Genomic DNA, 42,625 nt, shown 5'->3' on the forward strand with positions numbered 1-42,625 from the left:
GACCTTCCCGAAGGAGCATCGGGCCAAGCTTCACAGCACGAATCCGATCGAACGCCTTAACGGGGAGATCAAGCGGCGCACCGATGTCGTCGGCATATTCCCGAATGACGACGCCATCGTGCGTCTCGTCGGAGCCCTGCTGCTCGAACAGAACGATGAATGGGCCGTTCAGCGTGCCCGCTACATGACGCTGGAAAGCGTCGGACAATTGAGCGATGATCCCTTCATCAGCCTGCCAGCAGTAGCAGCACGCTGACCAACCCGGCCAAGCCGGACAGCACGGCGACCAATGCCGTCAGTTACACCACGCGGTGGGACACCATCTCGCCTGAAGTCCGCGCAAAGGTGCGCTGAAAACAGCGATATGTAATCTTCGGTATGTCTCCATCGAATAACGGAATTTCCATAGTATAACAGCGAGTGCTACCTGTTCTGCCGATGATCGCACGGCGCGCCGGCGACACCCGCTGAAGGACGCGGGCCGGTGTGGCGAAGGAAGATCACGCACGGGAGGAAGTCAGTGCTGCTATCGCAATTCCGCCGCGACGACGGCCGCATCCAGGTTGTCGCGCGTGAGGGCACCGAAGCCTACGAGGTCGCGACCGACGCAAGCCTCTACGACCTGGCGATGCACTGCGCTAACAACGGGCTCGTGCTCAAGGACCATGTCATCGACCTTGGGCTGAATGGCGCGGTCGACCTCGCGGCTCTCTGCGAGGAGGGGCGGGTGCTGCCGCCGGTCCTTCATCCCGATCCCGCGCACCTGCATGTCACCGGCACCGGCCTTACCCATCTCGGCTCCGCCGCGACCCGCGCGGCGATGCATTCCAAGCCGACGCAGGACGAGACCGACTCCATGCGCATGTTCCGCATGGGGCTCGAAGGCGGCAAGCCGGCCAATGGCGGGCCGGGCGTGCAGCCGGAATGGTTCTACAAGGGCAACGGAAACGCGCTGATTGCGCCGAGCGCGCCGCTGGTGCGCCCGCCCTTTGCCGATGACGCGGGTGAGGAGCCGGAAATCGCCGGCATCTATGTCATCGACCGCGACGGCAATCCCTGCCGGGTGGGCTTCGCGCTCGCCAACGAGTTTTCCGACCATGTGATGGAGCGGAAGAACTATCTCTATCTCGCCCATTCCAAGCTGCGGCAGGCCTCCGTCGGCCCGGAGCTTCTCGTCGGGCCGCTGCCGGCGAGCGTCGAGGGGGTTAGCCGCATTCGCCGCGGCCGGGAGGTGATCTTCGAGAAGCCGTTCCTGTCGGGCGAGGCGAACATGTCCCACTCGATCGCCAATCTCGAGCACCATCACTTCAAGTACGAGATCTTCCGCCAGCCGGGCGACGTGCACGTGCACATGTTCGGCACGGCGACCTTGTCCTATGCCGACGGGATTGCGACGCAGGACGGCGACGTGTTCGAGATCGAGGCGCCGGCGTTCGGCTATCCGCTGCGCAATGCGCTCAAGTTCGAGGCGGCGCCGCCGGTGGCGGAAAGGCAAGAGGTGCACGTGCTTTGAGAGCTTTCTGAAGCGGCGGCCGCCGGGGAGGAACGGCATCCGCGACGCGAAGGGGAGGATCGGACCGGCGTTCGCGCCGGTCCGGACGCGCAAATGGTGCCGGCGCTGACGGGCCCCATGAAATGAGGCAGCTGGTCGCCCCGCGGCCGGCAGAACCAAGGTGGAGGATCATCATGACCAGAATGCTTTTGGCGGGAGCCGCGCTCCTTGCTCTTTCGGTCGGTGCATCGGCGCAGACCATCGGTTTCTCGCAGATCGGCTCGGAATCGGGCTGGCGCGCCGCCGAGACGACGCTGACCAAGCAACAGGCCGAGGAACGCGGCTACACGCTGCAATTCTCCGACGCGCAGCAGCGCCAGGAGAACCAGATCGCCGCGATCCGCTCGTTCGTCGCCCAGGGCGTCGACGCGATCCTGCTCGCGCCAGTGGTGGCGACCGGCTGGGATGCCGTGCTGCAGGAAGCCAAGGAAGCCGAGATCCCGGTGGTGCTGCTCGACCGTCAGGTCGACTCGTCCGACGATCTGTACCTGACGGCGGTTGGCTCGGACCTTGTCCATGAGGGCAAGGTCGCCGGCGAATGGCTCGCCAAGGAAGTCGGCGACAACAAGTGCCGCGTCGTCGAGCTGCAGGGCACGACCGGTTCGTCGCCCGCCATCGACCGCGCCAAGGGTTTCCGCGATGGCATAGCCGGCAAAGCGAACATCGAGATCGTGCGCAGCCAGACCGGTGACTTCACCCGCGCGCTGGGCAAGACCGTGATGGAAAGCTTCCTGCAGGCCGAAGGCGGCGGCAAGGACATCTGCGCGCTCTATGCCCACAATGACGACATGGCAATCGGCGCCATCCAGGCGATCAAGGAAGCGGGCCTCAAGCCTGGCCAGGACATCAAGATCGTCTCGATCGACGCGGTGCCGGACATCTTCCAGGCGATGGCCGCTGGCGAGGCGAATGCCACCGTCGAGCTGACGCCGAACATGGCGGGCCCGGCCTTCGATGCGCTGGAGAAGTTCTGGAAGGACGGCACCGTGCCGCCGAAGTTCATCCAGACGGAGTCGAAGCTCTACACGCAGGCGGATGATCCGCAAGGCGAGTACGAGCGGCGCAAGGACCTCGGCTACTAAGCCCAGGGCCAAGAGCAGACCGGACCGGGGCGTTTTTCTGACGCCCCGGTTCCTGCACGAAAGGAAGCCGATGCTCCTATCCATCCGCTCGCTCTCGAAGGAATTTCCCGGCACCAAGGCGCTGCAGGGCGTCGATTTCGACCTCGCCGCCGGCGAGGTGCATGCGCTGCTCGGGGAAAACGGCGCCGGCAAGTCGACCCTCATCAAGTGCCTGACCGGCGCCTACAGGCGCGATGCCGGCGAGATCCTGCTCGATGGCGCGCCGATCGATCCGGCCTCGACGGCGGAGGCGCAGGCGCTGGGCATCGGCACCGTCTATCAGGAAGTGAACCTTCTGCCGAACCTCACCGTCGCGCAGAACCTCACCTTCGGCCGCGAGCCGCGCCGCTTCGGTATGGTCGACCGCAAGGCGCAGTCGGCGAAGGCGCGCGAGTTGCTCGCGCAATACGGCATCGACATAGACGTGGAACGCGATCTCGGCGCCTATTCGGTAGCGATCCGGCAGATCGTTGCGATCGCGCGGGCGGTCGAGATTTCCGGCAAGGTGCTGATCCTTGACGAGCCGACGGCGAGCCTCGACGCCGCCGAGGTGAAGATGCTGTTTTCCATCGTGCGCAAGCTGCGCGAGCAGGGGCTCGGCATCATCTTCGTCTCGCATTTCCTCGATCAGGTCTTTGAACTCAGCGACCGGCTGACCGTGCTGCGCAACGGTCGCAAGATCGTCACCGAGCGCACCCGTGACATCGACCGGCTCAGGCTCATCTCCTACATGCTAGGGCGCGAGCTGGAGGAAACGGCGCGCGAGCAGCGCACCGCCAGCAACAGCAAGGACCAGAAGCCGATGCTGCGGTTCGAGCAGCTCGGCTGCAAGGGCGTGATCGAGCCTTTCAATCTCGAGGTCGGCAAGGGCGAGGTGATCGGGCTTGCAGGCCTCCTCGGCTCCGGGCGCACCGAAACGGCGGAACTCATCTTCGGCGTGCGCAGCGCCTCGACTGGCGCGGCCGAGGACGACACGGGAAAAATCTCCCACGGCAATCCGCGCGAGGCGATTGCCGCCGGCTTCGGCTTCACGCCGGAGGACCGCAAGGTGGACGGCATCGTCGCCGAGCTGTCCGTGCGCGAAAACATCATCCTCGCGCTGCAGGCGCGGCGCGGCTGGGCCGCGCCCCTGTCGCGCGCCGAGCAGGAGCGGCTGGCCGAGCACTACATCCGCCTGCTCGACATCCGCACGTCGAGCGCGGACAAGCCGGTGGGCGAGCTTTCGGGCGGCAACCAGCAGAAGGTGGTGCTCGCGCGCTGGCTTGCAATGAACCCGCGCTTCCTTATCCTCGACGAACCGACGCGCGGCATCGACGTCGGCGCGCATGCCGAGATCCTGCGCCTCATCAATGAGATCACGAGGGAGGGGATGGCAGTCCTCCTCATATCGTCCGAACTCGATGAGTTGGTCGCCGCCTGCGACCGCGTGATCGTGGTGCGCGACCGCCGCCATGTGGCGCAGCTTTCGGGCGAGCGGATCACCAGCGAGGCCATCGTCCACGCCATTGCCCAGCCGGGCGCGGCCAGCCATACCGAGGCGGCATGATGGGCCAGACCTTCAGGCGCATCACTCCGCAGCTCGTGACCCTCGCCCTCGTGGTGCTGCTGGTCACGGTGTTCTTCCCGAATTTCCTCGCCGTCAGCTTCGATGGCACGCGCTTCGTCGGCCCCGTGGTCGACGTGCTCAAGCGCTCGGCGCCGGTGGCGCTGCTTGGCGTCGGCATGACACTGGTGATTGCCACGCGCGGCATCGACCTTTCGGTCGGAACGGTGATGGCGATTTCCGGCGCGGTGGCGGCCTGGGCGATCACATCCGGCTATGGCCTTGTTGGCGCGGTCGGGCTGGCAATCGGCGCCGGGCTGCTGGCAGGGCTGTGGAACGGCTGTCTCGTCGCCATCGTCGGCATCCAGCCGATCGTGGCGACGCTGATCCTGATGACGTCGGGGCGCGGCATCGCCCAGCTGATCACCGAAGGGCGCATTCTCACCTTCTCCGATCCCAACCTTGCCTTCGCCGGTTCCGGCTCGGTGCTCGGGGTTCCGTTCCCGACCATCCTCTGGATCGCGACGGCGGTGGTCGTCGCCTTGCTGATGCGGCGCACGGCGCTCGGCATGCTGATCGAGGCGACCGGCATCAACCGCGCGGCAAGCGCGCTCGCCGGCGTGAACGCGACAGTGCTGCTGATTGCCGTCTACATGGCATCCGGCTTCTGCGCCTCGCTCGCCGGCATTGTCGCCACCGCCGACATTCGCGGCGCCGATGCCAACAATGCCGGGCTCTGGCTCGAGCTCGACGCGATCCTCGCCGTCGTTATCGGCGGCAATTCGCTGCTCGGCGGGCGCTTCTCGATTGCCGGCACCATGATCGGCGCGCTGATCATCCAGACGATCAACACCGGCATCATGCTGTCGGGCTTCCCGTCGGAGTACAACCTCGTCATCAAGGCGGTGCTGGTGCTGATCATCCTGGTGCTGCAGTCGCCGAACCTTGCTGCCGACTGGCTGTTCCTGAAGTCGATGCTGAAGGCCCGGCGCGCCAATGTGCGGAGCGAGACGCCATGAGCATCAACCCGCGCCTTTACCCGCTGCTTGCGACGATCGGCATTTTCCTCGTCGGCTACCTCATCAGCTACCTGCAGTTCCCGGCGATGCTGTCGACACGGGTGATCGGCAACCTTTTGACCGACAACGCCTATCTCGGCATCGTCGCGGTGGGCATGACCATCGTCATCCTGTCCGGCGGCATCGACCTGTCGGTCGGCTCGGTGATCGCCTTTTCCGGCGTGTTCATCGCCGTATTGCTGCGCGATACCAGCCTGCATCCGCTCGCGGTGTTCGCGCTGCTGCTCATCATCACCACGGTCTTCGGCGCGGCGATGGGCTGGCTGATCCATGCGCTTGCGATGCCCGCCTTCATCGTCACCCTTGCCGGCATGTTCCTGGCGCGGGGCGTCGCCTACATGATGACGATCGACTCCGTCGCCATCAGCCATCCGTTCTATTCGATGCTGACGAGCGCCTACTGGCTGATGCCGGGCAAGGGGCGGCTGACGCTGATCGGCGTTTTGATGCTGATTTCCGTCCTCGCCGGCGCGATCATCGCGCACCGCACCCGCTTCGGCGCGGCGGTGTTCGCGCTCGGCGGCGGCGAGCAGACCGCGCGGCTGATGGGCGTCAATGTCGGGCGCACCACGGTGCTGATCTACGCCTTCTCCGGCCTGATGGCGGGGCTCTCCGGCATCGTCTTCTCCATCTACACCGGCTCCGGCTATCCGCTGGCGACGGTGGGCACGGAACTCACCGCAATCGCGGCGGTGGTTATCGGCGGCACGATCCTCACAGGCGGCGCGGGCTATGTCATCGGCACGCTGTTCGGGGTCCTCACCATGGGCCTGATCCAGACCTACATCGTCTTCGACGGCACGCTGTCGAGCTGGTGGACGAAGATCGTCATCGGCCTGCTGCTTCTCATCTTCATCCTGCTGCAGAAGGGCCTGCTGAGGCTCACCGCATTCGGCGAGGCACGGACATGAACACCGGTGTGACCATCTACGACGAGCGGCCATGCCTGCTGGGCGAGGGCGCGCTTTGGCACCCGCTGCGCATGCAGCTGTTCTGGTTCGACATTCTCGCCGGCAAGCTGCTGTCGCGTCGGGGCGACCAGGAATTTGCCTGGGAGTTCGGCGAGTGCGTCTCGGCCGCCGGCTGGGTCGATGAGAACCGGCTGATTATCGCGAGCGAAACGCAGCTCTTCCTGTTCGACGTCGAGAGCGGCGAGCGCAAGCATCTCGCTCCGCTCGAGGCGGATGTCCCCGGCACCCGCTCCAATGACGGCCGCGCCGACCCGAAGGGCGGCTTCTGGATCGGCACCATGGGCAAGAAGGCAGAGGAGGGGAGGGGCGCGATCTACCGCTTCCACGAGGGACGCGTCGAGCCGCTGTTCGGCGGCATCACCATCCCGAATGCGATCTGCTTTGCGCCCGACGGCAGCCGCGCCTACTTCGCCGACACCCACGAGGACATCGTCTACACGGTAAAGCTCGATGCAGAGGGCTGGCCGGAGGGCGACAGGGAGGTCTTTCTCGATCTTTCAGCCGAGGGGCTGCACCCTGACGGCGCGGTGGTGGACGCCAATGGCTGCTTCTGGAACGCGCAATGGGGCGCCTCACGCGTTGCGCGCTACTCCCGCGAAGGCAAGCTCGAACATGTGATCGCGCTGCCCCCGACCAACACCTCGTGCCTTGCCTTTGGCGGGCTCGACTTCCGCACGCTCTATGTCACCAGCGCCCGCCAGGACCTCGAGGAACCCCGCCTTGCGGACGGGCTGGTCTACGTCGTGCCGGAAGCCGGCAAGGGCGTGCCGGAGCCGGCAGTGATGATTGAGGCGGAGCGCTGAGAGACATGCCCGACTGGGCATATCAGTCAGCCAAGACGGAATTTGACCGTCATATCACTGCCTTCTATCGCTGAGGAACCGACGACGTTCGGACACAGGCTGGCAGAGGAGAGAGCTGGCCACTTCTGGGAGGAAAAGCCATGAGACTGTTCAAGGCCGCTCTGGCGGCGACACTTCTTGGTGCAAGCCTGTTTTCCATCCCTGCATGGGCGCAGGAGAAAGGCCTGGTCGGCATCGCCATGCCGACGCAGTCGTCAGCCCGCTGGATCTCGGACGGCCACTCGATGGTCGACCAGTTCAAGGAAGCCGGCTACGCGACCGACCTGCAATACGCCGAAGACGACATCCCGAACCAGCTCGCCCAGATCGAGAACATGATCACCAAGGGCGCCAACGTGCTGGTCATCGCCGCCATCGATGGCACCACGCTGTCGAACGCGCTCGCCAACGCCAAGGCCGCCGGCATCAAGGTGATCGCCTATGACCGCCTGATCCGCGACAGCGACGCGGTCGACTACTACGCCACCTTCGACAACTTCAAGGTCGGCGTGCAGCAGGCCGAGACGCTGGTCGCCGGCCTCAAGGAGCGCTTCGGCGACGTGAAGCCGTGGAACGTCGAAGTGTTCGGCGGATCGCCCGACGACAACAACGCCTACTTCTTCTACGACGGCGCCATGTCGGTGCTGCAGCCGCTGATCGATGCCGGCGACATCGTCATCAAGTCCGGCCAGACCGGCATGCAGACGGTCGGCACGCTGCGCTGGGACGGCTCGGTCGCGCAGTCGCGCATGGATAACCTGTTGTCCGCCAACTACACCGACGACCGCGTCCACGGCGTGCTGTCGCCCTATGATGGCCTGTCCATCGGCATCATCTCGTCGCTCAAGGGCGTCGGCTATGGCTCCGGCGACATGCCGATGCCGATCGTCACCGGCCAGGACGCCGAGGTCCCGTCGATGAAGGCGATCCTGCGCGGCGACCAGTACTCGACCATCTTCAAGGATACGCGCGAACTTGCCCGCGTCACGGTCGGCATGGTCGACGCGGTGCTCGGCGGCAAAGAGCCGGAGATCAACGACACCAAGACCTATGACAATGGCGTCAAGGTGGTGCCGTCCTACCTGCTCGAGCCGGTTCCGGTGACGAAGGAGAACTGGCGTCAGGCCCTGATCGACACCGGTTACTACAAGGCGTCGGAGATCGAATAGTCCTCCCCGGACGGCGGCGGGTCCCGGCTCGTGCCGGGGCCTGCCGGCTGGCTGAACCTTGCCGGAGCATGGCCGTGAGCGAAACCATCCTCGAGATGCGCAACATCTCCAAGACGTTTCCGGGCGTGAAGGCGCTGGACAACGTCTCGTTCTCGGTGCGCCGCGGCGAGATCCACGCGCTGGTCGGCGAGAACGGCGCCGGCAAGTCGACGCTGATGAAGATCCTCTCCGGCGTCTACCCGCATGGCGAATACGAGGGCGACATCGTCTACGAGGGCGAGGTCAAGGCCTTCCGCGGCATTGCCGACTCCGAGCGCGAGGGCATCATCATCATTCACCAGGAGCTGGCGCTGGTGCCGCTTCTGTCGATTGCCGAGAACATCTTCCTCGGCAAGGAATGCGCGAAGAACGGCATCATCGACTGGCAGGAGACCAACCGGCGCACGCGCGAATTGCTCGAACGCGTCGGGCTCGACGAGCGCCCCGAAACCAAGGTCATGCATCTCGGCCTCGGCAAGCAGCAGCTGGTCGAGATCGCCAAGGCGCTATCGCGCGAGGTGCGGCTGCTGATCCTCGATGAGCCGACCTCCTCGCTCAACGAGAAGGACAGCGACGCGCTGCTTGAACTGCTGCGCGAGTTCCGCGCCCGCGGCATTTCCTCGATCCTGATCTCGCACAAGCTGAGCGAGGTCTCCAAGGTTGCCGACAACATCACCGTTTTGCGCGACGGCCGCGCCGTCTCGACGCTCGACTGTTCCGCCGGGCCCGTGCCGGAGGACCGCGTCATCCGCGATATGGTCGGCCGCTCGCTCACCGACCGCTACCCGCCGCGCGAGCCGCGCATCGGCGACACCATGTTCGAGGTGCGGGGCTGGACCGTCTTCCACCCGATCGACCAGGACCGCAAGGTGGTCGACAATGTCAGCTTCCACCTGCGCCGCGGCGAGGTGCTCGGCATTGCCGGGCTGATGGGGGCCGGGCGCACCGAACTCGCCATGAGCCTGTTTGGCCGCTCCTACGGCCGCTATGCCGGCGGCGAAGCCTTCATTGCCGGCGAGAAGGTCGACCTTTCGACCGTGCCGGCCGCGATCAATGCCGGGCTCGCCTACGCCACCGAGGACCGCAAGTCCTACGGCCTCGTGCTCGACCAGACCATCCGCCGCAACGTTCCGCTCGCCAATCTCGAAGGCGTCGCCAATTCGGGCGTCATCGACCGCCACCGCGAGGGCGAGGTGGCGGAAGAGTACCGCCGGCGCATCAACATCAAGACGCCCACCATCGAGCAGTCGGCGGTGAACCTTTCCGGCGGCAATCAGCAGAAGGTGGTGCTGTCGAAGTGGCTGTTCGCCGACCCCGACATCCTGATCCTCGACGAGCCGACGCGCGGCATCGACGTCGGCGCTAAGTTCGAGATCTACACGATCATTCGCGACCTCGCCCAAAGCGGCAAGTCGATCATCGTCATCTCGTCGGAAATGCCGGAGCTGCTCGGCATCACCGACCGGCTCTACGTCATGAACAAGGGACGCTTCGTCGGCGAGCTGCCGACCGCAGAGGCGACCCAGGAAAAGATCATGTCCATGATCATCAAGGCAGGCGGGTAGCCCATGGATCAGACCATCACGTCCGCAAGGCCCGAGGCGGCCGACCGCACGAGGAACCAGCATTTTTGGCGCGCCAACATGCGCGAATACGGCATCCTGATCGCGCTGGTCGTGATCATGGCCTTCTTCCAGTTCGCCACCGGCGGCATCCTGCTGCGCCCGGTCAACCTCACCAACCTGATGCTGCAGAACAGCTACATCGTCATCATGGCGGTGGGCATGCTGCTGGTGATCGTCTCCGGCCACATTGATCTCTCGGTCGGCTCGGTGCTCGGCTTCATCGGTGCGCTGGCGGCGGTGATGATCGTGCAGTGGCACGTCAACTTCGTGCTGGCGGCGATTGTGTGCCTCGCGGTGGGCGCGGCGATCGGCGCGGCGCAAGGCTACTGGATCGCCTATTTCCGCATCCCCTCCTTCATCGTCACGCTTGCGGGCATGCTGGTGTTCAAGGGCCTGACGCTGTGGCTGCTTGCCGGCCAGTCGGTGGGGCCGTTCCCGCCCACCTTCCAGCTGATCGCCTCCGGCTTCCTGCCCGACCTGTTCGGCGCCGAGGGCATCAACCTGTTCTCGCTGCTGGTCGGCCTCGGCTTCGCGGTGCTGCTCCTCTACCTCGCCATCCGCAACCGGCGGCAGGAACAGCGGCGCGGGCTGGTCGAGGAACCCTTCGCGGTCTTCACCATCAAGAACGCGCTGATCTTCTGCGCGATCGCCTACATGAGCTACCTGATGGCGTCGTTCCGCGGCCTGCCGAACGTCTTCATCGTCATGGCGCTCCTGATCGCGATCTATTCCTTCATCGCCAACCGCACCACGGTCGGCCGGCGCATCTACGCGATCGGCGGCAACGAGAAGGCGGCCAAGCTGTCGGGCATCCGCACCGAGCGGCTGGTGTTCCTCACCTTCGCCAATATGGGCATGCTGGCGGCGCTGGCCGGTCTCGTCTTTGCCGCGCGCCTCAACACGGCAACGCCCAAGGCTGGCCTCGGCTTCGAGCTCGACGTGATCGCGGCCGTCTTCATCGGCGGCGCGTCGATGTCGGGCGGCGTCGGCACCATCGTCGGCGCGGTGGTCGGCGCCTTCATCATGGGCGTGATGAACAACGGCATGTCGATCCTCGGCATCGGCATCGACTACCAGCAGGTCATCAAGGGCCTGGTGCTGCTCGCCGCCGTCATCTTCGACGTCTACAACAAGAACAAGGCGTAAGACATGGGCTTCAGGAAGGCCGAATGGCCGCGCAAGCTGCGCTCGGCGGAATGGTTCGGTGGCACCAGCCGCGACCACATCTACCATCGCTCCTGGATGAAGAACCAGGGATTGCCGGCCGACCTGTTCGACGGCCGCCCGGTGATCGGCATCTGCAACACCTGGTCGGAGCTGACGCCGTGCAACGCGCACCTGCGCGACCTTGCCCAGCGCGTCAAGAACGGCATCTACGAGGCAGGCGGCCTGCCGCTCGAGTTCCCGGTATTCTCCACCGGCGAAAGCGCGCTGCGCCCGACGGCGATGATGTACCGCAACCTCGCCGCTATGGACGTCGAGGAGGCGCTGCGCGCCAACCCGCTCGACGGCGTGGTGCTGATGGTCGGCTGCGACAAGACCACGCCGGCGCTGCTGATGGGAGCGGCCAGCGTCGACATTCCGGCGATCGTCGTCTCCGGCGGGCCGATGCTGAACGGCTGGTTCCGCGGTGAGCGGGTCGGCTCCGGCACCGCGCTCTGGCAGATGAGCGAGGCGGTCAAGGCCGGCACCATGACCCGCGACGAATTCCTTGAGGCCGAGCAGGCGATGTCGCGCAGTCCCGGCTCCTGCAACACCATGGGCACTGCTTCCACCATGGCGTCGATGGCCGAAGCGCTCGGCATGGCGCTGTCGGGCAACGCCGCGATCCCCGCCGTCGATTCCCGCCGCCGCGTGATGGCGCAGCTGACCGGCCGGCGCATCGTGCAGATGGTCAAGGACGACCTGAAGCCTTCCGACATCCTCACGCGCGAGGCGTTCGAGAACGCGATCCGCGTCAACGGCGCGATCGGCGGCTCGACCAATGCGGTCATTCACCTCCTCGCGCTTGCCGGGCGCGTCGGCATTGACCTCACCCTCGACGACTGGGACCGGCTCGGCCGCGACGTGCCGACCATCGTCAACCTGATGCCGTCGGGCAAATACCTGATGGAGGAGTTCTTCTACGCGGGCGGGCTGCCGGTCGTCATCAAGCGGCTGGCGGAGGCGGGGCTTCTTCACCGCGACGCGCTCACCGTCTCCGGCGCCTCGGTCTGGGAAGAGGTGAAGGACGTCCGCAACTGGAACGAGGATGTCATCCTGCCGACCGAACGGGCGCTCACCTCACATGGCGGCATCGCCGTGCTGAAAGGCAACCTTGCCCCTAACGGCGCGGTGCTGAAACCCTCGGCGGCAAGCCCGCATTTGATGCAGCATCGCGGCCGCGCCGTCGTGTTCGAGGACATCGACGACTACAAGGCGCGCATCAACGATGAGGCGCTCGACATCGACGAAACCTGCATCATGGTGATGAAGAATTGCGGGCCGCGCGGCTATCCCGGCATGGCCGAGGTCGGCAATATGGGCCTGCCGCCGAAGATTTTGCGCAAGGGCATCACCGACATGGTCCGCATCTCCGACGCGCGCATGTCCGGCACGGCCTACGGCACCGTGGTGCTGCACACTTCGCCGGAGGCCGCCGTCGGCGGTCCGCTCGCGATCGTCAGGACCGGCGACTTCATCGAGCTCGACGTGCCGAACCGGCGCCTCCACCTGGACGTTTCGGACGAGGAGATCGCCGCACGCCTCGCCGCCTGGACGCCGCCGGTCAGGCGGCCGGAGAGCGGCTATGCGCGGCTCTTCCACGACCACGTGCAAGGGGCGGACACCGGCGCCGACTTCGACTTCCTCAAGGGCCGCCGCGGCAAGGACGTTCCCCGTGACAGTCACTGACATCGCCATCGTCGGCGTCGGCAAGATCGCGCGCGACCAGCACGTGCCGGCGATCTCCGGCAATACCAGCTTTCGGCTGACGGCCACCGTCAGCGCGCATTCCGGCCTCGACGGCATCGAGAATTTTCCGACGCTGGACCAGTTGCTGGCCGCGCGGGCGGACATCGCGGCGCTGGCGCTCTGCATGCCGCCGCAGGCGCGCTACGAGGCAGCGGCAAAGGCAATCGCCGCCGGCCGCCACGTCCTCCTCGAAAAGCCGCCGGGCGCGACCATCGCCGAGGTCGAGGCGCTGGTGAGGATGGCCGAGGCGCGGAACGTTGCGCTGTTCGCCACCTGGCATTCGCGCTTTGCCGGCGCGGTCGAGCCCGCGCGGCTGTGGCTCAGGGACAAGAGAGTGCGGCACGTCTCGGTCGTCTGGAAGGAGGACGTGCGCCGCTGGCATCCCGGCCAGGCGTGGATCTGGCAGCCGGGCGGGCTTGGTGTGTTCGACCCTGGCATCAACGCGCTGTCGATCGTCACGCGCATCCTGCCCGCGCCGTTCCATCTCGTCTCCTCGACGCTCGAATTTCCCGACGGGCGTGAGGCGCCGATCGCGGCAAAACTGCGCTTTGCGGGGAAGGGGGGCTTCGCGGTCGAGGCCGATTTCGACTGGCGCCAGACCGGCCCGCAGACCTGGGACATCGAGGTCGAAACCGACGCCGGGACGCTGCTTCTGAAGTCCGGCGGCGCCGAGATGCACATTGACGGGCGCGAAACGCAGCAATGGGGCGACGTCGAATATTCGGCCATCTACCGCCGCTTCGCCGAACTGATCGCCACCCGCTCGATCGACGCCGACCTTTCGCCGCTCACCCACGTCGCCGACGCCTTCATGCTGGGTCGGCGGGTGACCGGGGAGGCGTTCGAGGAGTAGGGGAGAGCAGGCGCATACGATCGGGGACAGATAGCCAACGCGCTTTCGCCAACCGTCTCTCCGGCCATCCCTGCCTCGCCAGACTTTCTGCCCGGCACGAAGCTCGTCCTCCTCATTCTACGGCTTGACCGTGGCATCTATGCCAGAGTGCTGCAGGTAAGACCCATCGCCGTGACAGTCGCAGGGCCCGGATCCTCCCCCATTTTATGGGGGAGGTGGCGCGAAGCGCCGGAGGGGGCTCGTAGGGCGCCGGCGCACAACTGTCTGGCAAAGAACAGGGGCCGAGTGTGGCCGGATCATGTGAAGGTGATCACCACCCTTCTTACCCCCTCACTTCTCCCAATTGTGCGGGTTGGCGTGGCGGACGAGGCGGGCCTGGCAACCAGGGCACAGCTCGTATTCGGCATCGAGCCGGGTCGAGCCGCCGACGGCGGCAATGTTGACCCGCACCCACCGATACCTGTCGATCTCCTTCGTCTCGATCTCAGCCCTGCATCCGTCGCAGGTCCAGGCCGGCGGCTCCATTCCCAATTCCTCGTGTCTGCCTCTGTTTTCGAGATAGCACGCGAGGCGCCGAAGAAAAGGCGCAACCCTTCATTAACGATAAAAAAATCAGTTAATTCAGAGCCTTGTGCCAAACTGGCAATGTTGGTGACCGGCTTTCGGACAGCTGTCCCTAACCGGCACGCACCTTGTTCGGGGTTTTTCCCCAGTGCGCGCGCATCATGTGGGTGAGGTGGCTCTGGCTGGAAAATCCGCTGAGGAACGCGACCTCGGGAATCGGCGTGTCCGTCTCGCGCAACAGCCGCTCGGCATGCTCGAGCCGAAGCTCCAGCACGTAGCGGTGCGGCGGCAGGCCGAAGGTCCTGGCAAAGGCTTCCGAAAAATGGCCGGAGGAGAGGCCGCAGAGCGCGGCAAGTTCGGGGATCGTCACCTTGCGGCGGAATTTTCCTGCAAATAGGCTTTTACGCGACCAGTCGCGCTGGCCGAGAGCGACGCGCGCACCCGCCGTTTCGGGCCGTTGAGGTTCGAATAGGTCCGCAGCGCATGCAGGCCCATCAGCGTCACCAGCGATTCCAGAAACAGCTCGTTGCTGCCCGCCGGCGCCTGCAGTTCGTCCTTCAGCAGCGTCGCGAGCTTGAACGCGACCTTGTCGAGCACCGGATAGGTGGGCGAAAGTTCAATGTCGCTGCGCCCGAATTCCTCGGCCGCGAGTTCCTTCAGCCGGCAAGGCTCGATCGCCACCACGACATTTTCGAGCTCGGCGCCCCAGCTCGCCCGGCAGGCAACGCTTGCCGGCACCACCGAAACCATGCCGGCGGTCACATTGGTCGTGCGCGGCTCGTCGTCGCCGAGCGCGAGCCGCAGGCGCTGGATCGGCGACAGCAGCACCAGCAGCCAGTGGTTTTCCGGTGCGAATTCCTGGGCCGAAGGCGAACGAAAGGAATAGAGGGCACCGCCGCGGCGGGTAAGTCTGTGTTGCCCGGAATCCTTCGGCCACGGATCAAACGGCGTGGCTTTGTCGAAGTGTCCGTGCATTCAGACCAGATACCCCATACTCAACAACTTGCAGGTGCGGCCCGGCATCGACGGCGCAAGGGCCCCGGCGGAAATCGTTCTACAACCTGCGATCGTTCCGGGCGCGAGATCAGCAACCGGTTAGTGAGCCCGGGTTACCAATTTCTTAACGCGGGCTTCCCTTACGGAACCGCAATTAATGTGGCCGGAAACGATCCACAGTTTCCTTAGACCGAGGCAACTTCCGCGTTAGCCGCGCAAATCGTCGCGGCTTCGGGAGGACGCGGCATGGGCGGATGGGGAGGTTGCCGCACCTGTCGTAGCGGCAGGTCCGCGAGTGCAATGTCTGGGAAGGAAGGCGCCGGTCACGCCGAATGGGGGCCAGCTGTGAGCTGTTCGGCGCGACCGGCAACGGCGAGCGGATGACGGAGCGGGTGGGGTCTCCGTCATGTTCAGTGCTCGCCGTCATGCTGGCCGGGCGGATTGGGGTGCCACCCGGCCATATGACGGTTGTGTTTTCTTGTGATTGCCCGAAGGGGTGATGGTGCGCAGCCCCGGCCCGCGGCAATTGCGAGAGCCGGCTGATGCCGCACTGATACGACTGGCAGGCTGCTGAGGCGGTGCCCCGCGCGTTTGGCCCGGTGCGGGTGAACACTCCCCCTCATGACGCCCCCTTTGCGACACATGCCTCAACGGGGGCCGCTCACGCCTGCCCTTTCCTCCCGAGTGAGGTGTGTCGAACCAGATTTTCCAGGAAGATTAACATCATGACTGACGGCAAAACGTCTTTCAGGATGCACGGATTTTTGCGTGATCCACTGAAAAAGATGCAGTGGTAATGTTTGCCAGACGCGAAGTTATGCTGGTCCGCCTTTGCCACCCGCACGCCGCAGATCCTCCCCCATTCATGGGGGAGGGGACCGCTGGAGGCGGTGGAGGAGGCGTGACGGAGCAGGGCATCTCGCAAGTTTTGTTTTCTGCGCACACCTCCTCAAGTGGCATTTTACGAGCCCCCTCCGCCGCCTTCGGCGTCACCTCGCCCGCGCTGCGGGGGAGGATCCGGGCGGTGCCTTTCATGGTCGTCGCGCATATCGGTGGCAGCGATCACCCACGACGTAAAACCTGCGAAGCTGATCCAGTCGGATCCTCCCCCAGGGAGGGGGACCGCCTAAGGCGGTGGAGGGGGAGTTGATCGCAAACGCCGAGGGTAGAGAGACCCCTATTCCGCTGCGATCGACCAGGGCAGCAGCTGGCCGCCCTGGAAGACAACGACGTCCTCGCCGTCGACCGGCACGGAGGCAAGCGCCATCGAGGGCTTCTTCACCAGCGTGATCGTGCCCGCGTTGGGCTCCAAGCCATGGAAGCGGGCGCCGTTGAGCGAGGCGAACGCCTCGAACTTGCCCAGCGCGCCTTCCTCGTCGAACACCTGGACATAGGTCTGCAGCGCGGTGGCACCGGAAAAGATGCCGGCCGAGCAGCATTCGGCCTGCTTGTTCCTGCGCGGGTGCGGCGCGGTGTCGGTGCCGAGCATGAAGCAGCTGTCGCCCGACGTTGCCGCCTTGCGCAGCGCCAGCCGGTGCTTCTCGCGCTTGGCGACCGGCAGGCAGTAGAGGTGCGGGCGCAGGCCCCCCTGGAAGATCGAGGTGCGGTTGATGACGAGGTGGTGCGCGGTGATCGTGCAGGCCGCGCGCGCCTGATGCTCGCGCACGATGTCGAGCGTTTCCATCGTGGTCGCGTGCTCGATCACCACTTTCAGGCCCGGATGACGCTTCAAGAGCGGCAGCAGGCTCTCTTCCATGAAGACCTGCTCGCGGTCAAAAATGTCGACTTCCGGATCGACCGCCTCGCCATGCACCAGCACTGCCATGCCGATCTTTTCCATGCGCTCGAACACCGGCGCGAGTGCGGGAATGTCGGTGACGCCGAAATGCGCGTTGGTGGTGGCGCCGGCCGGATAGAGCTTTGCCGCGAGCCACACGCCGTCGCGATAGCCGCGCTCGATCTCGTCCGGGTCGGTGTGGTCGGTAAGGTAGCAGGTCATCAGCGGCGTGAAGTCCGCCCCTTCCGGCAGCGCCGCGAGAATGCGCTCGCGATAGGCGGCGGCCGCCTCCACCGTCGTCACCGGCGGGGTGAGGTTCGGCATGATGATGCCGCGCGCGAACTGCGCCACGGTGAAGGGCAGCACCGCCTTCATCATCTCGCCGTCGCGCACGTGGACATGCCAGTCGTCAGGGCGGCGGATCGTGATCGATTCCGGCTGCGGGGAGGTGGCGGAGCTGCTGTCGAAGAGTTCGGAAACGCTCATGGCAAAAATCCCCGGCTGGTCGGCAAATCACTGCCAGCTGTAAGACCACCATCCGGGCCGGGGTTCAAGGGTTGATGCGCGAAGGCGGGCGGATCAGGGGCGGATCAGGCGCGACGGGTGAAGGCAAGGCAGCCTGCAAGCGCCGGGGTCGAGCTGACGAGCGCCGCGCCGCCGCGATAGAGCGCCAGCATGCCCGGCAGCGGCACGTCGCTGATGCCCCAGACGGCGCCGCTCGCGTCGCTCCAGCGAAGGCTGCCGCCGGCATTCATCAGCGCCGCCATCTTCTCGTCCTCGCTGACGCCGCTGCGGAAGACGACGATCGTCTCCTGCGGGCCGGTCAGCGCAGGGCCGAGGCCGGCGGCAAGACCGGAGGCGAGCAGGAACGCGAGCACCGATGCGGCGACGGGCCGTCCGCTGCCGCCGCGCGGCAGGCACCAGCCAATCAGCAGCGGCAGGAGGCCGAACACGGCCAGCCAGCCGAGGTCCCACAGGAGCGGGTCGTCGCTATCCATGCGGATGCGGTGGATGCCGAGGAGCCAGTGCGACAGGAGTGCGTCGGCGACGTGCCAGGCGCCGAAGCCGAAGAGCGCGAGCTTGAGGACCGGAGTGCGGTCGAACGCGCCCTGTCCCTTCCGCGCCCGCACGACAAGCGCGGTGCCGATGATGGCGACGGCATACATGAGGAGATGGAAGATCCCGTCCGCCAGCACCTGCAGCGGAAGGTTGGGGTTCGCCGGATCGTCGAGGCCGGAGAGGAGGTGATGCCACTGCAGCACCTGATGCAGCAAAATGCCGTCGAAGAAGCCGCCGAGGGCAAAGCCGATCATCAGCCAGCCAATGATGACGCGCCGGTCAGCTCCTTCCATCACTCAACCTCCGCTCCGGCTGCGATGCAGCCCCTGATGGCAATTTCCGGAATGAACCCGGAACAATTTGCGGCGGCCGCGGTTCGGTCCGCGTTCCCGCCTCCCAGGGGACCCCTTGGCGCCCCCACGTGGTCCCCTTGATGGCCCCAAGTTGTCCCATGACCCCAACTGGCCGGCCCCTTCGGGCCGGTCCTTTTTTGCGAGTCAGCCGGCAACGTCATCCGTCACCTCTATATGGATCGAGCGGCGCCCGAGCGGCTCCTTGGCGGGGCCCGTGAGCACATTGCCCGACTGGTCGAAGCGCGAGCCGTGGCAGGGGCAGTCCCAGGTGCGGTCGATGCCGTTCCAGTCGACGACGCAGCCCATATGCGTGCAGATCGCGCTGAGCGCGACGACCTCGCCGGATGCCTCGCGCCGCACGGCAAGCTTTTCGCCGCCATGCGAGACGACCGCGCCCTCGCCGGGCTCGATCTCACCCAGCTCCACCGTCTTGCGGCCGAGCACCCGGTCGCCGACGAGGTGCATGCCGGCCTTCATGTTTTCCTTCAAAAACTCGCCGCCGCCGGCGATCGGTTTGTGGCGGGTGGAATCGTAGAGGGAAAGCGCCGGGTGCTCCTCGCCGCGCACGCAGCAGGCAAGGATTTCGCCAGCGACCGCCCCTTGGGTGATGCCCCAGGCGGCAAAGCCCGTGGCGACCAGCAGTCGCGGATGGTCGCTGTCGGCGGGACCGATGAAGGCCGCGCCGTCCATCGGCCGGAAATCCTCGTTGGTCCACAAATGCGTCGGCTCGCGGATGTTGAGATGCTCGGCAAGGAACCACAGCAGGTCCTCGGTCGCTTCCAGCAGTTCGTCCGGCTCGCCGGGGTGGAACTCGGCGCCCGAGACGATGACATAGGTTTCCTCGCCGATTTCGACCGTGCGCAAGGAACGGCGCGGCTCGCTGATATTGATGAACATGCCGTCGATGACGACGCCGTCGGGCAGCGGGGCCGCGGCCACCACATGCGCGAACGGGTAGGCCTTGGCGAAGAAGTGGCCTTCCGGGATGACCGGCTGCTGCGTGGTCACCACCACATGCGCGGCCCGGACCTCGTGGCCGTTCACCTGCAGCACGCAGGGGCAGCCATAGTCGACCGCGGTGACGCGGGATTCCTCGTAGAAGTCGATCTGGTCGCGCAGCAGCGCGGCAAGCCCCTGCAAATAGCCGAACGGGTCGAACTGGCCCTGGTCCGGGAATTTTAACGCCGCGAGCGCCTCGACCGGCGCCTTGACCAGGTCGACCATGGACGCATCGATGCCGGCATCGCGGGCGGCCTTCTCCTCGCGGCGCAGCTCTTCGACCTCATCGTCGGTCTCGGCATAGATGTAGGCGTCGCGGCTTTCGAAGTTGGCCGCCTCGCCGATCATGCCGGAGATTTCCTCGATGCGGCGCAGCGCCTGCTCGTTGCAGCGCGCGTGGATCTTTGCCTGTTCCGCGCCGAATTTCTGCTCGATCGTCTGGTAGCAGAGGCCGTGCTGCGAGGTGACCTTGGCGGTGGAGCGGCCGGTCGCCTGCCCGCCGATCGTCTTGCCCTCGAACACCGCCACCTTGAGGCCGCGGTTGCGCAGATGGAAGGCGCAGTGCATCCCGGCCATGCCGGCGCCGATAATGGCGACGTCGACCTCGAGCGGGCCTTCGAGCGCGGGATAGTCGTGCATCGGCTGCGCGCCGTCGAGCCAGAACACGTTGCTGAAGGCGGGAAAGTCGAGTCTCATCGCTGGCTTCCTTCCGGTCGATCGTGAAGACGGCCGGAACCGAAGGCGCTGCGTGACGCCGCCTCGAGTTCGCGAAGGCCGAAGGCGAGGCACCCGCCCCAGACGAGATGCACGGCGAGCATCAAGAGGTTGCGCTCGGCCGGATGCCGTGTGGCGGGCTTGAGGATGTTCGCGGCCGGGATCCAGCCGAGATAGCTCGCAGCCCACACGGCCGGGCCATAAAGGAGGCCCGGAACGCCGCGCGGCAGGGCGCCGAAGATGGCGCCGGTGACGGCGCCGTAGCCGAAATGGGTAAGGATGGTGGCGATGCCGGCCGCGCGGCCTTCGACGGGAAGGGTTCCTTCGGTGATCTCGCGGGGCGGCAGCGGGTAGCGGTCTCGCGGCTCAAGCCCTGCATGCAGCGCACGCATCGCCGCCGTCATCGCCATCGTCGCGCAAAAGCCCGCAACCGCCCCAAGGACGATGCGGCCGAAGGCATCCTCGCCGGCCAGGCGGTCCCCCGCGGCGCCGTCGCCCCTTGTGCCGGCCTCGTTCCTCATGCCGCACCCTTCGGGTCGTCGCGGTTGGGAACGTCGGAGCCTCGGCTATCGCCAGCATCATGGGAGCTCTTGCCGGGATCGCCAGCTGTCCGGCCGGTATGGCCTTCGTCCTCGATATGATCCGGCGCGCTCCGATCGCTCCCGCTGGACGAGCTGCCCGAGTCCTGATCAGGGAAGGTGGGATGCACCGCGCCGGAGGGGCGCTGGAAGCCGTCGCCAGCGACCGGCGCTGCTTCGCCCGGGGTTCCTTCCGGAATGCCGGCGTCGCGGTCCGGAACGAGGGAAGGATTATCGGCGAGCGGCCCGCGCCCGTCATTTTCGTGGCGCTTTTCCCACGGCTCGCGCTCGCGTTTCGTGGTCTGGGGCGGCCTGTCATTGCCGGTCATCTTCGCCTCCGTTGCGGGGATCATCCTTCTCCCAACAACACGCGAGGCCGGGAATTGTTCGGCCGGAAGGTGCAGCGTGTTTTCGCCGTGGCGCTTGTGGACGCCAGCCTGCATGAATCGTCCCGCCGAGAGCGAGGCTGCAGGCCGGAAACGGTGAAACCTCAGCGGCGATTCAGAACACGCACCGGATCCACCTCCACGGTTCCACTTTGCCGTAGTGCTGCCAGTTATGCATGCCGGACATGAAAGGCACGGCGCGAATCCTCCCCCGCAACGCGGGGAGTCCGCGGCGTACGGTTTGGCTATGGGCAGCAGATATACAGCGGAACATCGGCGGGATGTTGCGGTTGGGCCCGGTCCCACAAGGCCCACCAAGAAGGAGAACCCGATGTTCTATACCGACAACAAGCTGCAGTTTCCCGTGCGGGTCGAAAAACCCGATCCGCGCTTTGCCCGGGCGCTGCAGCAGGCGATCGGCGGTGTCGAAGGCGAGATCCGCGTTGCGATGCAGTACCTGTTCCAGGCGTGGGGCGCGCGCGGCGACCCGAAATTCCGCCAGCTGCTCCTGAACACCGGGGCGGAGGAGATCGGCCATATCGAGATGCTCGCGACGGCCGTTGCCCTCAACCTCGAAGGCGCGCCACTGTCGCTGCAGGAGGAGGTGTCGGGCGATCCGGTCGGCGGCGCCGTGCTCAACGGCATCAACCTGAAGAACCTGCTGTCCTCGGGCCTGTCGGCGATGCCGGTGGACTCCGACGGCGTTCCGTTCGACATGTCGCACATCTATGCGAGCGGCAACATCGCCGCCGACATGACCGCCAACGTGATGGCGGAGTCGACCGGCCGCGTGCTGGCCGTGCGGCTCTACAACATGACCGACGATCCGGGCATGAAGGAGATGCTGCAGTTCCTGATCGCCCGCGACACCATGCACCAGAACCAGTGGATGGCCGCGCTGGAAGAGCTCGGAGGACCGACCGAGGTGTTCCCGATCCCGAACAGCCACCCGCAGGAGGAAGAAAACCGCGACTTCTCCTACGCCTTCCTCGGCTTCCAGCAGGACGGCAGCGAGCCGCCGCAGGGCCGCTGGTCCAAGGGCGAGTCGATCGACGGAAATGGCTCGTTCTCCTCGCGGCCGATGGAGCCGCAGGGCGAGGAACCCAATCTTGGTCGCGCCAAGCCGAAGTCGGGCGCCCAGGCCGAACAGGAATAGGAGGCAGCGATGGACCGCCGGGGCTTTTTCACCTGTGCGGGCGGCGGGCTGGCGGGCACCGTGCTCGCCGCTCCCGCCTCCGCACGTACCGCCTCAGCCGCGGCTCCCGTCGTCAGCACCTACATCACCGGGCTCGCGCGGGTGGCAGGCAATGCCCTGCCGCCCGCCGGCACCGAGGTGGTGCTGCAACGGGATCTTTCGGACCTGTACGATCCGCACGCGCTTTCCGTCTCGACCGCCGACGGAGAGCGTCTCGGCCGCATCTCGCCGATCCACAGCCGCATGCTCGAGCCTTTCGTTGCGGCCGGCTACAGCGCCCGCGGGTGGATCGAGCAAGGGAAGGGTGGATCGCAACTGCGCATCTCGGTTGCGCTCACGCGAGAGGCAGGGGATGCGTGACCTGCTCGATCTGCTGAAGAGCCTGATCGCCCGCCGCCGCGAGGCGGCGGGGCATCCTCAAAGCGCCGACCACTCGCATGTCGACGCGATCGTGCGGCTTCTCAAGCGCAGCCAGCCCCGCCGTACTACGCGCCGCGCCCACGACGGCACTGGATATCGCCACAACGGCCGGCATGACGGCGAGTGAGGGTAGAGCGCGGCGGGAGCAGGAACGCCGTAGCGCCGTGGGGTCGAAAGCGGAGCGCGGTCCCGCACCCGCCTTCGCCCAGGCACGCGGGCGGCCCGCCATTGAAGAAGCGGTGCTAAGCCCAATCGCCCAGCGACAACACCCCAAATGTGCAAGCGGATGGGCCTTGCAAGAACGAGTGCCTGCACGACAAACTGTCCTCGGAAACTATTATTGCCTATAACTATTCCCTGCGCTATCGGTGAGGGTGGCTGGCGGGCTTGCCGCAGGTTCGGGTTCCTTGAGGAAGCGGGATCGCAAGCGGGCGGCTGGCCGAGGAGGCAGTGGAGGTGAAGTGATGATCCCGTTTGAGGCACCGGTCGACGACATCCTGTTTTCGCTCGCCCATGTGGCGCGGGCGCAAGAAGCCGGCTGGGACCGCGAGACGGGCGAGGCGATCATCACCCATTTCGGGGAGTTCGCCGCGGAGGTGCTGGCGCCGATAAATGCGCCGGGCGACGCTGAGGGCTGCCGGCTCGAAAACGGCCGCGTCCTCATGCCGGACGGGTTTCGCGAGGCCTATCAGAAGTTGGCCGGCGACGGCTGGCTGGGGCTGACCGCGCCGGAGGAATTCGGCGGGCAGGGCGTCGACGCGCTGACCGCTGCCGCGATCACCGAAATCTTCGCCGGAGCCAACCACTCGCTGCAGATGGTGTCGGGGCTGGTGCCGGGCGCGGTCTCAACGCTCATGCACCAGGGCAGCCGCGAACAGCAGGAAGCATGGATCCCCCGGCTCATTTCCGGCGAGTTTCTGGCCACCATGTGCCTGACCGAGCCGGAAGCAGGCTCCGACCTTGCCCGCATCCGCTGCGCCGCGACGCAGGATGACAACGGCTGGCGCATCGATGGCGAAAAGACTTTCATTTCCGGCGGCGGCCAGGACATGTCGGAGAACATCCTGCATCTGGTGCTCGCCCGCACCGCGCCGATGGAGACGGGCCTGCGCGGCCTGTCGCTGTTCCTCGTGCCCGCACAGGTGGAGGGCCGCCCCAATGGCGTTGCCGTCACCCGCATCGAGGAAAAGCTCGGCCTGCACGCCTCGCCCACCTGCCAGATGCGCTTCGACAATGCGCGCGCCGAACTCGTCGGCGTCGAGGGGCAGGGGCTGGCGGCCATGTTCATCCTGATGAACCACGCCCGCATTGACGTTTCCATGCAGGGCGTTGCCCATGCCACCCGCGCCCATGCGATCGCCTCGGCCTATGCGGCAACGCGCGTGCAGGGCCGCAAGGCCGACCGCAGCCCGGCGGTGCTTTCCGACCACGCGGACGTTCGCCGCAAGCTCGACGAGCAGCGCATTCTTGCGCTCGGCGCGCGCGGCATGAGCCATGTCGCGCTGGTGGAATCGCTGCGCGGCGCGCCGGTCGAGCTGATCGACTTTCTGACGCCCATTTGCAAGATTTTCGGCACCGAGTCGGGCATTCGCGCCTCCGACCTCGGCATCCAGATTCTCGGCGGCTACGGGTATCTCACCGAATACGGCCTCTCGCAGTGCTGGCGCGATGCCCGCATCACCGCGATCTATGAGGGTGCGAACGGCATCCACGCGCTGCAGCTTGCCACCCGCGCCCTGACGCAAAAGGGCGGGGCAGGGGCCGATGCCTTCGCCGCCCTGGTCGAGCGGCTGGCGGAAGGCGCCGACTGGCTGCCTGGCGCGATCGACGAATGGCAGGCGCGGCGCGCCGTGGTGGTTGCCTCCGACAACCCGGCCGAGCTGGCGCATGATTTCTCGCGCCTGACGATCGGCCTTTACCTGCGCGCAGTCTGGCACCGCATTGCGGCGGCCGCCGACGCGCATCCGGATGCCGATGAGCTGCGCCGTCTGGCGGCAAAGGTCGCGTCCGTCCGCCTTTAGGAGACAAGGAATCAGACGACGGCGCTCATGCCGCCGTCGACATAGATGATCTGGCCGTTGATGTAGTCTGCCGCCGGCGAGGCAAGAAACACGGCGGTGCCGGCGAGTTCCTCCGGCTTGCCCCAGCGGCGCGCGGGCGTACGCGACTTCACCCATCCGTCGAATTGCGGGTTGTTGATCAGCGCCTCGTTCATGTCGGTCAGCATGTAGCCGGGGCCGATCGCATTGGCCTGGATGCCGAGCTCGGCCCATTCGGCGGCCATTGCCTTGGTCAGCATCTTGATGCCGCCCTTGGCGACTGTGTAGGGCGCGACGGTGGCGCGGCCGAGATCGCTCATCAGCGAGCCGATATTGATGATCTTGCCGTGCCCGCGCGCCACCATGCGCCGTGCCGCCTCGCGCCCGACCAGGAAGGCGCTGGTGAGGTTGGTGTCGAGCACGCGCTGCCAGTTCTCGGTTTCCAGCTCCAGCATCGGCTTGCGGTACTGGATGCCGGCATTGTTGACGAGGATGTCGACGGCAATGCCGCGCGCGTCGAGCTCGGCAAAGGCGGCGGCGACCGCCTTTTCGTCAGTAACGTCGAAGCTCAGCATCTCGACCCGATGGCCGGCATTGCGCAGCTCTTCGGCGGCATCGGCCAGCCGCTTGGTGTTGACGCCGTTGAGCACGACGGCAGCACCCGCTTCCGCGAGCCCTTTGGCGATGGCGAAGCCCAGCCCGCGCGAGGAGCCGGTGACGAGGGCGGTGCGGCCGGAAAGGTCGAACGGGTTCTTCATGAACTAAGCTCCGAGACGCGGGAGGAAAGGTCGGGCCGCTGGAAAACGGCAGGCTGCAGCTCGGTGCCGAGGCCGGGCCCTTCCATCGGCAGGACATGGCCGTCGACGATTCTGGGCAGCTCGGTGACGAGTTCGCGATACCAGCCGGAATAGAAGGCGCGCACCGACTCCTGAATCAGCGTGTTGGGCTGCGAGAAGGAGGAATGAACCGCGGCGACATAGGCGACCGGGCCGGTGCAGTCATGCGGCGCGTAGGGGCGGTGGTAAGTATCGGCGAGCGCGGCGATCTTGCGCCCTTCGGTGAGCCCGCCGGTCCAGACGAGGTCGGTCATGACGACGCCGACGGCGCCGGCCTCCAGCATGTCCTTGTAGGGAAAGCGCGAGCCGAGCGTTTCCGAGGCGCAGATCGGCACGTGCGTCGAGGCGGCAAGTTCCTGCAGCGCGCTCACCGAATTCATACGGATCGGGTCCTCGAACCAGGTGGGATCGAAGGCCTCCAGCTCGCGACAGATGCGCTTGACGGTCGGTAGGTTCCACAGGCAGTGGAACTCGACCATGATCTGCATTTGGTCGCCGACGCGCTTGCGGATCTTTTCGAAGGGCGCGAGCGCCGCCTTCAGCTGTTCGGTGGTGATGAAGCGGCCGTCATTTTCGATCGCGGCCGGGTCGAACGGCCAGATCTTCATCGCGGAAATGCCGTTTTCGAGCAGGTTTTCGGCGAGAGCGCCGGCATCGGCCATGAAGGCTTCGAGGTCTTCGTAAGGCCCTTGCGCGGTGCCGAGGTTCCAGGTGTCGACCGGCTTGATGCGATTCGAGCGGACATAGCGGTAGCCGGCGCAGGTGTTGTAGACGGGCACGCGCTCGTGGCAGAGGCCGCCCAGCATCTGGTGCACCGGCTGGCCGCAGAGCTTGCCAAAAATGTCCCAGAGCGCGAGGTCGATGGCCGAGGCCGCGCGGTATTCGGCGCCGGTGGACGCCTGCGCCAGCGGCAGGTTGACGAGTTCGCGCGCCAGCTGCTCGATGCGCAGCGGATCCTTGCCGAGCAGGCGATGCGACAGCACGTCGTGAATATGCGCCTCGACGGCCCCCGCGCCATAAAAGGTCTCGCCAAGGCCGGTGATGCCGGCATCGGTCTCGACATGCACCCAGAGCACATTGGCGAATTCCTCGAGCCGGAAGGTGCGGATGGCGGTGATCTTCACGGATTTCTCTCCCTAGGCAGCGGCACGCTGCCGTCAGGACCCAAGGTGGCGGAAAATTTAGGAGATGTCAGGGGGGAGGGGGGAGCCGGGATGGGCGACGTGACTAAGTGCCCAGGCGAGCCTCTACGAGTTGCTCGAGCCGGCGCTGCGTCTGCTCATGAGCTTTGCCCGCGCTTCTGATGATGGTCTTGGTGATCGAGCGGAGCAGAACCGGATCGATCTTCTGCAATTCAGCTTTCTGAGTGTGGTCAAGGCCCGCGCTATCGTGCTGAAGTGCCTCGAAATAGCGATGTTCGATCTGTTCTAACAGTTCTTCCAGATCCCGCAGTTCCGCCCTCGCGATCTCTTCTGGTGAAGACGCTTTCGGCAGGGCCTCCTGGCTCCCCGCCACCTGTTCCGCGGCACGGATTTTGTCCAGCTGCTCGATGGTTTTTCTGAGCCTGCGGGAATTCCGACGTTCGTAGGCCTCGACACTGAAAGCAAGCACCAGCAGGCCGCCCAAGGTTACCCAGACAAGAGGGCTCATGGAGGAGAGATATTCCATCACTACACCCTTCCCTTTCTCGCCAGAATACCTTCGGTGAGCGAGTGCATGCTGCGCTGAACGAAATAATAACATATCACAGCGCATCCAGCCATGATCGCAACGATACCGAGTATATTCGGTTCCTGACTGAGAACTTGTTGAACCTCATCCATGGTAAGGCTCTCGGTCTTTCTTGTCAGCTCCGTTAGCAACGTTACAATGGGCGCAAATATGCCGACGGTACATAGAGCGACGGCTAAGTTCATCCACCCGTTTGACCTTTGCCGGAACTGCTCAGCCTGAAGGGCCAGGTCCTCAAGAAGCTCTTCTTTCAACGCGGCCGATCTGGCGGCGGCAGTCTCTGAACTGCCTAGCATATGGGTATCTTCCGGAGCCTTCGCCATAATCCCCCTCCTCAACTTCCCGCGTGAAGATTGCATCCAGCGATCGCGGGCGTAAAGGCAGCACGGCAGACAGGGCTGCGCCCTGCAGGGCGCAACCATCAGTTCTGAAGACTGGGGCGCGTGGCGGTGCCTTTACGCCCCCGCAGCCTCCGCGTCTGCCTTCGTCCCCTCATCCGGCTTCACCCGGAACACGGCGCAGTAGAGGGCCGGGGCGAAGAGGAGGGTGATCAGCGTGCCGGCGATGATGCCGCCCATCATGGCGATCGCCATCGGGCCCCAGAAGATCTGGCGCGAGATCGGGATCAGCGCGAGAGAGGCGGCGGCGGCCGTCAGCAGGATCGGCCGTGCGCGGCTGTCGGACGCCTCGAACACGGCGGCCCAGCGCGAGCGGCCCTTTTCGATCAGCACCTCGACCTCATGTATGAGGATGATCGAGTTGCGGATCAGGATGCCAACCAGCGCCAGCACGCCGAGGAGCGCCACGAAGCCGAGCGGCGCGCTGAAGGCGAGCATCGAGGCAACCACGCCGATGATGCCGAGCGGCGCGACCGCCATGACGATGAACATCAGGCGGAAGCTCTGCATCTGCACCATGACCAGCACCAGCATGGTCAGGATCATCAGCGGCGCGACGGCGGCGATCGGCCCCTGGCTCTTTGAGGTCTCCTCGTTGATGCCGGCGGTGACGATTTTGTGCGTCGGCGGCAGCTCGCCGGCGATCGCGTCGATCTGCGGTGCAAGGTCCGCGTTGACCGTCGTCGGCTGGTCCTTGGAATAGACGGCGGCCTTGACGGTGACCGTCGGCACCCGGTCGCGCTGCATGATCATCGGCTGCTGGATGTCCCATTCGATGCGAGCGATCGACGCGAGCGGCACCGGAATGCCGCTCGGGCTCATCAGCTGCAGCGACTGCACCGCTTCGAGCGAATGGCGGTCCTGCTCGTTGCCGCGGGCGATCACGTCGATCAGCTTGTCGCCGTTGCGCAGCGAGGTGATCGAGGCGCCGTAGGAGACGCTCGCCAGCGCCTGCGCGACATCGGCCTGCGTCATGCCGGTCATGCGCAGCTGTTCCTGGTCGATGACGATGCGGGCAATGCGCACCGGCTCGCTGGTGTCGATGGTGATGTTGTCGAGGCGCGGGTCCGTGCCGAGCAGGGCAGCCACCTTGCGCGCGGCGTCGATGTTGACGGCCATGTCCGGGCCGCTGACGCGGTACTGCACCGGCTTGCCGACCGGCGGGCCGACCTCGATCAGCTTGGCGAAGAGCTCGACCCCGGGCTGCTGCGCCGCATATTCGCGCACTGCCGCGCGAAGGCTGTCGCGCGCCTCGACGTCCGGCGTCTGGATGATGATCTGGCCGCGATAGGGCGCGGGCGTCGGCGCGTCATGGGTGAGGATGAAGCGCGGCGCGGAACGGCCGACATAGGAGGTGAAGTAGGACACCTCCTCGCGGCTGGCGAGGAAGGCCTCCAGCTTGCCGATCGCCTCGTTGGTGGCGGCGATCGAGCTGTTCTGGCGCAGCGTGACGTCGATCAGAAGCTCCGGCCGGTCGGAACTCGGGAAGAACTGCTGCTCGATCTTCGTCATGCCGGCAAGCGAGATGGCGAAGATGATGACGGTGGCGGCGATCGTCACCCACTTGAAGCGCATCGCCCAGGTGAGCGCCCTGTGGAAGGCGCGGCGCAGCCGGCCCGGCGCGGGGTTATGATGCGGCATGCGCTTCGGCAGGAAGGCAACGCCGAGGATCGGCGCAAACAGCACCGCCACGATCCACGACAGGAGCAGCGAGATCGCGATCACGTAGAACAGCGACTGGGTGTATTCGCCCGCCATCGAGTTGTTGAGGCCGATCGGGATGAAGCCCGCAACGGTCACCAGCGTGCCCGACAGCATCGGGAAAGCAATCGACGTCCAGGCATAGGACGCCGCCTTCTCGATCTTGTCGCCCATTTCGAGGCGCGAGATCATGGTCTCGATGGCGATCATCGCGTCATCGACCAGAAGGCCAAGCGCGATGATGAGCGCGCCGAGCGAGACGCGCTGCAGCGTGATGCCCATCATGTCGAGGATGACGAAGGTAAGCGCCAGCACCAGCGGGATCGACATCGACACCACCAGGCCGGCACGCAGGCCGAGCGAGATGAAGCTGACCGCAAGCACGATCACCACCGCTTCGACCAGCGCCTGCATGAACTCGTTGATCGAGTGGTCGACGACATGCGGCTGGTCGGCGACCTTGTCGACGTTAACGCCGAAGGGCAAGTGCCGCGCCTCGGCTTCCATCAGCGCGTCGAGCGCCTCGCCGAACTCGAGGATGTTGGCTCCCTGTTCCATGCCGATTGCAAGGCCGACGGCGTCCTTGCCGTTGTAGCGCACGAGCGCCGAGGGCGGATCCTCGTAGCCTTCGCTGACCTTGGCGACGTCGGCGAGGGTGAAATAGACCTCGCCGGCGCGCAGGGGCGCTGCGGCAAGCTCGGCGGCGCTGTTGAAGCGCCCGCCGACTTCCAGCACGATCTGCTCGGACGAGGTCTGGATCACGCCCGCCGGGCGGATCGCGTTCTGGTCGGCCAGCGTCTGCATGACGAGCTTCACATCGAGACCGAGCGAAGCAAGGCGCCTGGTGTCGAACTCGACATACACAACCTGGTCTTGCGTGCCGATGATGTCGACCTTGCCGACATCGTCGACGGTCAGGATCTTGTCGCGCAGGTCCTCGGCAAGGTCGCGCAGCTCGGCCTTGGAGTAGCCGTCGCCGGTCAGCATGTAGATGCTGCCGAACACGTCGCCGAAGTTGTCGTTGAAGGCAAAGCCCGCGAACTCGGACGGGAACTCGCCGCGGATGTCCGACATCATGTTGCGCACGCGCAGCCAGATGTTGCGGATCCGCTCGCCGCGGATGGTGGGTTTCAGGTCGATATAGACCACCGACACGCCGGGCGAGGTCTCGGAACGGGTGAAGTCAAGCTCGTCCAGCTCTTCGAGCTTGTTCTCGATGCGCTTGGTCACCTGCTCCAGCATCTCGGCGGTGGTGGCGCCGGGCATCTGCGCGGTAACCACCATCGTCTTGATCGAGAAGGACGGGTCTTCCTCGCGGCCGAGATTGATGTAGGCGAGCGCGCCCGCCACCAGCGACACGATCATCAGGAACCAGACAAACGAGCGGTGCTTGAGCGCCCAGTCGGAGAGATTGAAGCTCATCGGCTGATCCTTTCGCCGACTACCTGGCCGGCCGTTGCGGCCTCGATGCCGCGCGTGAGGATTTCGTCGCCTTCCTTGAGGCCGGCGGTGACGATGACGCGGTCCTCGATCTCGGGCCCGAGCTCGACGTCGATTGGCTCGAGCTTTCGCCCCTCGCCGATGCGCCAGACGCGGGGCTTGTCCTCGCGCCGGTCGATCGCGCTTCCCGGAATGCTGATGATGTGACCTTCGCGGAGGTCGGGAGAAACATCGACCAGCGACCCGAGGCGAAGGTTCGCGCCGTCAAGCGCAATGCGCACGCGGTGCATGCGCGCGGCGCGGTCGACGACGGGCTCGACCAGCCGCAGCGTGCCGGTCACCGCGGCCTCGCCGCCGGCAATGCGCGGCGTGACATGGAACTGCATGTCCCTGGTGAAGAGCGGCAGATAAGCGGGCGGAACGTCGATCACCGCCTCGCGGCCTTCGTTGGTCGCGAGCGTGACGACCGGCTGGCCGGCGGTGACGGTAGCGCCGGGCTCGGCATGGATCGCGGTGATGATGCCGGCGGCCGGCGCCCGCAGCGTTGCATAGCGCTCGGCATCCTCGGCGCGCGCGACCGTGGAGCGGGCGGCATCGGCGGCCGCCGTCGTGGTTTCCATTGCCGCCTTCGCCGATTCAAGGTTGCTGGTCGAGGCAACGCCGCGCCTGTTCAGTTCCTCGACGCGCTGATAGGCCTGCTTTGCCTGGGCGGCCTGCGCTTCGGCTGCCCTGAGCGATGCCCGCGCCGCGACCGCGTCGTCACGCAGCGAGCGCTCGTCGAGCGTCGCGATCACCGCATCCCCCTCAACCGCATCGCCGAGCGAGACCGGGCGCGTGTCGATGGTGCCGCCGGCGAGAAAGGCGAGATTCACCTCGCGCGTTGCCCGCACGATGCCGGGAAAGGAGCGGAAATTCGCGGCCGACGGCGTCACGACCTCGGAAAACACCGGCCGCGCTTCCTGTGCTTCCTGCGCGGAAAGCGGGGTCGCGGCGATGGCGCCGGCAAGAAGGAGGGGGAAGAAAAGTCTCATGGCTTTGCCTCCACGGCGACCACTTCGCGGCCCGGATAGATGAGATAGGAGCCCGCGCCGGCCACCAGCTCGCCTTCCTCGAGGCCCTTGCTGATCTGCACGCCGTCGGAGGTGAAGCGCGCGATCTCGACATTGCGGATTTCGGCGCGGCGGCTGTCCGGATGGATTACCCAGACGGCCGGCTTGCCGAGATGCGTCACCAGCGCGGCCGACGGCAGCGACACCAGCTGTTCGCTCGCCATCTCAAGCCGCGAGCTGATCGGCGTGCCGAGCGCAAGCGGCCTGTCCTTGTCGTCGATGCGGGCGCGAAGCGAAATGGTGGCGGTCGACGAGTTCACCAGCGGCGCGATCTCGGAAATCTCGGCCTCAAAGGTCTCGCTGCCGTCTTCCAGCGAGCGCACCGCGATCTTGCGCCCGATCATGGCGTCGAGCTCGGGCACCGGCGGCACGTAGAACTGCGCCTCGCGCGCGCCTTCGCGGGCGAGCGTGACCAGCGTCTGGCCGGCAGCCGCCACCTGCCCGGGCTCGCCGCTTCTTTGCGTGACGATGCCGGTCACGGTCGCGCGCAGGGTCATGTCGGCCAGCGCCTGCCGCGCCTTGGCAAGCTGCGCCTCGGCCTCATCGACGGAGGCGCGCGCCGCCATCAGCTCCTGCTCGGCGTTTTCAAGCGAAGCGCGCGTCGTTGCCCCGCGCTCGACGAGGCCGCTCAGGCGGTCATAGACTGACTGCGCCTGGGTAAGCTGCGCGGTGGCCGCGGCCGATTGCGCGCTCGCAGCCCCCAGCGCCGCATGCGCCTGCGTCGGGTCGAGCTCGGCGATAACGTCGCCTTCCTTCACCCTGTCGCCGACATCGACATTGATGGAAACGATGCGCCCCGCGCTCTTGAACGCGAGCGGCACGACGTCGGCCGCCTCGACCGTGCCGGTCAGCTCCAGCGCTGAGACCGCCGACTCATAGCGGGCGACGATCTCTTCAACCGACAGCGGCCCGCCGGCGTAGAGCGGCGTGGCAAGAGCAAGGGCAAGGCCAAGCGACATGAATGCAGACGAGCGTCTCGGGCGCATGTCAGGCTTCCTTTTTGCGATAGGCATCATGCCGGGCCTGGGCGCGGGCGATCAGGCTGTCTTCGGCAAAGGCGGGGATGGTAAGGTCGATGGCGGCAATCGTCTCCGCCCGCTCGGGGCCAAGCCCCAGCGCGCGCAGGATCGCGGCGACCGTGCCGCGGATATAGGCTTCGGGCTCGAGCGGCGCGGTCTGGCGCATGGCAAGCCGCAGCATGCCGGCGCGCAGCATGCCGAGCACCATGTCGGCGGTAAGCCCAGTGTCGCCCTTCACGAACGTGCCGCTCGCCATGCCCAAATGAAGCTGCTGGTTCAGCCCGTCGCTGATCTCGCGCATCAGCGCCTCGGCGTTGAGGCTGCGCGCGCCCATGAACAGGCCGAGCACCGGATAATGCAGCGCGGCCGACAGCACCGTCGTTGCGCCAAGCGCCACCGCGCCGTCCGCGCTCTCGCTGCCGGCGATGACGTTTTCGGTATAGGCGACGAGCTCATCGGCGAGGTCCTCGCAGATTGCGTCGCAGAGTTCGTCATTGGTGCGGAAATGATTGTAAAAACTGCCGCGCGACACGCCGGCCGCCTCGATGACCTGGCCGATCACCGCCGCGTTCACGCCCTGCTCGGCAAAAACGAGGATGGCGCTTTCGATCAGCCGCCGGCGCATCTGCTCGCGCCGCAGCTTTGCGGTGCGGGAACGATGATCCTCCGCGGCGCCTTCCGGCCCCGCGTCCGTCTCGATGTCGGTTGATGTTGGTCCGCTACCGCTCATGCCGGGAAGATAGGACGATCATCTTCTTCTGGCAATGACAAAAGTGTCATTCTGACAAAAGTGTCAGTCGAGGTCTTCCTCCGGTTCCAGCATCTCGATCAGGCTGGCGATCCGGGTGCCGGGGAGGGGACGGCCCTCGCCCATGAGGGCCTCGTCATTGTTCAGCCAGTTGAACGCCTCGCGCAACTCGGCAACGCTTGCCCCCGTCGCGATCAGCTCCGCGGCGAGGTCCTGATCGACCGGCCCGAGCACGGCAACGATGTCGTCATAGGTCATGATGCCTTCTCCCGCTGAAAACCGAGGTCCTTCTGAGGAGATAGGGGCTTTGCCGGGTTTTCCAACCGCTGCGGGGGGGTGGGCAAGGCTTGCGACAGCGGCGTGCTTCGGGCTATCTGGGGCGCATTCATCCGGACCCGGTGAAATTCCGGGTGGCTCTTCCGGCCGCCGATCCGCCGGACATTCCAGAACTGCAAGGCGACGGGCGCGCTTCCGGCGCGGCCCGGCACTCCAATATTCCCATGATTACAAGCAAAATCCGGCGCGAGTGGTTCTCGAACGTGCGGGCCGACATCCTTGCCGGCATCGTCGTCGCGCTCGCCCTCATTCCCGAGGCAATCGGCTTTTCGGCGATCGCCGGCGTCGACCCGCGCGTCGGCCTCTATGCCTCGGTCGTCATCGCCATCGTCATCTCGTTTGCCGGCGGACGCCCGGCGATGATCTCGGCGGCGACCGCCGCGACGGCGGTGCTGTTCGGCACGCTGGTGCGCGAGCACGGTCTGCAATACCTTCTCGCGGCCTCAATCCTTGCCGGCGTCATCCAGATCGTTGCGGGCTGGCTGCGGATCGGCCAGGTGATGCGCTTCGTCTCACGCTCGGTGATGACCGGCTTCGTCAATGCGCTGGCGATCCTGATCTTCATGGCGCAGTTGCCCGAGCTGATCGGCGTAACATGGCAGACCTATGCGCTGATCGCCTTCGCGCTCGCCATCATCTACCTCTTTCCGCGCGTGACGAAGGCGGTGCCGTCGCCGCTGGTGGCGATCATCGCCGTCACCGCCTTCATGCTCTGGCAGGGCATTGATGTGCGCACCGTCGCCGACCTTGACGAGCTGCCGGATGCGCTGCCCCTGCTGCTCTTGCCCGACGTTCCGCTCAACCTCGACACGCTTCTCATCATCCTGCCGACCTCCGTCGCGGTGGCGGCCGTGGGCCTGCTCGAAAGCCTGCTCACTGCCTCGATCATCGACCAGATGACCGACACGCGCAGCGACAAGAACCGCGAGAGCATCGGCCAGGGCCTCGCCAACATCGCTTCCGGCCTGTTCGGCGGCATGGCCGGCTGCGCCATGATCGGCCAGTCGGTTATCAACGTGAAGTCGGGCGGACGCACCCGCCTGTCGACCTTCACCGCCGGCGCGTTCCTGCTGTTCCTGCTGATGGTGCTCGGCGACCTCGTCGGCCTGATCGCAATGCCCGCGCTGGTCGCGATCATGATCATGGTATCGATCGGCACCTTCAACTGGAAGTCGCTCACTGACCTTGCCCGCCATCCGCGCCGCTCGAGCCTCGTCATGCTGGCAACCGTCGTCGCGGTTGTCGCGACCCGCAACCTTGCGCTCGGCGTCGGTATCGGCGTGCTTCTGTCGGGCCTGTTCTTCGCCTGGAAAGTCGCACAGATCTTCCGCGTGACCTCGACGCTTTCGGCGGACGGGCGCCGGCGCGACTACCAGGTCGTCGGCCAGCTGTTCTTCGCCTCGGCCGACGAGTTCCTTGCCGCCTTTGACTTTGCCGAGGACATCGACGAGGTCGTCATCGACGTCACCGGCGCGCATATCTGGGACCTGACGGGCGTCAACGCCGTCGACAAGGCCGTGTTAAAATTCCGCAAGAACGGCATCCACGCCACCGTCACCGGCCTCAACGATGCGAGCGCCACGATCATGGACAAGTTCGCGCAGCACAACCGCCCCGACGCCATCGAGCGGGTGCTGGGGCATTGAGAAGGTGAGGGGAGTAGGGGGAGTAGGCGAGTAAGTGAATAGGGGCCCCCGGAGGCTTAGGGAGGCTGGGCAGTTGCCAAGGATCAGTTTTTAAGAAGAACCTTCGATAACGAGCCGTGCCCGGCAGGAGGGCGCGCGCCTGCCGCTTCCTCGGCAACAACCTCATTGCCGATGGATGAGGGAGACGGGGGAGACAAAAGCAGAGGCAGAGAACCGCGGTCACCCGCGCGAGCGTCAACGTTCAGGCATGGACCCTCGGATCAAGCCCGAGGGTGACGAGCGGGGATGCTGAGGTAAATCGCGAGGGCACAGGCGAACCCGAAGCGTCGCTACACAGGCGAACCCGAAGCGTTGTTACCCCCAACATCCCCTGCCTCTCCGCTTCGTCATGCCACGGCTTGACCGTGGCATCCAGGCCGGACCGCCTCGGCCAGATGAAGCGATAGGGAGAAGGTGAGCAGACCGAGATCCACCTGAAATATTTTGTGTAGGGAACATTATCCTGCTTCGCCAGTTGCGCAGCCAATTGCGGGACAAACCGCAGGCTGGAGGAAGCGATGCAAGGAAGTTACAGGCAAGGCCCGGCAGAAACGCACGGGGCCGAAGATATCTGGCCGTCCGAAGACACCGAGACCCAACTCATTCCCGACAATGACGCCCCTCAAGGTGGCGAAGCCGCCTGGCAGCTCACGGAGCGCTGGGCGAAGCGCACGCTCGAAAAGCGCGCGCTCGACCGCAGCGTTCCGTGCGACGACGTCTTCTGGTCGTGGGCCGCGCCCCGCCAATAGACGTCACGTGCTTCCGGCATGAAGCCGGGAGAAAATACCCTGATCCTGTGAACGCCTCGGCGCCGGCCTTACCCACCGGCGCCGTTTTTTGATGCCCCAGGAACGGAGGCATGGACCAGTCAGAAACCGCCGGCCGCCAGGCTGTCGGTTCCATAACAGAGCTTACGCGATTTTTGCGTCCGCCATCCCCACCCGGCCAGGACTCCACCCTCCACCGAACGCACGGCTTGAGCTTTTGCGCGCATATGCGAGGCTGGCCGAAGATTTCGCAGCCATCCGCCGTCGGGGGAGCCGGAACGCATGCCAAAGCCTCAGCTGGTGGTTCTTGGAGCAAGCGGCAATGCGCTCGATGCGCTCGATGCGCTGCAGGCCGGGCACGAGATCGTCGCCTTCGTCGATGATGACCCGGCGCGCCATGGCGAGATGATCGACGGCGTGGCGATCCGCCCCCGCGCGGTGCTGGGCGACTATCCCGACGCTAAGGTGGTCGCCCTGATCGGCTCGGAAAAGAGTTTCGCCCGCCGCGAGGAGATCATCGCCGGGTTTGGCGTGCCGGCCGGGCGCTTCGCGACGATCGTCCATCCGCGCGCGCATGTCTCGCGGCAGGCAAGGCTCGGGCGCGGCACGGTGGTGCTTGCGGGCGCGACGATCCCCTCCAATGCGCGCCTCGGCGATCACGTGCTGGTGCTGCCCAATACGGTGATCCACCACGACGCGGTGATTGAGGATTTCTCCATCATCGGCGCGGGCGTGATCATTGCCGGCCACGTGCGCATCGGCAAGAGCTCCTATGTCGGCAGCGGCAGCACGATCAAGAACGGCATCACCCTCGGCCCGAAAAGTCTCGTCGGCATGGCAGCCAACGTGACCAAGAGCTTTGGCGAGAACGTGGTTCTGGTGGGAAATCCCGCACGGGAGATGAAGCGGTAAAGCTTCGCGTCGTCCGCACCATCCGCGAACTTCCTTAACCTCCAGCAATTTCCTCCTTCCGCTCGGGAACATCCGCTTCCTCAACCTGTTCGGGGGGCCCCGGCAGCCTGCGCGCCGGTAGCATCCGACGAAAAGACCACAAGACAACGACAAAAAATTTCCCGTCTCAGGCGAGGTTGAGCGTGTTGCAGCAGTCCAGAGGTTCCGGTTTCTCTGAAAGTTCCCCTCAAGGCCCGCAAGGGTCCGCAGCGGGCGGGTCCGAAGCGCAAGGTTCCGCGCAGCGCCTCAGGGACGACGAAGCCCCGCCCCGATTACTGTTCGTCACCTCCGAGATGACCGATTTCGTCAAGGTCGGCGGCCTTGGCGATGTCTCTTCGGCGCTGCCGCGCGCGCTGCGCCAGACCAACGACATCCGCGTTCTCATTCCCGGCTACCGGCAGGTCACGCAGGGCCGCGACATCACCGAGGTGGCGCGTCTTTCGGCCTTCGCAGGGCTTCCCGCCTGCAGCCTCGGCCGCATCGACATGCCCGACGGGCTGGTGATCTACGTGCTCCTCTGCCCCGACCTGTTCGACCGCGAGGGCACGCCTTACGCCGACGCCGCCGGCACCGACTGGGCCGACAATGACGTGCGCTTTGCGCGGCTGAGCTTTGCCGCGGCCGAGATCGCATGCGGCGTGCCGGAGCTCGGCTGGCAGCCCGACCTCCTCCACCTCAACGACTGGCCGTCGTCGCTGGCCCCGGCTTACCTGGCCTGGCGCGGCCAGGCGGTGCCGAGCGTGCTGACCGTCCACAATCTCGCCTATCAGGGCCTCTTCCCGCGCGAGCGGCTGCCGATCCTCGGTGTGCCGGATGCCTCGTTCCAAATGGAGGGCGTCGAGTTCCACGGCGATCTGTCGTTCCTGAAAAGCGGCATCTACTATTCCTCGCATGTGACGACGGTGAGCCAGACCTACGCGCGCGAGATCACCACGCCGGAATTCGGCTGCGGCCTCGAGGGCCTGTTGCAGACGCGCGCCAGCCAGCACGCGCTGACCGGCATTCTGAACGGCGTCGACGAGAGCTGGGATTCAAGCCGCGATCCAAGCCTTCCCGCCGCCTTTTCCAGCAGCAACCTGAAGGGGCGCGCCGTCAATGCGGCGCAGGCGCGCGAGGCGTTCGGATTGGGCGTGTCGCGCGGGCCACTGTTTGCCATCATCTCGCGGCTCGTCCACCAGAAGGGCATCGACCTTGCGATCCGCGCGGCGGAAGACTTCGTCCAGAAGGGCGGCAGCTGGCGGTGACCGGCCAGGGAGATCCCGCGCTCGAACAGGCGATGCTGGACCTTGCCAAGCGCCACCCGGGCAAGGTCGGCGTCCGCATCGGCTTCAACGAGGCCGAGGCGCGCTGCCTGTTTGCCGGCAGCGATTTTCTGCTGATGCCGTCTCGCTTCGAGCCGTGCGGGCTCTCCCAAATGTATGCGCAACGCTATGGGTCCCTTCCCGTCGCCTACCGCACCGGCGGCCTTGCCGACACCATCGAGGATGGCGAAACGGGTTTTCTGTTCCAGGAGATGACGCTGTCGGGACTGATGGACGCGGTGATGCGCGCGCTCGGCACCTACGCCTCGCGCCAGGCACTGTCGCGCATGCGCAGAAAGGCGATGGCGCGGCCGTCCAACTGGCTGCACTCCTCGCGCCGCTACAACCACGTCTACGAGGGGTTGCTGGCAACGAGGTGAGCCGCCCCCTGCCCGCACCTTCACGGAACAATCCGCGCCCGCGCGATGTTGGCATCAGGAACACGGCTGTCGAGGGGCCGAGCTGAAAGGAATGACTTATGGCTGAACTATCCTGGCTGCTGGTTGTGGCAGGCGGCGCCGCCCTTATGGGGCTGGTGATTGCCTATGCGCTCATCAACCGCCGCCGCCTCACCGCGCCCGAACGCGCCCGCCGCGACGCCAAGGTGGACCGGCTGTATGAGGAAGAGACGCCGGAGGCGGTAGGGGCTGTGGTGCGATTGCTCTGAACCTTCCGGGCGGCTACGCGTCTGCCCCTTCCACCATGCTTCGCATGGTCCCCCTCCCCCATAAAATGGGGGAAGATCCGCCGCGGCGCTGCGGGTGCTGGATCCGAACCGCCGGGGAGCGGCAGGTTGCGCGTTCTCACCCGTCGGCAAGACGTCTCGGTTCAGGCATGGATCGTCGGGTCAGGCCCGACGATGACGACGTTGAAACGCTATTGGCAAATCGTTGACCCGAACGGTTGAAGCGGCACTGCCATCCTGCCCCCTCCAACCTCCAGCCGTCGTCATGGCCTCGGCTTGGCCGTTTCCACTTCGTGGGTCATCGCTGCCAGATATGCGTGCCGCCAATGAAAGGCACGGCCCGGGTCCTCCCCCGCGGCGCGGGGGAGGTGACGCCGAAGGCGGCGGAGGGGGCTCGTGAAATGCCACCTCTGGAGATGTGCGCAGAAAACAAAGACGTCCGAGATGCCCCGCTCCGTCACGCCCCCTCCACCATGCTTCGCATGGTCCCCCTCCCCCACATGTGGGGGAGGATCCGCGGTGTGGGGACTGCGACGGCGGGCGATCAGGATAAAGAGCGGCGACATCAATTAACCGCCATACGTTGAGAGTGTTTCCGCCCTCGCCTCACGCCACCTCCCTGACCCTTCGCGCGTTCTGGAATGGCCCGTGCGGGATTTCCGGCGGTGCGAAACTGTCGGCATTGGCGCGGTCCCAGCGGCTGTACCACTCCGCAAGCTCCGGAATTTCCTCCTCGCTGAGGAGGAAACCTTCGGGCAGGTACGGATAGGCCTCGTTGCCGTCCAGAAACTCGTTTTCCTTCTGCCGGAACATGAAATGATACGGCATGAAGTCGCTCGGATTGCTGAGGCCCGCCGCCCCCGCGATCTCGCCCAGCGCCTTCATCGTGTTGCGGTGGAAGCGCGCGACGCGCTCGGCCTTGTCGCCGGTGTCGAGCGCGCGCTGGCGCGTCGGGTCTTGCGTCGCGATGCCCACCGGGCAGCGGTTGGTGTGGCAAGACTGCGCCTGGATGCAGCCGATCGCGAACATGAAGCCGCGCGCGGCGTTGCACCAGTCGGCGCCGAGCGCGATCGCGCGGGCGATGTCGAAGGCCGACACCACCTTGCCGGCCGCGCCGATGCGCACCTGGTTGCGCAGGCCCGCGCCCCGCAGCGTGTTGTGGACGAAGGTCAGTCCCTCCAGCATCGGCATGCCGACGTGGTTGGCGAACTCCACCGGGGCCGCGCCCGTGCCGCCCTCGGCGCCGTCGACGACGACGAAGTCGGGCACGATGCCGGTCTTCAGCATCGCCTTGACCATGCTCATGAATTCGCGGCGGTGACCGATGCACAACTTGATGCCGACCGGCTTGCCGCCGGAAAGCTCGCGCAGCTGGCCGACGAATTCCATCAGGCCGGTGGGCGTCGAAAAGGTGCTGTGGGCGGGCGGCGACACGCAGTCGATGCCCATCGGAATGCCGCGGGCCTCGGCGATCTCCGGCGTGATTTTCGCCGCCGGCAGCATGCCGCCATGGCCGGGCTTGGCGCCCTGGCTGAGCTTGATCTCGATCATCTTGATCTGGGGGTCGACGGCGACCGCGCGGAACTTTTCCGGCGAGAACGAGCCGTCGTCGTTGCGGCAGCCGAAATATCCGGAAGCCACCTGGAAGATGAGGTCTCCGCCGCCGGCGCGGTGGTAGCGGCTGATGCCGCCCTCGCCGGTGTCGTGGGCAAAGCCGCCCCTGGCCGCGCCCTTGTTGAGCGCGAGGATCGCGTTGGCCGAGAGCGAGCCGAAGCTCATCGCCGAAATGTTGAGGAGCGAGGAGCTGTAGGGCTGCTTGCAGTCTGGCCCGCCGATGGTGACGCGAAAATCGGTGTCGGTGATGTGGAGCGGCGCGGCCGAATGGGTCAGCCACGCATAGCCCGAGGAATAGACGTTCTCGATCGTGCCGAACGGGCGCTTGTCCTCCTCGCCCTTGGCGCGCTGGTAGACGAGCGCGCGCTGCTGGCGCGAGAACGGCAGCTCGTCGTCGTCGCCTTCGATCATGTACTGGCGGATTTCCGGACGGAAGCTCTCGAGCATGAAGCGCAGGTGCCCGACGACCGGATAGTTGCGCAGAATCGAGTGACGGCGCTGGCAAACGTCATGGACGCCGAGGCCAAACAGCGCGCCCGTCACCACCGCCGGAATGAGCCACCAGGGCTCCAGCACGGAAGCGGTGAGGAAGACGACGGTCGCGGCGCCAAGGCCGGTGAAGATCGCGAAACGGGGGAAAGCCTGGACGAAGTTGCGCATGAGACCCGGTTTTGGTTCGGCAAGCGAACGGAACTGGTGATGAATTGGGTACCCGAAGACCCAACCAGTTATAGCCGGGAAGAAAGGGTTGTCGAGGGAGTGTGCCCTGCGGTGCCAGCGGGTGATCGTGGAGCGGCGAGAGCACTGCGATTGAGACCGGGGGCAGTCCCGGAGGGGGCGGTGTTCCCGGGATGTCCCAAGGCGTTCGAACGGTTCCTACCCCCACCCCTAACCCCTCCCCACAAGGGGGAGGGGAATTTTGGTTGGGGCAAAGCTGGTATGGATTGGTTGGGACGCCGAACACACGCCGGTCAAGCGCCACCCCGCCCCTGACGCCTCCTCACAAGGTGGAGGGGGACTTTGGCCCGGACAAATCTGATGGTCTTGTTCAGGGAGACATAAATGGGAGTTCCTCGGCGACGGCCTTCCGGAGAGAACCCCTGAAGACGTCAAACGCCGTTCGCCCGCGCACCCCGTCGAAGGAACCCCACCCCTAACTGATGCGATCTGTGCTTCCGGCGCGGTGCTACCAGCGGCTCACGGGCGGTGCGTATGTATATAAGCGATCGCTCACGAAGCGACACCTGCGCGACTGATCCAGCCGGATCCTCCCCCACTTGTGGGGGAGGAGGACCATGCGAAGCATGGTGGAGGGGGCGTAACGGAGTGGGGCATCGCGGAAGTCTTCGTTTTCTGCGCCCGCTTCCGCAGGCAGCATTTCACGCGCCCCCTCCGCCGCCTTCGGCGTCACCTCCCCCGCGCTGCTGGGGAGGATCCCGGGGGTGCCTTTCATTGGCGGCACGCATATCTGGCAGCGA

38 protein-coding genes, 1 pseudogene and 1 other annotated feature are annotated in these 42,625 nt (G+C 65.8%); of the genes and pseudogenes, 21 read left to right on the plus strand and 18 right to left on the minus strand.

What is annotated here, in order from left to right; translation table 11 throughout:
* The 12 genes from L630_RS21605 to L630_RS0115860 form a co-directional block, all read left to right on the plus strand.
* Positions 1–256: transposase (locus L630_RS21605; protein WP_034330578.1), on the plus strand; the 256-nt coding region annotated here is incomplete at its 5' end.
* 264 nt (positions 257–520) lie between these two features.
* Positions 521–1,513 carry an AraD1 family protein gene (araD1, locus tag L630_RS0115810; protein ID WP_024849212.1) on the plus strand — a complete coding sequence of 331 codons (993 nt, stop codon included), beginning with the start codon at positions 521–523 and terminating at the stop codon, positions 1,511–1,513.
* A 182-nt stretch (positions 1,514–1,695) separates the two neighbouring features.
* Positions 1,696–2,634: a galactofuranose ABC transporter, galactofuranose-binding protein YtfQ gene (gene ytfQ / locus L630_RS0115815; protein ID WP_245263768.1), complete on the plus strand. Its 939-nt coding sequence runs from the start codon at positions 1,696–1,698 to the stop codon at positions 2,632–2,634.
* A 70-nt stretch (positions 2,635–2,704) separates the two neighbouring features.
* A complete protein-coding gene (locus L630_RS0115820) occupies positions 2,705–4,219 on the plus strand; it encodes a sugar ABC transporter ATP-binding protein (RefSeq protein WP_024849214.1) in 1,515 nt (504 codons plus the stop codon).
* On the plus strand, positions 4,216–5,235 hold the full coding sequence (locus L630_RS0115825; RefSeq protein WP_186445276.1) for an ABC transporter permease: 1,020 nt from the start codon (positions 4,216–4,218) through the stop codon (positions 5,233–5,235). Before L630_RS0115820 ends, L630_RS0115825 begins: the two co-directional genes overlap by 4 nt.
* A gap of 2 nt (positions 5,236–5,237) precedes the next feature.
* Positions 5,238–6,206 (plus strand): galactofuranose ABC transporter, permease protein YjfF, encoded by a 969-nt coding sequence (gene yjfF / locus L630_RS0115830; RefSeq protein ID WP_024849216.1) that lies wholly within the window; start codon positions 5,238–5,240, stop codon positions 6,204–6,206.
* Positions 6,203–7,069: an SMP-30/gluconolactonase/LRE family protein gene (locus L630_RS0115835; protein WP_024849217.1), complete on the plus strand. Its 867-nt coding sequence runs from the start codon at positions 6,203–6,205 to the stop codon at positions 7,067–7,069. The genes yjfF and L630_RS0115835 overlap by 4 nt, the downstream gene beginning before the upstream one ends.
* Before the next feature lie 140 nt (positions 7,070–7,209).
* Complete coding sequence (gene chvE / locus L630_RS0115840; protein ID WP_024849218.1) at positions 7,210–8,277, plus strand: multiple monosaccharide ABC transporter substrate-binding protein; 1,068 nt, start codon at positions 7,210–7,212, stop codon at positions 8,275–8,277.
* A 74-nt stretch (positions 8,278–8,351) separates the two neighbouring features.
* A complete protein-coding gene (gene mmsA, locus L630_RS0115845; protein WP_198019553.1) occupies positions 8,352–9,881 on the plus strand; it encodes a multiple monosaccharide ABC transporter ATP-binding protein in 1,530 nt (509 codons plus the stop codon).
* Between the two features lie 78 nt (positions 9,882–9,959).
* On the plus strand, positions 9,960–11,087 hold the full coding sequence (mmsB, locus tag L630_RS0115850; RefSeq protein ID WP_245263769.1) for a multiple monosaccharide ABC transporter permease: 1,128 nt from the start codon (positions 9,960–9,962) through the stop codon (positions 11,085–11,087).
* A gap of 3 nt (positions 11,088–11,090) precedes the next feature.
* Positions 11,091–12,833, plus strand: a complete 1,743-nt coding sequence (araD, locus tag L630_RS0115855; RefSeq protein WP_024849221.1) for an L-arabinonate dehydratase — start codon at positions 11,091–11,093, stop codon at positions 12,831–12,833.
* A complete protein-coding gene (locus tag L630_RS0115860; RefSeq protein ID WP_024849222.1) occupies positions 12,820–13,746 on the plus strand; it encodes a Gfo/Idh/MocA family oxidoreductase in 927 nt (308 codons plus the stop codon). The genes araD and L630_RS0115860 overlap by 14 nt, the downstream gene beginning before the upstream one ends.
* Positions 13,747–14,076: 330 nt before the next feature.
* Here the strand turns inward: L630_RS0115860 and L630_RS0115865 are convergent, their stop codons facing one another.
* The 8 genes from L630_RS0115865 to L630_RS0115895 form a co-directional block, all read right to left on the minus strand.
* The gene (locus L630_RS0115865; RefSeq protein WP_024849223.1) at positions 14,077–14,271 is read right to left on the minus strand and encodes a hypothetical protein; all 195 of its coding nucleotides are present in this window, start codon (positions 14,269–14,271) and stop codon (positions 14,077–14,079) included.
* 151 nt (positions 14,272–14,422) lie between these two features.
* Positions 14,423–14,680 carry an AraC family transcriptional regulator gene (locus tag L630_RS23415; protein ID WP_051473299.1) on the minus strand — a complete coding sequence of 86 codons (258 nt, stop codon included), beginning with the start codon at positions 14,678–14,680 and terminating at the stop codon, positions 14,423–14,425.
* Entirely contained in the window at positions 14,677–15,285 is a 609-nt protein-coding gene (locus tag L630_RS23420) for a hypothetical protein (protein ID WP_051473301.1), read from the minus strand. The genes L630_RS23415 and L630_RS23420 overlap by 4 nt, the downstream gene beginning before the upstream one ends.
* A 1,198-nt stretch (positions 15,286–16,483) precedes the next feature.
* On the minus strand, positions 16,484–17,569 hold the full coding sequence (pyrC, locus tag L630_RS0115875) for a dihydroorotase (protein WP_024849224.1): 1,086 nt from the start codon (positions 17,567–17,569) through the stop codon (positions 16,484–16,486).
* Between the two features lie 104 nt (positions 17,570–17,673).
* Positions 17,674–18,435, minus strand: a complete 762-nt coding sequence (locus tag L630_RS0115880; protein WP_024849225.1) for a DUF2243 domain-containing protein — start codon at positions 18,433–18,435, stop codon at positions 17,674–17,676.
* 204 nt (positions 18,436–18,639) lie between these two features.
* On the minus strand, positions 18,640–20,190 hold the full coding sequence (locus L630_RS0115885) for an FAD-dependent oxidoreductase (protein ID WP_024849226.1): 1,551 nt from the start codon (positions 20,188–20,190) through the stop codon (positions 18,640–18,642).
* A complete protein-coding gene (locus L630_RS0115890; protein WP_024849227.1) occupies positions 20,187–20,729 on the minus strand; it encodes a hypothetical protein in 543 nt (180 codons plus the stop codon). Before L630_RS0115890 ends, L630_RS0115885 begins: the two co-directional genes overlap by 4 nt.
* Entirely contained in the window at positions 20,726–21,229 is a 504-nt protein-coding gene (locus L630_RS0115895) for a hypothetical protein (RefSeq protein ID WP_024849228.1), read from the minus strand. Before L630_RS0115895 ends, L630_RS0115890 begins: the two co-directional genes overlap by 4 nt.
* Before the next feature lie 274 nt (positions 21,230–21,503).
* Between L630_RS0115895 and L630_RS0115900 the strand changes: the two genes are divergently transcribed.
* The 4 genes from L630_RS0115900 (at position 21,504) to L630_RS0115915 (ending at position 24,808) form a co-directional block, all read left to right on the plus strand.
* Complete coding sequence (locus tag L630_RS0115900; RefSeq protein WP_024849229.1) at positions 21,504–22,328, plus strand: manganese catalase family protein; 825 nt, start codon at positions 21,504–21,506, stop codon at positions 22,326–22,328.
* Between the two features lie 9 nt (positions 22,329–22,337).
* Positions 22,338–22,727 (plus strand): HIRAN domain-containing protein, encoded by a 390-nt coding sequence (locus tag L630_RS0115905; RefSeq protein ID WP_024849230.1) that lies wholly within the window; start codon positions 22,338–22,340, stop codon positions 22,725–22,727.
* On the plus strand, positions 22,720–22,914 hold the full coding sequence (locus L630_RS0115910; protein WP_024849231.1) for a hypothetical protein: 195 nt from the start codon (positions 22,720–22,722) through the stop codon (positions 22,912–22,914). The genes L630_RS0115905 and L630_RS0115910 overlap by 8 nt, the downstream gene beginning before the upstream one ends.
* Positions 22,915–23,251: 337 nt before the next feature.
* Positions 23,252–24,808, plus strand: coding sequence for an acyl-CoA dehydrogenase family protein (locus L630_RS0115915; RefSeq protein ID WP_024849232.1), 1,557 nt, complete (start codon positions 23,252–23,254; stop codon positions 24,806–24,808).
* An 11-nt stretch (positions 24,809–24,819) separates the two neighbouring features.
* Here the strand turns inward: L630_RS0115915 and L630_RS0115920 are convergent, their stop codons facing one another.
* From L630_RS0115920 to L630_RS0115960, 9 genes are all read right to left on the minus strand, one after another.
* Positions 24,820–25,584 (minus strand): SDR family oxidoreductase, encoded by a 765-nt coding sequence (locus L630_RS0115920; protein ID WP_024849233.1) that lies wholly within the window; start codon positions 25,582–25,584, stop codon positions 24,820–24,822.
* The gene (locus L630_RS0115925; protein ID WP_024849234.1) at positions 25,581–26,786 is read right to left on the minus strand and encodes a mandelate racemase/muconate lactonizing enzyme family protein; all 1,206 of its coding nucleotides are present in this window, start codon (positions 26,784–26,786) and stop codon (positions 25,581–25,583) included. Before L630_RS0115925 ends, L630_RS0115920 begins: the two co-directional genes overlap by 4 nt.
* A gap of 103 nt (positions 26,787–26,889) precedes the next feature.
* Complete coding sequence (locus L630_RS0115930; RefSeq protein ID WP_034330583.1) at positions 26,890–27,330, minus strand: hypothetical protein; 441 nt, start codon at positions 27,328–27,330, stop codon at positions 26,890–26,892.
* Between the two features lie 2 nt (positions 27,331–27,332).
* Positions 27,333–27,716, minus strand: coding sequence for a hypothetical protein (locus L630_RS0115935; protein WP_024849236.1), 384 nt, complete (start codon positions 27,714–27,716; stop codon positions 27,333–27,335).
* Between the two features lie 132 nt (positions 27,717–27,848).
* A complete protein-coding gene (locus L630_RS0115940; protein WP_024849237.1) occupies positions 27,849–30,914 on the minus strand; it encodes an efflux RND transporter permease subunit in 3,066 nt (1,021 codons plus the stop codon).
* Positions 30,911–31,963, minus strand: a complete 1,053-nt coding sequence (locus L630_RS0115945; protein WP_024849238.1) for an efflux RND transporter periplasmic adaptor subunit — start codon at positions 31,961–31,963, stop codon at positions 30,911–30,913. Before L630_RS0115945 ends, L630_RS0115940 begins: the two co-directional genes overlap by 4 nt.
* Positions 31,960–33,027 carry an efflux RND transporter periplasmic adaptor subunit gene (locus tag L630_RS0115950; protein WP_034330586.1) on the minus strand — a complete coding sequence of 356 codons (1,068 nt, stop codon included), beginning with the start codon at positions 33,025–33,027 and terminating at the stop codon, positions 31,960–31,962. The genes L630_RS0115945 and L630_RS0115950 overlap by 4 nt, the downstream gene beginning before the upstream one ends.
* Before the next feature lies 1 nt (position 33,028).
* Positions 33,029–33,790 (minus strand): TetR/AcrR family transcriptional regulator, encoded by a 762-nt coding sequence (locus tag L630_RS22255; RefSeq protein WP_024849240.1) that lies wholly within the window; start codon positions 33,788–33,790, stop codon positions 33,029–33,031.
* 63 nt (positions 33,791–33,853) lie between these two features.
* Complete coding sequence (locus tag L630_RS0115960) at positions 33,854–34,066, minus strand: hypothetical protein (protein ID WP_024849241.1); 213 nt, start codon at positions 34,064–34,066, stop codon at positions 33,854–33,856.
* Between the two features lie 130 nt (positions 34,067–34,196).
* Positions 34,197–34,252 (plus strand) — a sequence feature (sul1 is cis-regulatory element that is thought to sense ions involved in sulfur or methionine metabolism; They are found in Alphaproteobacteria).
* 56 nt (positions 34,253–34,308) lie between these two features.
* On the opposite strand from L630_RS0115960, the gene L630_RS0115965 reads away from it, so the two are divergent.
* From L630_RS0115965 to L630_RS0115985, 5 genes and pseudogenes are all read left to right on the plus strand, one after another.
* The gene (locus tag L630_RS0115965; protein WP_024849242.1) at positions 34,309–35,790 is read left to right on the plus strand and encodes a SulP family inorganic anion transporter; all 1,482 of its coding nucleotides are present in this window, start codon (positions 34,309–34,311) and stop codon (positions 35,788–35,790) included.
* A gap of 557 nt (positions 35,791–36,347) precedes the next feature.
* A complete protein-coding gene (locus tag L630_RS0115970) occupies positions 36,348–36,578 on the plus strand; it encodes a hypothetical protein (protein WP_024849243.1) in 231 nt (76 codons plus the stop codon).
* A 300-nt stretch (positions 36,579–36,878) separates the two neighbouring features.
* The gene (locus tag L630_RS0115975) at positions 36,879–37,508 is read left to right on the plus strand and encodes a NeuD/PglB/VioB family sugar acetyltransferase (protein WP_024849244.1); all 630 of its coding nucleotides are present in this window, start codon (positions 36,879–36,881) and stop codon (positions 37,506–37,508) included.
* A gap of 332 nt (positions 37,509–37,840) precedes the next feature.
* Positions 37,841–39,228 (plus strand): annotated as a pseudogene (glgA, locus tag L630_RS21620) (glycogen synthase GlgA).
* Between the two features lie 98 nt (positions 39,229–39,326).
* Positions 39,327–39,515 carry a hypothetical protein gene (locus tag L630_RS0115985; protein ID WP_024849245.1) on the plus strand — a complete coding sequence of 63 codons (189 nt, stop codon included), beginning with the start codon at positions 39,327–39,329 and terminating at the stop codon, positions 39,513–39,515.
* Positions 39,516–40,139: 624 nt separating this feature from the next.
* Here the strand turns inward: L630_RS0115985 and L630_RS0115995 are convergent.
* Positions 40,140–41,807, minus strand: coding sequence for an FMN-binding glutamate synthase family protein (locus L630_RS0115995; protein ID WP_024849247.1), 1,668 nt, complete (start codon positions 41,805–41,807; stop codon positions 40,140–40,142).
* Positions 41,808–42,625 lie beyond the last annotated feature (818 nt).

Source organism: Aminobacter sp. J41 (genome assembly GCF_000526635.1).
Classification (GTDB): Bacteria; Pseudomonadota; Alphaproteobacteria; order Rhizobiales; family Rhizobiaceae; genus Aerobium.

What these genes read in the sequence shown, in the direction of transcription:
- ytfQ (WP_245263768.1), top strand. Translation starts at nt 1,696, where the DNA reads ATGCTTTTGGCGGGAGCCGCGCTCCTTGCTCTTTCGGTCGGTGCATCG.
- L630_RS0115820 (WP_024849214.1), top strand. Translation starts at nt 2,705, where the DNA reads ATGCTCCTATCCATCCGCTCGCTCTCGAAGGAATTTCCCGGCACCAAG.
- L630_RS0115825 (WP_186445276.1), top strand. Translation starts at nt 4,216, where the DNA reads ATGATGGGCCAGACCTTCAGGCGCATCACTCCGCAGCTCGTGACCCTC.
- L630_RS0115835 (WP_024849217.1), top strand. Translation starts at nt 6,203, where the DNA reads ATGAACACCGGTGTGACCATCTACGACGAGCGGCCATGCCTGCTGGGC.
- chvE (WP_024849218.1), top strand. Translation starts at nt 7,210, where the DNA reads ATGAGACTGTTCAAGGCCGCTCTGGCGGCGACACTTCTTGGTGCAAGC.
- mmsB (WP_245263769.1), top strand. Translation starts at nt 9,960, where the DNA reads ATGCGCGAATACGGCATCCTGATCGCGCTGGTCGTGATCATGGCCTTC.
- araD (WP_024849221.1), top strand. Translation starts at nt 11,091, where the DNA reads ATGGGCTTCAGGAAGGCCGAATGGCCGCGCAAGCTGCGCTCGGCGGAA.
- L630_RS0115865 (WP_024849223.1), bottom strand. Translation starts at nt 14,271, where the DNA reads ATGGAGCCGCCGGCCTGGACCTGCGACGGATGCAGGGCTGAGATCGAG.
- L630_RS23420 (WP_051473301.1), bottom strand. Translation starts at nt 15,285, where the DNA reads ATGCACGGACACTTCGACAAAGCCACGCCGTTTGATCCGTGGCCGAAG.
- pyrC (WP_024849224.1), bottom strand. Translation starts at nt 17,569, where the DNA reads ATGAGCGTTTCCGAACTCTTCGACAGCAGCTCCGCCACCTCCCCGCAG.
- L630_RS0115880 (WP_024849225.1), bottom strand. Translation starts at nt 18,435, where the DNA reads ATGGAAGGAGCTGACCGGCGCGTCATCATTGGCTGGCTGATGATCGGC.
- L630_RS0115885 (WP_024849226.1), bottom strand. Translation starts at nt 20,190, where the DNA reads ATGAGACTCGACTTTCCCGCCTTCAGCAACGTGTTCTGGCTCGACGGC.
- L630_RS0115890 (WP_024849227.1), bottom strand. Translation starts at nt 20,729, where the DNA reads ATGAGGAACGAGGCCGGCACAAGGGGCGACGGCGCCGCGGGGGACCGC.
- L630_RS0115895 (WP_024849228.1), bottom strand. Translation starts at nt 21,229, where the DNA reads ATGCAGGCTGGCGTCCACAAGCGCCACGGCGAAAACACGCTGCACCTT.
- L630_RS0115900 (WP_024849229.1), top strand. Translation starts at nt 21,504, where the DNA reads ATGTTCTATACCGACAACAAGCTGCAGTTTCCCGTGCGGGTCGAAAAA.
- L630_RS0115905 (WP_024849230.1), top strand. Translation starts at nt 22,338, where the DNA reads ATGGACCGCCGGGGCTTTTTCACCTGTGCGGGCGGCGGGCTGGCGGGC.
- L630_RS0115910 (WP_024849231.1), top strand. Translation starts at nt 22,720, where the DNA reads ATGCGTGACCTGCTCGATCTGCTGAAGAGCCTGATCGCCCGCCGCCGC.
- L630_RS0115915 (WP_024849232.1), top strand. Translation starts at nt 23,252, where the DNA reads ATGATCCCGTTTGAGGCACCGGTCGACGACATCCTGTTTTCGCTCGCC.
- L630_RS0115920 (WP_024849233.1), bottom strand. Translation starts at nt 25,584, where the DNA reads ATGAAGAACCCGTTCGACCTTTCCGGCCGCACCGCCCTCGTCACCGGC.
- L630_RS0115930 (WP_034330583.1), bottom strand. Translation starts at nt 27,330, where the DNA reads ATGGAATATCTCTCCTCCATGAGCCCTCTTGTCTGGGTAACCTTGGGC.
- L630_RS0115935 (WP_024849236.1), bottom strand. Translation starts at nt 27,716, where the DNA reads ATGGCGAAGGCTCCGGAAGATACCCATATGCTAGGCAGTTCAGAGACT.
- L630_RS0115940 (WP_024849237.1), bottom strand. Translation starts at nt 30,914, where the DNA reads ATGAGCTTCAATCTCTCCGACTGGGCGCTCAAGCACCGCTCGTTTGTC.
- L630_RS0115945 (WP_024849238.1), bottom strand. Translation starts at nt 31,963, where the DNA reads ATGAGACTTTTCTTCCCCCTCCTTCTTGCCGGCGCCATCGCCGCGACC.
- L630_RS0115950 (WP_034330586.1), bottom strand. Translation starts at nt 33,027, where the DNA reads ATGCGCCCGAGACGCTCGTCTGCATTCATGTCGCTTGGCCTTGCCCTT.
- L630_RS22255 (WP_024849240.1), bottom strand. Translation starts at nt 33,790, where the DNA reads ATGAGCGGTAGCGGACCAACATCAACCGACATCGAGACGGACGCGGGG.
- L630_RS0115960 (WP_024849241.1), bottom strand. Translation starts at nt 34,066, where the DNA reads ATGACCTATGACGACATCGTTGCCGTGCTCGGGCCGGTCGATCAGGAC.
- L630_RS0115965 (WP_024849242.1), top strand. Translation starts at nt 34,309, where the DNA reads ATGATTACAAGCAAAATCCGGCGCGAGTGGTTCTCGAACGTGCGGGCC.
- L630_RS0115970 (WP_024849243.1), top strand. Translation starts at nt 36,348, where the DNA reads ATGCAAGGAAGTTACAGGCAAGGCCCGGCAGAAACGCACGGGGCCGAA.
- L630_RS0115975 (WP_024849244.1), top strand. Translation starts at nt 36,879, where the DNA reads ATGCCAAAGCCTCAGCTGGTGGTTCTTGGAGCAAGCGGCAATGCGCTC.
- L630_RS0115985 (WP_024849245.1), top strand. Translation starts at nt 39,327, where the DNA reads ATGGCTGAACTATCCTGGCTGCTGGTTGTGGCAGGCGGCGCCGCCCTT.
- L630_RS0115995 (WP_024849247.1), bottom strand. Translation starts at nt 41,807, where the DNA reads ATGCGCAACTTCGTCCAGGCTTTCCCCCGTTTCGCGATCTTCACCGGC.